Source organism: Ilumatobacter sp., assembly GCF_046290335.1.
In the GTDB taxonomy this organism is placed as follows: domain Bacteria; phylum Actinomycetota; class Acidimicrobiia; order Acidimicrobiales; family Ilumatobacteraceae; genus Ilumatobacter_A.
Window position 1 is genome coordinate 516,075 of record NZ_JBKAGH010000002.1, and the last position, 57,671, is coordinate 573,745.

The following is a 57,671-nucleotide window of genomic DNA, read 5'->3' on the forward strand; positions in this document are numbered from 1 at the left end:
TCGCACCGTCAGCTCGAACGCGAGGTCGACGACATGATCGATGGAATCCACTCCGATACCGACACCGACCGGGCGCTGTTCGAGCCGCTGCTCGTGGCACATCCCGACCTCGCCGCGCTGGCGCCATTCGGTCTTCCCGACATCCGAATCGTGTGCGACGACGGGCGTCCGTTGATGGCGATGATGCGCGTCCCGACGTTGTCCAGCGGCGGTCGCGGCAACCTGCACCAAGGCGGGCTCGGTGCCGCGATCGACATCTCGACCGGCCGCATCGAACGCGCCGTCGTCGGCGGCGCGGAGGTCGCCCGGCATCCCGACACGGGCGCGCCGATGGTCGATGCCATCATCCCGAGGTGGCCGGAGCTGGTCGATCTGGCGCGGCGTTGCGGTCCGGCGACCGGCCTCGGCTATGTCGGCGCCGATCTGGTCGTCGATGCCGAGTTCGGCGCGCTGGTCCTCGAAGTGAACGCTCACCCTGGGCTGGAAATCCAGAACGTGTGTCTGCAACCACTCGATCCCGGAGCCGGTGATTCGAGGTGGAAGTGAGACGCGGAGCTACTGGCAAGTAACCTCGGTGCCCGATGAGCACTGCGACCGAAACACCTCAGGAGTCGGGCCAGAAGGCCCGAGTCAAGCCGCACCAACTCGCCCTCGTCCTCGGCATCGGTGTCGCGCTGTTCACGATCGTGTCGGGCATCATCCCGCAGTTCACGAAGTGGAAGAGCGACAGCGAGGTGCATCGCACGGTCTTCACGAACATTCCCGGCCCGCTCCAGATCGCGTTCTATTCGATCATCCCGGTGATGGTCGTGTGGGGCTCGATCATGTTCTCCAATCGGATGAAGAACTGGGAACGCGGCGCTCCGGCGAAGCGTCGCACGACGACGAAGAACGCGGCCCAGCGCCTGAAGGACTTCCGGGCGGGCGCGTACATGCAGACGCTGTTGCGTGACGCCGGTGCTGGCCTCATGCACTCGATGATCTACTTCGGGTTCCTCGGCCTGCTCGCGGTCACCACGGTGCTCGAGATCGATCACCAGATGCCCGAGTCGCTGAAGTTCCTGCACGGCGACGTGTACCGCGGGTACGCGGCGTTCGGTGACCTGATGGGCCTCGTGTTCATGGGTGGCGTCGTGTGGGCGATCGTTCGTCGCTACGTCCAGCGCCCGTACCGGATCCGGATCAAGTCGAAGCCCGAGCACGCCGCGATCCTCGCGACGTTCTTCCTCATCGGACTCACCGGCTACGGCGCGGAGATGTTCCGCATCGCCCAGGAGGGCATGCCGAGCTACGAACGCTGGAGCTTCGTCGGCTACCCGCTCGCCACCTTGGTCGACGGCTGGTCGCAGTCGAGCCTCGACGTCTGGCACCAGTGGTGGTGGATCGCCCACGTCGTCACGTTCATCGCGTTCCTCGCGCTGTTGCCGATCACGATGCTGCGCCACATCTTCACCTCGCCGCTCAACATGTACCTGAAGGACAAAGACCGTCCGAAGGGCGCCATGCGGCCGATGCCGAACCTGATGGAGACCGAACTCGAGAGCTTCGGTGCCTCGGTCGTCGAGGACTTCACGTGGAAGCAACTCCTCGACCTCGACGCGTGCACGATGTGCGGTCGCTGCACCTCGGTGTGCCCGGCCCACGCCACCGGCAAGCCGCTCGACCCGCGCGAGATCGTGCTGAAGGCCGGAGAGGTCATGGCGGCCACGGGCACGCCTGCGGTGTCGCCACCGTTGGGCACCGTTCCCGAGGTCAAGGTGCAGGCCAACAACCTGTTCGAGCGCATCACGCCCGAGGAGTTGTGGGCATGCACGACCTGCAAGGCGTGCGACGAGATCTGCCCGGTCAACATCGAGATCACCGACAAGATCTTCGACATGCGTCGCTACCTGGCGCTGATGGAGTCGAACTTCCCGACCGAACTCGGCAACGCGTTCCGGGCGATGGAGAACCAGATGAACCCGTGGGGCCTCAACCAGGGCGAGCGCGGCGACTGGGCCGAAGGCATCGACGGCGTCACCATCGTCGACCCGGGCGAGGCGCTGCAGTCGGAATACCTGTATTGGGTCGGCTGCGCGGGATCGTTCGACGACAAGAACAAGAAGGTCACGCAAGCAATGGCGCAGCTGCTGCGCCGGGCCGGCATCGACGTCGCCGTCCTCGGCCCGTCCGAGATGTGCACCGGCGACTCTGCCCGCCGCGCCGGCAACGAGTACCTGTTCCAGATGTTGGCGCAGCCCAACGTCGAGATGCTCAACGGCATGGGCGTGAAGAAGATCATCACCCAGTGCCCGCATTGCTTCAACACGCTCCTCAACGAGTACCCGCAGATCGGCGGCAACTACGAGGTGGTCCACCACACCCAGTTGCTCGAGCAGTTGATCGACTCCGGGCAACTCGACGTGAGCCAGGCCACGCTCGACGAGCGCATCACGTATCACGACTCGTGCTACCTCGGCCGCCACAACGACGTGTACGTGGCTCCTCGCAAGGTCGTCGGTTCGATCAAGGGCGTCGAGGTCGTCGAGATGCAGCGCAACGGCACGAAGGGCATGTGCTGTGGCGCTGGTGGTGCTCGCATGTGGATGGAAGAGACCACGGGCACGAAGGTCAACGACGAGCGTGCGGCCGAGGCGCTGTCGACGGGCGCCTCTCGCATCGCGACCGCTTGCCCGTTCTGCTACATCATGATGGACGACGGCGTGAAGGGGGCGGGCGTCGAGGACGACGTCGTCAAGGTCGCCGACATCTCGATCCACCTCCTCGACGCGATCCAGAAGGGCGAGGCCGCGTTCCACGCCGGCGACGCGCCGCTGCTCCAGGACGAGAACCCCTCCCCCGTCGCTGGCAACTGACGACAGAGTGGGTCAGACCCACTCTGTCGCCGCCAATCAGCGCGACGCACGTAGCGCCACCTTCGCCCAGTCAGACGACAGAGTGGGTCTGACCCACTCTGTCGTTTCGCTGGCGAATCGCTGGCCGCGTGATGACCCGGTAGGTCACGGCTGCCACCAGCATCACGGTGGTGACGATCGACGTGGCCACGTACAGGCGGTTCGACACATCAGTGCCGGCGAACGTGCCGTGCAGACTCGACACGACGAAGGTCAGGTAGCTCGTCAGGTGGATGCTTCGCCACGCCCGGCGGGGCAGCCGCTTCATCATCAGCGACGTGCCTTCGACCAGAACGAGACCCCAGAATCCGATGACACCGGCCGCAGTCGGCCAGGTCTTCCAATCGCTGGCGAACGGAATGAAGAGGTCGGCCGCCGAGAAGTGCACGAAGTTGTCGGCGACGAGCGCTCCGAGGTGGATGGCGACCGACACGACGGTCAAGGCCCCGAGCGCACGGTGCAGGTCGAGTAGCCACGCCGGACGACGGCGCTGCGGAAAGAGCTTCGTCGACAACACGATGCCCCAGAGCACCGCCGCCGTGAGGAACAGCCACGCCACGATGCCCGAGGCGCGGGAAACGAACCACCAGAACTGTGGGTTCACAGCATCACCACCATCGTCGGATCGGGGACGAGCAGGTCACTCGTTCGCGTGGTGCCTCCGTCGGCATCGATCACGATGCCGCTGAGACCGTGATCGACCAGGTACGCCATGGCCCCGGCCGATCCGCAGAGCAACGCTGCGCTCGCATGAGCTTCGGCAAGCCAACCAGCGGACGCGACGACCGTCACCGAGGCCAGGTCCGTGAGCGACATGGTGCCGGTGATCGGGTCGATCAGATGATGTCGAGACTCACCCTCGGAGGTCCAGCGTCGCGACCGTGTACTCGACGTCGCGATGCCGCCGGCGCTGACCTGGATCGTGGTGACCGGTCCTCCCCCGAAGGGATCGGCGACGTCGATCAGCCAGCCTCCATCCGTCGGTGGACGGCCGGCCGCAGCGATGTCGCCACCGATGCTGACCAGTGCTCCAGCCGTACCCGACTCCAAGGCCTCCGTGACCACCAGGTCGGCGGCGAAGCCCTTGCCGATGCCGCCGGGATCGATCGACAGTCCGACCGGCAACATCATCGTCGATGCCCTTCGGTCGATCTGGGCATCGTTGATGGTCTGGTCGGGACGGCGCGAGTCCACCGCGACGGTGATGAGCTCGGAGTCGTCGATGCTGGTCGAGTAGCCGAGGGTGATGAGCTGGTGAAGCAACGTCGGGTCGTAGCGTCCGCCGGTCGCATGGTTGGCGAGGCACATCGCGTCGACAAGGCGGATCGTGTCGGCGCCGACTGCGAGCGGGACTCCGGGTGAGGAGTTGAGCCGCGAGAGATCGCTACTCGGAAGGAACCGACTCCAGCGATGCTCCAGTTCCTCGAGGCGTCGGCGTATCTCTCGGTGTGCCGTCGGGGTCGGGTCGACGAGCACGACCTGCGTGGTGCTCGCCATGACCCGGAACCGATCGTCAGTTACTTCCACTGGTGCTCGCTCGTGGCGCAGGCTGCGCGGACGCAGCGGGCGGTGCGGGAGCCGCTGGAGCCTCGACGGTCACCGTCCGTACGACCGGCGTGGCCGTGAGAACGACGGGACTCGACGGCGCCGATGGGGCGGCCGCCTCGGCCTCGACGACAGCCGGACCGACACCGGCCTCCGGAACCTCGTTCACGGTGGGGCTCGAAGCCGCCCGGGTGTAGTGGATCACCACTTCGATCGGACGGACGGCCGGTGCGGTCGGCGGCTCGGCGGGTTCGAGCGGCTGGTCATCTCCCGCCGAGGCAGCGAACGGGTTCAGCAAGCCGAGCAGACCGACGATGCCGAACATCGTCGTCGCGCCCAGACCGGCGGCGACGATGCGCCCGCCTTGAGCGGGGTGGCGGCGACGCCGACGGTGAGGTGCCGAATCAGCCGACCGGTTCGCCGCGGCCTGAGCCGTCATCCCCTGCGCCGATTCGCCGGGCGACCCGTTCACCGACCCTCCGGCCGGCGGCACGCCGGGAGGAACGCGAGGCGGGGCGAACCCGGTGGCGACCGGCATCGACTCCGTCACGACGGTCGTCGGCATCGACTCGGTCGTTCGTTGCGACGTCGTGGCGGAGGTCACCGCGCGGCGCTCACGGATTCGAGCGATACGTGCGAGTTGCTCGGCGCTCGGAGCGCTCGATGTCGCGTCAGTCATCGTCATCGCCACCTTCACGCTCGTCGTGATCGTCGTCATGATCGTCGTCATGATCGTCGTCGTGGGCCTCGTACTCGTCGTGATCGTCGTCGTGGTCCTCGTGATCATCATCGTCGTAGCGAGGGACGGTTCCGGGAGCCGAGTTCGGCACGGCCGCAGTCGACGAGGTGTTCGGCACCTGGACCACCTGAACGATCGGCTGGTCGACGCGGGCGACGAGATCGCCGGCGGGTCCGATCTCGGCAACGAATACGTAGGTCGTGTCGTTCGAAGCGAACGTGACGCTCACCGAGTGATCGTCCGGTTGGCTGACGTCCCACATCCAGCCATCGGCGGCGACGACCTCAGCGATGGACAGCACCCCATCGATGTCGGACACCGACACGGTGCCCGCGTTCTCGACGGCGAACGCACGGGGCGCCGAGGCCGACGGCACCGTGCCAGCTGGCAGCGTGGAGACCGTCGTGACCGGCGGGAGCGTCGGAGCGGTCGGTTCCTCCAGATATTCCTCCAGATAGACGTCGATGACCTGTGGCTCCAACGACGTCGGTGACGCCTCGTAGGCGGCGGAGAGCTGGCCGATGGCGTCGTCATCTGCGGCATTCAAGATGCCGATGTTCGCGGCGACGGCGACCCCTCCCGCGAGCAGTGCGCCACCCACGGCGCTGACGGTGAGCAACGTCGAGCGACGGGAGGACGTGGAGAGATCGGGTCGATTCATCGGATCACACTTTCGGGTCGGTGGGCGGGGGCTCGCCCGGGCTGGAGGGTGCGGACGTCGGTGGGCTTCATGGGTCGGACAGTACGGATCGGTCCTCCAGCGACCGAGTAGCCGATGGTTAGCGGATGGCAAAGATCCGGCCCGTTCGGTCGAAGTCGTCCCAGAGCGTGCAAGGCTGCCGGTGTGCATCTCCTCGTCGTGGAAGACGACCTCTCCATTGCTGAACCGCTCTGCGCCGGGCTGCTCCGCGAAGGCTTCTCGGTGCAGCACGTCGCGACCGGGGCGGAGGCGACCTCGGCTGGTGACGCAGATCTCGTACTGCTCGATCTGGGGCTGCCCGATCTCGACGGGCGAGCGGTGTGCCGTGCGCTCCGGGCCGAGTCGAACGTGCCGATCATCGTGGTCACGGCGCGCAGCGACGAGATCGACCGAGTCACACTGCTCGAGCTCGGCGCCGATGACTACGTCGTCAAGCCCTTCGGCTTCCGTGAACTCGTCGCCCGCATCGGAGCCGTGTTGCGACGGACCGGTGCCAGCGAGACGTCCGGGGCATCATCGACCGCGAGCGCCATCGATCTCGGCTGGCTTCGTCTCGACCGACGGACGCGACGCGTCACGGTGGATGACGACGAGGTCGCGCTGACACCGAAAGAGTTCGACCTCCTCGCGTTCCTCGCCGCCGATGTCGGCACGATTCACCTTCGCGACGAGATCATCCGCGACGTGTGGGACGAGAACTGGTGGGGCTCGACCAAGACCCTCGACGTGCACATCGCATCGCTGCGAAAGAAGATCGGGGCGACCAGCATCGTGACCGTGCGTGGCGTCGGTTTCGGCCTCGCGGAACACCGTGACGCGGCGAGCGGCGAGCGGTGACCAGGCGTCTCCTCCTCAGCTATCTCACCGTCACCCTCATCGCGCTGCTGCTGCTCGAAGTCCCCCTCGCGGTGTTCTACCGAGAGCGCGAGATCGACCGCCTGAGCGCCAATGTGGAGCGCGATGCGACCGTGATGGCGACCATCTACGAAGACGCTCTCGAGGACGACAGCCCCCTCGATCCCGCGCCCGCCGAGAGCTACACCGCACGGACCGGCGCCCGCGTGGTCATCGTCGACGAGAACGGCACGTCGCTCGTCGACACCGGCGCCGACACCAACCGCGACCTCTCCACCCGCCCGGAGGTCGACGCCGCACTGGCCGGCGATCGCTCGACCGGCATCCGTCGTTCCGACACGCTCGACACCGACCTGCTGTTCGTTGCCGTCCCCGTTGCGTCCGGGGGCGTGGTGCACGGTGCGCTTCGGCTGACACTGGATGCGCACGAGGTGAACGAGCGCGTGCAGCGGTTCTGGATCGCGCTCGTCGGAGCCGGGCTCCTGATCCTGGTCGTGATGGCTTGCGTCGGGTTCGTGATCGCTCGTTCGGTCTCGCGTCCGGTGCGCACGCTGCAGGCCGCGGCCGACCGATTCTCCAGCGGTGACTTGACGCCCGATCCGATCGACGAGCGCGCACCGCCCGAGTTGGCGTCACTGCAACGGGCGATGAACAACATGGCGACCGAACTCGATGGCTTGATCGAGCGTCAACGGTCGTTCGTCGCCGACGCGTCGCATCAACTCCGCACACCCCTCACCGCACTGCGCCTACGACTCGAGAACCTCGAGTCCGAGACGACCACCGACTCATCCGAACGACGCGAACTGTCCGCAGCGATCGACGAGACGACCCGGCTCAGCTCGCTCGTCGAGGACCTCCTGCAGTTGGCGAGGTCCGAGCAGTCGGGGAACTCGGTCGTGATCGACCTCGCCGACGTGGTGCGCGATCGAGTCGACACCTGGACCGCAACGGCCGAACACGAGGGAGTCGAACTCATGCATCGGGTGGCGTCGGCGTCGTTGCCGGTCACCGCACTCGCAGGCGGGATCGAACAGGTCCTCGACAACGTGATCGACAACGCGTTGCGCGTCTCGCCGCCGGGCGGCACGGTCACGGTCGAAGCATTCGCGGGCCCGTCGACGTGCACCGTGGTGATCTCGGATCAAGGGCCCGGAATCGACGACGCCCACAAGCACGACGCGCTGACCCGGTTCTGGCGAGCGGACACCAGCACCCCGGGAACAGGGCTCGGACTCGCGATCGCACAGCGGATCATGACCGCGTCCAACGGCACGATCGAGCTGAGCGACGTCACGCCGCAGGGCCTCGCCGTCACCCTCTCGCTGCCCGCCATCTCCGCCCGAACGACAGAGTGGGTCTGACCCACTCTGTCGTTTTCTGCAAGATTGCGTCTGGCCGTCGCTCTGGACAGCCATGAGCACACGAACCATCCGCCTGACCGCCACCACGACCCTCGCCGCGCTCGCGGCCACGCTTGCTGCGCTCGGACCACCGGCTCCGACGCACGCCGCCAACTTCGTCGTCGACACCTTGAGCGACAATCCCGCCGATGGTGACACGCTCCGCGAAGTGATCTCGCTCGCGAACGGCACGCCGGGGCCCGACCGCATCACGTTCGCTGAGGGCCTCACCGGCACCCTCACCCTGACGTCCGGTCAGTTGACGACATCGGGTGGACTCGAGATCGTCGGCCCTGGCGAGAGCCTGCTCACCATCGACGGGGGCGGATCGTCGAGGGTGCTGCAGGCGAACAGTGGTGACCTGACCCTGCAGGGGATGACGATCGCGAACGGGGCGGCGCTCGGCTCGGGCGCCGGCGTCGCAGCGACCGGCGTCGAAAGTGTGAGCGTGCGCGACGTCACCTTCGTCGGCAACGAAGCGTCGAACCAGGGCGGCGGACTCTGGATCGCGAATCCGACAGGGGACCTCATCGAGATCGTCGATGTGATGTTCGACAACAACCGCTCCGGCAATGCCGGTGGCGGGCTCTACCTCGACGACCTCGCCGGCACCGGCGAGACCCGGCTCGAGCGCGTCTCGTTCATCGAGAACACCAGCGTGAACGGCAACGGTGGCGGCGCCTTCGTGTCGACCCCCGGCCGTTCGTTGATCGTCGACGACATCGGTGCCGCTCGAAACGTCGCGACCAACGCGAACGCCGGCGGCCTCTGGCTCGACGGGGGCAGCGTGACCATCGAGGGTCTCGACGCACTCGACAACGAAGCCGGCGCCAGCTTCGGCGGCGCGACGATCAACTCGAACACGGGTGACGTCGAAGTCCGCAACGCCGTCTTCTCGGGGAACACCTCGACGAACATGGGTGCCGGCAACATCTCATCGGCCGCCGCACTCGAACTGCACGAGTCGACGGTCAGCGAGAACACGTCGGTCGGATTGGCCGGACTCCAGATCGGATCGGTGGGCGAGGCGCGGGTCGAACTCTCGACGTTCCGTGACAACACCGGGGGCACGACTGGTGGACTCCAGGTGTCGAGCGCCTCGTTCGTGCTCGATCGGTCGACCGTCGACGGGAACGAAGGAACCAACATCGGTGGCGTCGCGGCGATCGGAACCGGAACCTTCATCGATTCCTCGACCTTCTCGAACAACCTGTCGGGCGGCGCGACGGGCACCGGGGGCGGTCTGTACGTCTCCGGCGGCGTCACCGTCACCGTCACCGACTCGACGTTCGTCGGCAACGAGTCCCGCGAAGGCGGCGCCATCCACGGCACCGGCGTCGCCACGGTCCGCCTGCACCACACGACGATGGTCGACAACTTCGCGACCAGTGAGGGCGGCGGCGTCTACGTCGGCGCGGGTGGCGACATCGACGTGCGTGACTCGATCGTGGCCGACAACACGTCGCCGAGCTTTCCCGATGTCAACGATCCGACGCTCGACGTCGACCACTCGATCGTCGGCAACGCGATGGGCATCGTGGTGAACCCGACGGCGTCGCTGTTCGGCGTCGATCCGAAGCTGAACTCGCTCGCCGACAACGGCGGCCCGACGCTGACGATGCTGCCGATGCTCGACAGCCCGGCGATCGACGCGGCCAACGACATGGCGATCATCGTCCCGCCCTACGACGACCAGCGCGGGCGGCTTCGTCCGACCGACAGCCCCGACATGGGCGCCGTCGAGGTGGTCGCCAGCGACTTCGAGGTGTGGACACCGATCGAGCCCGCACGTTTCGTCGACACCCGCACGACCGGCATCACGATCGACGGTGTCGATGCGGCGACGGGCCGCTTCTCCGCCGCCGAACAGCGCCGCATCACCTTCGCTGGCCGCGGCGACGTCCCGGGCGACGCGGTCGGCGTGATCGCCAACATCACCGCCGTCGGGCCGACCGGCAAGGGCTTCATCACCGCCCACCCGTGCACCAACCCGATGCCGATCGCCGCGTCGCTCAACTACACCGCAGGGGTCAACCTCGGCAACGAGATCATCCTCGGACTGGACGGCGACGATGCGTGCATCTTCAGCTCGGCTGCCGCTCACGTCACGGTCGACGTCGTCGGCTACATCTCGGCGGACTCGCCCTACCGCGCGGTCACACCGGCTCGCTATGCCGACACGCGATCGACCGGCGTCACCTTCGACGGCATCGCACAGGCGGGCGGCGCTCCGGGTCCGGTCGGCGAGATGACCGTTCCGGTCGCCGGTCGAGGCGCGGTGCCAGCCGACGCCGGTGCCGTGGTGCTGTACGTCGCGGCGGTCGCGCCGACCGGCAACGGCTTCGTCACGGTCTGGGACTGTGACGGCAACGCCCCGCTGGCGTCGAGCCTCAACTTCGTCCCCGGCGTCAACCGTGGCAACGAGATCATCGCCGACATCGGGCCGGGCGGGGATGTCTGCCTGTTCACGTCGACGAGCGCTCACCTCACGGTCGACGTGGTCGGCTATCTGCCGACCGGGACGAACTACGAATCCCTCGACGTCTCCTCCCGTCTGCTCGACACTCGGCCGACGGGCGTCTCGGTGGACGGCGCCTTCGTCGGCGGCGGTGTGGTCGGTGCCGGCGAGATGGTCGAGCTGATCGTGGCCGGGCGCGCCGGGATCCCGAACAACGTGACGACGATTTCGGTCAACGTCACGGCGATCAACCCGACGGCACCCGGTTTCGTGACGGTGTACGACTGCACCGACATGCCGCTGGCGTCGAGCCTCAACTACGTCCCCGGCGTCAACGGTGGCAACGAGATCATCGCCTCCGTCAACCCGAGCGGGCGTCTCTGCCTGTTCACGTCGCAGGCGACCGATCTCGCCGCCGACGTCACCGGGTTCACCTCCCCCTGATCCCACCCGGCGACAGAGTGGGTCAGACCCACTCTGTCGTCCGTCGGTGCGGGCGCGCAAACGACAGAGTGGGTCTGACCCACTCTGTCGTTTCCGCGCTCGGGCGTAGGCTCACGGCATGAGCACCGAGCCGGATCTCACCGTCACCTACGACGCCTCGACGGCGCTGATCGTCGTCGACATGCAGAACGACTTCGCCCATCCCGCCGGGTCGCTGTTCGTCACCGACGGCGACACACTCCTCGACGGCATCAACACCCAGATCGACGCCGCACGTCAGGCAGGTGGGGTGATCGTGCTCACCCAGGATTGGCACCCGCCGACAACGCCCCACTTCGTGCCCGACGGTGGCGTGTGGCCCGTCCACTGCGTCGCCGGAACGTGGGGTGCTGCGCTGGTCGACGGGCTCGATCCCGACCACCGGGCCAGCGCCATCATCCGCAAGGGCACCAACGGCGAAGACGGCTACTCGGCCTTCGCAATGCGCGAGCCGGGCGGTGACATCGACCTCCCTACCGGGCTCACCGGGCTGTTGCGCGAGCGGTCCATCGATCGAGTCGTCGTGTGCGGACTCGCCACCGATGTCTGCGTGGCCGCCACCGCGTCGAGCGCTGCTGCAGCATCGTTCACCACCACGGTGCTGTGGCGATGGAGCCGTCCCGTCGTCGCCGATGACGAGACGACGGCGCGGGTGCTCTCGGAGTTCGCCACCGCCGGCGTCGACGTGATCGACGGACCGACGAGCGACAGCTGAAATGAACGAACTCGATCTGGCCACGACGATCACGGACAGGTGGATGCAGACGCGCGGGCCGCTGTTCACCGACATGTACGAGCTCGCGATGGCACAGGTGTACGTCCGCGAGGGGCTGTCGGAACGTCAGGCGCAGTTCGACTACTTCTTCCGTTCGACGCCTGACTACGGGACCCACCAGGCGGGCTTCTGCGTCAGCGCCGGACTCGAACCGTTCCTCGCATGGCTGCGCGGCGTGCGGATCGAACCCTCCCACATCGACGCGCTGCGGGCGATGAGCTCACCATCCGGCACCGCTGTCTTCGGTGACGACTTCCTCGAGTGGCTGGCCGCTCCCGGACGCTTCGACGGCATCGAGGTCCGCGCCGTCGGCGAGGGTCGGGTGGTGCACCCGCACGTTCCGATCGTGACGGTGACCGGACCGCTGGCGATCTGCCAGCTCATCGAGACGTCGTTGCTCAACCACTTCAACTACCCGACGCTCATCGCGACGAAGGCGGCGCGGGTCGTGCAGAGCGCACGCGGCGGCCGCGTGCTGGAGTTCGGTATGCGACGCGGGCCGTCGACGGGCGTCAACGAAGGTATCCGCGCGGCACTGATCGGCGGATGCGTCTCGACGTCGAACGTCGAGGCCGCGATCGCGCTCGGAAAGCAGCCGATCGGAACCCACGCGCACTCGTTGGTGCAGGCGTACATGGCGCTCGGCGACGGCGAAATCGGTGCCTTTCGTGCGATGGCGGCGAGCGCTCCCGACGAGTGCATCCTGCTCGTCGACACGGTCGACACGCTCGGCTCCGGCGTGCCGAACGCGATCCGCGTGTTCGACGAACTGCGGGCGGCGGGACACGAACCCGTCGGTGTGCGTCTCGACTCCGGCGACCTCGCCTACCTCGCGGTGCAGACGGCCAAACTGCTCGACGACGCCGGCTACCCGGACGTCTCGATCGTGTTGTCGAGCGATCTCGACGAGCTCAACATCTGGCAGATCCTCACCCAGATCGGTGATGACGCCGAACGGCTCGGCATCGATCCCCGCCCGATCCGCACTCGGCTCGTCTACGGCGTCGGCACCCGGCTCATCACGTCGCACGGTTCTGGTGCGTTGAACGGCGTGTACAAGCTGGTCGGCATCGAGAACGCCGACGGTGAATGGACGCCGGCGATCAAGATCTCCGAGGATCCGGGCAAGGTCCCGCTGCCCGGACTGAAGAAGGTGTGGCGGCTCTACGACCGGCGCGGTGCCGCCGTCGTCGACCTGATCGGCCTCGCCGACGAGGATCCCCTCCCGGACGAACTCAACGTCGTGCATCATCCCAGTCGCGACGGCGTGCATCAGGTGATCCGTCGCGACGACATCGATCACATCGAAGAGCTCCTGACCCCGGTCTTCGGCGACGACGTCGCGCCCGGGCCTCCCGCGAAGATCGACGAGCTCGCACACCGGTGCACGATCGACATCGACCGGCTCGACATCGGTGTGCGTCGACTCGTCAACCCGCACCGCTACCACGTGAGCCTGACCGACCGCCTCCACCGCCTCCGCCTCGACCTCATCGCCCAAGCCGAAGCCTGATCGCACCAAGCGGGTCACGAAAGGTCATGGTGCCAGGCACGATGACCTTTCTGATCTCTGTTGCGAAGAGCTAGCGGGTGAAGTTCTCGAAGTAGCGGCTCGGGGTGGGACCGCGTTGGCCTTGGTACTTGGAGCCGTGCGCTCCGGAGCCGTAGGGGTTGTCGGCCGGCGAGGTCATCTGCATGAAGCTGACCTGGCCGATCTTCATTCCTGGATACAGCGTGATCGGCAGGCTGGCGACGTTCGCCAACTCGAGCGTGATGTGGCCGTCGAAGCCGGCGTCGATGAACCCAGCCGTCGAGTGGATCAACAGACCGAGGCGTCCGAGCGACGACTTGCCTTCGACGCGACCGACCAGATCGTCGGGTACCGCGACTCGCTCGAGCGTCGACCCGAGCACGAACTCACCGGGGTGCAGCATGAACGGGTCGTCTCCGACACCGTGCTCGTCGACCGGGATCTCGATCAACTCGGTGAGGTCGTTCATGTCCTCCTTCACGTCGATCACCCCGCGAGTGTGATTGCGGAAGACGCGGAAGAGATGCGAGATCCGCACGTCGATCGACGACGGTTGGATCAGTGACTCGTCGAGCGGATCGATCACGATGCGTCCGGCATCGAGCTGTTCACGAAGGGATCGGTCGGACAGGATCACGATCCGCACGATAGCGAGACCTGCCGGTAGCGACCGCGAGCGACAGAGTGGGTCTGACCCACTCTGTCGTCCTGCCGGTGGTTGCGGCGACGTTCGGCGCGGCATCAGCGAGAAAAGTGCAAGGCTTTCGGGCGAAGCGAATCCGGACCGACATGAGCAAGCGAACCCTCTCCATCGTCACTGCGACCCTTGCGGCGAGTGCAATCGCCGCGTCCGGGATCGTGGCCGTCTCAGCTGATGCCGTCCTCGCTGCGCCGACGACCTATCTGGCCGACACGCTGAGCGACGACCCGACCGACGGGTACACGCTGCGCGAGGCGATCGCCGACGCAGACGCGAATCCCGGGGCCGACATCGTCGGATTCGTTGCGGGCCTCACAGGGACGGTCGTGCTCGACGGCACACAACTGTCGATCAACGACAGTGTCACGATCCGCGGTCCGATGGGCGGCGGCATCGCCATCAGCGGCGACGGCTCGAGCCGAATCATCCACTCGTTCACCCCCGGGGTCGATCTCACCATCGAACACCTCGAGTTGACCGACGGCAGCGCCGCGTTCCTCGGCGGTGCGCTCGCGTTCTACCAGGGCAACGACCTGCGACTCGACCACGTCACGGTCTCGAACAGCACCACCGCCAACGACGGTGGCGGTGGTGTGTCGGTCGGCGAGATCACCGGTCGCGTCGACATCGTCGACTCCATCTTCCGCGGAAACACGGCCATGGCCGGCAGCGGCGGCGGCCTCCTGGTTCGAGATCACGACGATGGCGCCGGGGTGCTGATCGTCGACTCCGTGTTCGAGGACAACCATGCCCTGACCGGCTTCGGAGGCGGCCTGTACGTCAACGCGTCGACGAGCAGCGCTGCTGCACAACGTGTGACCGTGTCGCAGAACTCTGCCCCGACGCGCGACGGCGGCGGGTTGGTGTTTCTGGGTAGCTACACGGAACTGTCCGACACCACGATCCGCGACAACCAGGCCGACGACGAGTTCGGTGGCCTGTTCATGCGATCGAGCGAAGCCAACGCCAACGTCAGCGGCACGACCATCTCCGGCAACACGTCGGCGGAGGCGGGCGCCGGATCGATCGAGTCGGTGGGATCGTTCGTGAACCTGGCAGGATCCGAGGTGACCGGAAACGCAGCGGGAATTCTCGGGGGGCTTCGCCTGTCGGGGCACGAGGGCGTCAACACACGCGGCACGACGATCGCCGACAACGCGGCGACGATCGCGGTCGCCGGCCTGTCGGTCGAGAACACACCGCTGTTCACCATGGAACGGTCGACGATCGATGGCAACACCGCACCCGAACGCGCCGGGTTGACGATCAGCGGTGTCGATTCGTCGACCGTGAGCCGCTCGACCATCTCGAACAACCGATCGACGATCGGTGACGGTGGGGGCATCACCGTGTCCGGCGTCGCCCCCGACACGCTCTTCGTGTCGCTGTCGACGATCTCGGGCAACGAGGCGGGCGGTGACGGAGGAGGCGTCCTCGCCGATTCGGTCGACGTCACCGCGTTCTCCTCGACCATCGTCGACAACGTCGCAGCCGGACAGGGTGGCGGCATGGCGTCCGATGGCACCGCCGAGTTCACGATCGACCACACGATCCTGCGCGGCAATGCTGCACCCCTCTTTCCCGAAACCACCGGACCACTGGCCGCCAGCTGGTCGATCGTCGGAGACACCACCGGGGTTCCGCTCCTCGGCGGTGGCGACAACCTGGGTGACGTCGACCCGCTGCTCGGACCGCTCGCCGACAACGGTGGAGGAACTCGTACGCACCGACCACTCGCTGGCAGCCCGGCGATCGACAGCGGCGACCCGGCTCTGGCTGTCGTTGTCGGCGAAGGCGATCAGCGAGATCTTCCGCGACCGGTCGATGTCGTCGACATCGGCTCGGTGGAGGTCGCGACGCCGGCCGCGTCGATCTGGGTGCCGGTCGCTCCGAGCCGCTTCGTCGACACGCGTGCCGCCGGCGTGACCGTCGACGGCGACGATCAGGCGACCGGGCGGATGTCGGCCGGGTCGCAGCGGAGGATCACGATCGCCGGCCGTGGTGAGGTACCCGCCGACGCTCGCGGGGTGCTTGCGAACGTCACCGCGGTACGACCCTCGACGAACGGGTACGTCACCGTCCACCCGTGTGTCGAGCCGGCGCCGACCACGGCATCGCTCAACTACACCACGGGGATCAATCTCGGCAACGAAGTGATGATCGGCCTCGACGCGGGCGATCTGTGCATCTTCACGTCGTCGGAGATCGATGTGACCGTCGACGTCGTCGGCTACATCCCCGGCGACTCGGCGTACCAGCCGGTCGAACCGCAACGCTTGCTCGACACACGCCCGGGTGGCGTCACGGTCGACGGCCAAGCTGCCGGAGTCGGATCGCCGGGCGACGCTGGCGTCGTCACGCTGCAGGTGAGCGGCCGAGGCCCCATCCCCGTGGGCACCGACACCGTCGTGTTGTACGTCGCCGCGGTCCGGCCAACGGCAACCGGCTTCGTCACCGTCTGGGATTGCGACGCCGACCGCCCACTGGCATCGAGTCTGAACTTCGTGGCGGGCGTCAACCGTGGCAACGAGATCGTTGCCACCGTCGGCCACGACGGCGAGGTGTGCCTGTTCGTCGAACGCGATGCTGACCTCACCGTGGACGTCGTCGGATACGTCACCGACGGCGTCTCGACCAACTTCCTCCCACTGGCCGTTCCCAGCCGGATTCTCGACACTCGAGCGATCGGCGAGACCATCGACGGGCTCTTCGCGGGCGGCGGCAAGCGGGCAGCTGGTCAGACGCTCTCGCTCGACGTCGGCGGCCGCGCCGGCATGCCGAACACTCCGGCCTCGGTGACCGTGAACCTGACGGCCGTGCAGCCCGAAGCCGTCGGCTACGTGACGGCATATCCCTGTGGCGGTGAGGAGCCCAACGCGGCCAGCCTCAACTTCGTCCCCGGTGCGAACGGCGGCAACGAGATCGTGGCGTCGCCGAACGAAGACGGCGAACTCTGCCTGTTCACCTCCGCTGCCGTCCACCTCACCGCCGACCTCACCGGCTACACGTTCACGTGATGAGCGGCGGGTGACCGCGCCGTGCGACAGAGTGGGTCTGACCCACTCTGTCGTCAGACGAGTGCGCCGACCGCGGAACCCATCAGGTCGATGAAGTTGTCGGCGTAGAACCGTTCGCGCACGTCGTCGCCGCGGTCGCCGAGGCTGCGTTCGAAGCGCTCGAACGGGCGACGACCGCCTTCGACGTGTGGGTAGTCGGTGTTGAACAACAAGATGTTCGGGCCGATCTGATCGGTGACCCACCCGATGTCTTCGGTCGGGTACGGCGTGACGCGCACCTGGCGTTCGACGTACTCGCCGGGCGTCAGGCTGAGCGCGCGGAGCCGTTCCTCGTGGCGCCCGAACGCGTCCATCGCGGACTCCATCTGCTTCAGCCAGCTCGGCAGCCAGATGCATCCCTGTTCGATGACGCCGACGCGCAGCTGCGGATGGCGTTCCAAGACGCCGTCGAAGATCATCGTGGCGAGGGTCTGCATCGGCGGGAACGGGATCGCCATGTAGTCGACGGAGCGGAAGTTCTCCTCGCCGCCGTGGAAGTCGGGCGGGATCGGCAGACCGTTGACGAAGTAGCCGGGATCGATGAGCGCGCCGGTGCCGCCGACGTGGAAGACGACCGGGATGCCGGCTTCTTCGGCCTGACGCCACACCGGGTCGAGCGAGCGGTGCGACGGCGAATGGCCGGCAGGGCAGCCGGAGGCGACGAGCAGCGCCGCCGCTCCCATCTCGATCGCCTCGGTCGCCATCGCGGAGGCTCGATCGAAGTCGGCGAGCGGCACGTAGCAGGTGGGGAGCAGCCGGTCGTCGACCGAGCAGAACTCGGTCATCCCGCGGTTGTGTGCCCGGGCTGCGCCGTAGGCGAGATCGAGGTCGACTCCACCGTCGGGCCCCGGATGCTCCCACTGGTACAGACGAGAGTTGTGGAAGGTGTTGAACATCAACTGGCTGTCGACGCCGATGAAGTCGAGCACCCGCGGACGGTCCTCGGGAAGGAACGATCCGGTCGCGGCGAAGTTCTTGCGGTTCATCACCTCGACGTCTTCGTCCGCGGTGAACTCCTCGGAGCGGTGACGGTCGGCGAGACGAGCGAAGATCTCCTCGAGCTGCGCGTCGTCGAGGACCGCGGCGACTCCCGCTTCACCGGTCTGCGCGAGTTCGTTCGCGTACGACGGGATCGCAAGGCGCTCGCGGATGTCGGGATCGGCGTGGTCACGCAGCCACGTGGGCGGCTCCATGATGTGAGCGTCGGCGTCGTGCACTCGTGGACGATCGATGTAGGCCATCCGCCGATTCTCGCGTGCCGGATGCCCGCCGGTCGATGCAGCCGCCCGGAGTACCACTGCGGATCGCCGGGCGCGAACCTCATCGCAAGCCAGCTGCTCCCGCGTCGGCGGCGTTGGCGCCGGTCGTCGGTGCCGACGACGAGCGCCGGTCGTCAGTGCGGATCGCGGGGCGAGGCCGACTCGTCGGCGGCGCGGCGCTGGGTGGTGAGCGACTCGTCGGCTTGTGCGAGCAGTTCGTCGACCAGCTGTTCCGACGACGGGAACCGACCCGTCGCGCCGACGCTGACCGAGTAGCGAACCGAACGACCGTCGACGTCCACACGGCGACCACTGACGGCGACCCGTACCCGCTCGGCGACCTCGGCGACGTGCGCAGCGTCGGCGCCCGGCAACACGACGGCGAACTCCGATCCGCCGAGCGCGACGATGACGTCGGTCGGCCGCACCTGGGCGGTGACGTCGTCGATCACACGCTGCACGACGACCTCGACGATCGAGGCATCGACCGCACCGGCATCGACCGCACCGGCGTCGACACCGCATTCCTCGATGCTCAGCAGGAGCAGCCCGCAGAGTTCGTCGTCGTCGCCCCATCCCGGTGCGTCGACGATCTTCGTTCGTCGATCGTTGACGACGGACCCGTCGGCCGCCTTGGTGCTCTTCATCGCCCACGTACCTCGCAGTCGTACCTCACGTCGGTCGAGGCCTCGACGACGTGATGATCTATCGGCACACACCCGCCGACGGTCAAGGATTTCTTCACTCCTCGACGCGTGGCCTAGCCGTCAAGCGTTGCTCGGGGAGCGCCACGTGCCCGACGTGCCGCTCGGTGCCGGAGCAAGTCACTGCGGACCCGGCGTGGGGGACGCCTCGTAGGCCACTGCACCCCGGGAGGCGGTGCCCCACCACTCAGCAGGACGCTGCCCGGTCGACCGGATCGATCTCGGGGTCGACCTCGTTCGAGCCCTCGTTTCCCACGGCCTCTGGCGCAACGGCGGGCTCAAGACCGGAACTGATCACGAGTCCGTGCCGCGACGTGCCCACCACAGGGGTTTGCAGGGGTCGAGAGGGACTATCCTGGTCATCTCACACCAACAACGGCAAGTCCCGGGTTCTGGCACGAAACACCAGGTCGCGTGGCTGGTCAGCGTTTCCTTCGGCTAACGTCGGGGGCCTTCGCGGATGTAGTTCAATGGTAGAACATCAGCTTCCCAACTGACCGAAGGTCGGCTGGACAGCGATTCTGATCGGACTATAATCGTGACGAATCCCCAGCTCAGGGGCCAGATTTCGATCTGATCCGAGTCGGAGATGCCTCGCCGACAGGCTTGTCGTGCCCACTGCGTGCCCACAGCACGGGACTCCAGGAGGCATCAATGAGCGCCAACGGACAGTTCGGCTCGATCCGCAAACTTCCCAGCGGCCGGTTCCAGGTCCGCTACTTCCACCTCGGCCGTCGTATCACGGGCGACACGACCTTTCCGACGAAGGGCGACGCCCGAGCGTTCCTCGCCGGCGTCGAGACCGACATCCGACGGGGGAACTTCTTCGACCCATCGGCGGGTCGGGTCACCTTCGCCGAATACTCCGGCTGGTGGCTCGACCAACGATCGATCAGACCACGCACCCGGCAGACCTACGAGTCGCAACTCACCCACCTGCTGCCGACGTTCGGCCGAGCGCAACTCGCCGAGATCACACCGGTCGACGTTCGGCGCTGGCACGGCCAACTCTTCAAATCGAGTCTGCACCCGAACTCGGTCTCGAAGATCTACCGACTCTTCCGCACCATCCTCACCACCGCGGTCGACGACGGGCTGCTCTCCAAGAACCCGGCACGCATCCGCGGCGCATCCAAGGAGCACATGATCGAACGGCCGCTGCTCAACTGGGACCAGGTCGTTGCACTCGCCAACGCCATCCTGCCTCGCTACGACGCCCTCATCTGGACCGCCGCCGCGTCGGGTCTTCGCTTCGGCGAACTCGCCGGACTGACACTCCGCCACTTCGACATCGAGCGGTCCGAACTACGCGTCGAACAAGCCCTTTCGTACACGCGGGGCCTTGGCGCGACAATCGGTCCGCCGAAGACCGACAGCGCGCACCGCACCGTCGTCGTGCCGAACCAGATCACCGCCCGGCTCTGCCTCCACATCGAAGACCATCTCAACGACCCCGGGCCCGGCGACCTCCTCTTCACCTCGATGCGCGGGAGTCCGCTCCTCAACCGCACCTTCGCACCATGGTGGCGACGAGCTGTTGCCGAAGTCGGGCTCCACGGCACCCGCTTCCACGACCTCCGACATCTCGCCGGCACCGAAGCAGCCACAGCGGGAGCATCACTGCGGGAGGTGATGTCGCGGATGGGTCACGCCACGAGCAGCGCATCACTGCGCTACCTGAAGGCATCGGAGATCCGGGACCGAGACATCTCCGACGCCATCGGCGCAAGGATGCCGCAGTCGTGATCGGGCCGAGTGATTCACCCGATGGCGACGATGGACAGCCGTATACGTTCGTATTACAATCGGATACTGATGACGAACTGTTCGACATCGATGCACTCGACGAGGTCGATCCTTTCGAGATCGATCGCCAGGCCGCCCATCTGTTCAAACATCATGCGCTCGGTATCGACGACATCTATGAGATCTGGAACTCCGACCCGCTCTTCTATCCAGCCAAGCCTCCGGCGCACTGGATCATGGTCGCCGACATCGCCGGTGAAGTACTGATGGTCCCACTCGCCCCACCCAACCACGGCGACTCGACGAAGTGCCGGCCGATCGGGTGCTACGTCGCCGCCAAACACGTTGCCGACCGCTATCGGGAGGACCGATGACCAAGAAGATGACCCCGCAAGAGGAATACGACTTCTACGCCAAGCCCGAGAACCAGACGCTTCAGGGCCCAGCGCGCCGCCGAAAGTCGAAGCTCACCGAACTGGTGCCGGTGCGCTTCGCTCCCGAAACGCTGGAGCGAGTGCGCGACGCAGCCGACGCCGACGAGCGTTCCGTGTCAGCCTGGATTCGACGCGCCGTCGAACGGGAGCTGGCGGGCGACTCCGCGCGGTCGGCGTGATGAGCGACGAACGGACATCGCAGGGCTCAATCGAGGAGTGGCTCAGTCGAGCAGGCGAGGCTCGCAATGCAAGTGAGGTCAACGAGCTTCTCGGGCTCAGTGAGCGCGACCTCGAAACGCTCGAGCGAGATGGAGTCGTTCTCGCGCTCTCGACTGCTGAGGCGAGATACTTCCCTACGTGGCAGTTCGACCTCGGTTCGACGGAACCATCGATTCGACTGGTCACATCGCAGATCGTGACGGCGTTCCGGCAAGAAATCGATGACATTTCGCCCTACGTGATCGCCGCCTGGGCGACAAGTCCCCAACCCGAACTGGCAGATCAGACGCCGGCAGAGTGGATCAAGGCTGGTGGCGAAGACGCACCAGTCGTGCTGGCAGCTCAACGAGCAGCGCACCTCGAAGCAGCCTGAACGTCTACATTCCGCGAACACGAAACGGAATTCTGGGATTGGTTACGCCCGGTCGACGTGGGCGAACAGGGCGTAGACACAGTCTGGGCAGAGGTACCGGCGGTGGTAGATAGTTTCGTCCGGGGCGGAAGATCGAGCGGCTTGTTCGTGGAGCCAGTACATGACACCCTGGTCCGTGTCGAGAGCTCGCGGAATGTGGGTTCCCCGTTCCGACTGACGAACGATGTTCTTGCCCCATGACTTCTTGTCGCCCCGCGCGAACAACGTCGAGCAGAGGGTGCACTGGCTGAAGCCGAGTTTGTCGAGGAGTTCAAGGCGGAGGCCCTCGAGTGGCTCACGAACCGGTGCGGTCACGACCTCTGTCACCCGAATCCGTTGAGTGCCGGTGACGTGGACAAGACCGACGCCGAGGCGACTGGCAATCGCGATCTCGTCGTCATCGAAGGGCTTCGGTCGGGCTTCGGCGAGGTAGCAGCGGTCGGCATAGATGGAGTACCCACTGGCCTGGCCGACTGCTGTTGCGAACGGTTGCTTTCCGTGCTTGACCTCGATCGAGACGACCTCAGATCGGCCGGACAGGTTGCCTCCGACGTCGCGAAGCCCAACGACGTCGATGCGACCGCGCTTGAGGCCCGAGTCGATCGCCGTGTGGAAGCAGCCAAGTTGGTCCTTCGCCCAACGGGCGACTCTGGGGTAGTAGTCAGATTCGCGCATCAGTCGCCGCCTCTCCCGGCACGGGCAAGTATGTCGATCGCTTCGCTCCGATGTCGGTGAAAGCCGCCGAGCGGCGACAGAGACGGACAGAGGAGCACCTCGATGTCGCTCGTGGTTCGTACCCCGACTCGATTCCACACCTTCTGCGTGTTCTTGCCGGCAACGACAATCGTGGAGAGCTTTGGAAGAAGTGCCAGCAGTTCGGCGGTCAGAGTGGCAGCGAGTGGCTCTGCGGTCGTCCACGTCTCAGCGATGCGGTCGGGGTCGGGCAAACCTCTACTCCCGCTCGACCCGATGACGTTGACCCACCACGGAAACACATTCCAGTGAAGCCGAATCTCCCTCTGCAGGCCCGCCGCTGCGCAGGCCTCCGTTGTGTACCGAGCGGTCTGGTCGTTGTTGTCCGGCGAGATGAATCGCGTCGTGGTTGCGACGCGGGAAGGATCTTGGAGCAGCAGCAGAACTCGCGAATTCACGCCACCCGAATCCGGGTCGAACCACGGGACGGTTGTCCCGGCACCGGCCGGAAGTCGGTGATCACTCCGGAGCGAGCGAATCCAGTCGTTCAGCGGCCGGACGTGCGATTCGTTCAGGCGCTTCAGCCGTCGTTCGATCGCCGTCGGATTCAGATCTGGGCACAACATTTCGTCGCCAGGATGCGGGTTCCACCGTTTCGCCACACGCGGAGCGTAGGTGGTCTCGTCTCGTCGTCCCGGTCCGACCAGCCGTCACCAGTCGAGCGGGTGGGTGCTGGGTGCGTCGTGGCCCGGTCATGGTGGAACAGAGAGAGAGTTCGCTCCCGTCTGCGCCTGGCACCGATGCGGGTTGAGCTGAACCGTCCTACAGCCACGATTGAGCGTTCTGTCGGAGACTTCTCGTCGCCCGCGACAGTGGGCCGACGAAAGCCGACGAGGAGGCTTGTCCACAGGCGGAGGGCGGCTATCCCCAGGCAAATCACATGGTTGTGGTTCTTACTATCCACAAGTGTTCCGCGCGCACAATGACAACAATGGAATTTCAGGGCTGTGCTTCTCCGAAAGAATCCCTCCCGAATACGAGACTTTCTTGGGGCACCGACACATAAGAGGTCATGTCTGCCGACCTGAGGCAGACATCACCGACGAGACAGACAAAACCGGGAGGCCCCAGTGGCCGCCAGCGAGGCACAATCGAGCCGGGACATACAACGGCGAGATTGGCGCGAAATCCGCCGGCTTCGTCACGTCGGATTCGGCGACGCCGAAGCGCATCTTGATCGGCTGAACGCCGACAGCGACCTCAAGAACCGGCTCGCCCTCCAGAGCTACGCCGGGCCCGAATGGGACCGATTCGCAGAACTGCTCGCGCGATACGGCCTCGGCGTGCTGACCGCGTGGTGTGTGACCGGCAAGATCTTCGACGAATGCGACCGCGTCGGTCGCGTGCTTCGTCGATCAAGGATTGACGAAGACGACGCCGCCGGTCTCGCCGTCGAAACTGTGGCCAAGGCCGTCGACGCGTTTCGCGAACAAGTACTGATCGGCAACAAGTGGGATCCTCGCCGCGGCGCGTCACTGAAGACGTTTTTCGTTGGCCAGTGCAAGTTCCAGTTTCCGAACGTCTACCGCCCATGGCTCAATCTTCAGCGCAACCACCACCGAGCAATCGCGCGGATTCGCAGCGGCGCGTCGTCGACGAACTCGCCAACCGAGCGGATTGCCCTCGATCCGATCCACGATTTCATCGACTCGATCGACGACCCGCTCACCCGAGGGATCGTCTACCTCAAACACCAGGGCTTTCCTGAAGCCGCCATTGCTGAGCTGTGCGAAACAACCCTTCCCACCGTCAAGAACCGTCTCTACCAGATCAGAAAGCAGCACCGTGACATCGCCTGACCCCGCCTTCGAGGAACTCATCCAACGATCCTCGTTCGGAACGCCGACCGTGCGCACCATCGCCGCGCACACGCCCGCTGACCTCGTCGCCGCATCTCTTTCACGGGTTCGCGACTTTTCCAGATCCCACCGACCTACACCCACCACAACCTCCCCGAAATCGCCCCGAAAGGACGACAACGGCGGCGGGACACCAAGTCGTTGAATCTCAACAGGAAAGGAGAGCCCTGATGTACCAGGGAGCAGTCATCCAGGAACAAGGCGTCACGTTCGGAGTGCTGGTGGTTAAACCCAGCGTTCTGAACAGCAGCACCCGTGACCAAATGGTCAACGACGCCTCGCGCGCCTTCGGCAACATTCCCGCCGTCCTCATGGCACAGGACCACCGGGGCACACCGAGCTACTACGGGCGCCAAGACATCAGCAAATTTATGGCGAACGTCCCGCTCGCCGCCGTGCCGTGGCGCCGATACCGCCTCGAGTGAACCGCAGCTACGACCGTCCATCCATACCACAAGGAAAGAAGCATCATGAGTAACCCCAACAACCGACACGTCGTCCCCGGGAAGAACGGTGGATGGGACATCAAGGCCCCCGGCTCCGAACGTTCGAGCGGACATCGTGCCACGCAAGCTGAAGCCGAACAACGAGCCAAGGAGATCGTCGGCAACCTTGGCGGCGGCGAAGTGCGAATCCATCGACCGAACGGTCAGATCCGTGATAGCGACACCGTCGCACCGGGCAACGACCCTCGGTCCTCACGCGACGCCAAGCACTAGGACCGCGTTGGTCATCGCCGCTCTCACCGCCCTCGTGATTCTTGGGCTGTGGACCCTCGAGCAACTCGAGCTACTTCCGGACGGCAACATCCGAACGTGGCTCGCACGAGCCGCCATTCTCCCCGTCGTCCTAGCGGCATTCACCGTTCCGTCCGCGCTGCAGCGCGGAATCGACTGGTACGTCCAGCGGAAGACCAACGAGGTCATGCAGCAGTTCGAACCAACGTTCAAAGAGCTCATCCCAGTGACTACGCCCCGCGACAATTGATCGTGCTCGGCGTCGAAGGGCAATAGGAGGTGTACGCATGACAGTCCATCGCGAAACAGAACGCACCGTCTTCCTCCTCGGCGCCGGGTTCTCGAAGGCTGTCGGCCGAGAAATGCCCACCATGGTGGAACTCGGCGCTGAACTCGCTCGGCAGTTGTCCGGGCGAACGGGCGCCGAGCGGCTATTGAGCGACGCCGAGCGGGTCGCCGTTCGGGCGGGACGGGTGCCGATGAACAACCTCGAGGTCTGGCTCTCGTCGCTCGCGACGAAGCAGCCGTTCCTCAGGGAGGCCGACAACCTCAGGCGCAGGTCAGTCTTTCTCGAGGTCTCCGAGATGATTTCCGAGATTATTCGCAGCCGCGAGACCGAGGTTCGCAGTAGACCGATCCCGGAGTGGCTTCAACGCATCGTCACGGCCTGGCATGCGATGCAAACGACGGTTCTCACCCTGAACTACGACTTGCTCGTGGAGAGCGTCGTCCGGGCTTTGGTTCTTCGCGGTGGAGACCACAAGGCCCAGCCGGTACACATCGCTGGCGGTGTGCCCCCGGAGTTGCCCGAAAAGGGGCAGCGCTTCGCAGACGAGATATCCCCGACGTTTACACTGCGAAAACTTCACGGTTCCATCAACTGGTTCGGTAGACACGACAGCCACGACCTCTTCTCGGTGGTACGCATCGATTCCCTGGTTCCTGGCTGGGCATCATCGGCTCCCGCTTCGGTGTCGCGGAACAGTGCGGCGACAATCGAGGGCTTGAGCCCGATTCTGCTCCCACCGGTTGCGGACAAGGGATCGTTGTACGGAAACCCGACGATCGGGTCTCTGTGGCGGTCCGCTCACCGCGAGCTCAACCAGGCGCGCCGACTCGTTTTGTTCGGCTACTCACTCCCTCCGACCGACGCCTCCATGCTTGCGCTACTGACGGAAACGCTCGGCGCCGACACACAGATCGACGTCATCGACCGAGATCCGCGTCCCGTAGCCGAGTTGCTTAGATCACTTGGTGTAGCCCGAACACGCCTCCGACAGATCGCCGAGCCGGGCACGGACAGCTTCGCTGACTACCTTGACGAGACCGAGCAGGGCGTGGCCCACGCAGTTGACTGGGCGGCCGTCAGTCAGATTCATCCCGAGTGCTACAGCGCGGTGTGCTTCCCCGATCGGACAGCGTGGCCAGTCATCGGTGTGCAAGAAGATGACACCGAAGTCGCCTTAATCATCGGCACCGAGCCAAATCCCTCTGGACTCGTGCGGCCGTCTTCGTCCAGTCATCTGCCCGAGACTCTCAGGAAAGCGACGCTGATCAAGCGAAGCGACGGATACCAGGCGAGGCCAACAGCGGTTCGGGTGAGAGGTAATACGACGAGCGACTCGACGCTTGAGATCGACGCCACACCTCTTCATCTGGCCAGAATCGCTCCATAGGTGCTGCCCTGCCCGAAGCCTTCGTAGCTCGTCTACGCGGTCCGGAACCGTTGAAGGCGTGCCTACTTGCTGGAACCTCCCGCCTATCCGACAGATATCGATCCTCCGTGCGCCGGATCGAGGTCACCGCAATGCATCAATGCGGCGGTGTGCCACCCAGTCATCAACGTCATCCTGATCGAACCGGACATACTTTCCGACCTTGTGGAATGGGATGCGTCGCTCGCAGACGAGTCGTCGGACGAAGCGCTCGGTCGTGCCGAGGCGTTCGGCGAGCTGCGGGATGCCGAGCATGGGACGTTCGACGCCGCCTTGCCTGAGGGTGGTTTCTCGGATCATCGGGTGCTCCTTCGTGCGGTCGTGCCGGCCGACGTCGAGTCGATGCCGTTGCGGATCTGAAGTGCCTGAGCCGAGTCGACGTAGGGGACGAACTCGACGACGTCGCCGGCAATGCCACAGTCGTGGCTCGGCAAGCGCTCGGGCGTCGTCGACCGGACGATGAAGTGCCCGCACCTCGGGCAGATCCATGCGGTGTCCATGTCGCTCATGACGCCGCCATCGGTTCAGCGATGGCCGGCTTCGTCGAGAAGACCAGCGGACGGAGCGAGCCGAGTGGCGACCGGTCCCAGAGTGCCGGGTCGATTCCGATGATCGGCGGTGAGCCATCCGACGGAACGAACGTGACGTGGCCGCGGTCAGCGGTGCACCGGTCGTGGAAGTGGTGCGGGAGGAACTGGGACCAGCCGAACTTCTGTCGCCACACGGTGGTGTGGCCGTGAATCTGTGGCCACGGGCATACGGTCCAGTCACGGTAGACCTCGGCGGCTGCGGCCCAGATCGGGCCCGGCGCCGGCGCCCGATCGCAACCCATCATGGTCCCGGGCCGGGCAATCTGTTCGATGGGCATCGAGTTCAGCCGGCCGACGACTCGGAACGGGTCGGGCTCGCCGGCGAGGTCCTGCATCCAGAATGCGTGACCGATGCCGGCGTGCGTGACCACGCCGGTGACGCCCGATGACGACGTGATGGTCGCGGCCCGCTGGACAAGTCCGTCTCGGTACCAGGCGGCGAACTCGGCGAGCGCGGTCGGATGAGCCTGCCGCCCCGCTCGACCGACGATCGGGCCGCCGACGGCGAACAGTTCCCAGTTGCCGGCGAGCTGCGTCCATCGACCCGCCGCGATGTGTGGCGCAACGAGTCGGGCAACGTCGATGTCGGCTCGGCCGCCGAAGAGGTCACCGACCTGCACGACGTGGAGGTCCGTCGGCCACGCGTCGTCAGTGACACCGAGTGAGCCGAGAGCGTGGCGGAGGTGTTCGACGTAGCCGCCGACGTCGCCGATCACAGCAACCCGTCGAGTCTGCTCACTCATGGCCGACTCCGTTCGCTGACGCCGAGGAATGATCGGGCCGGTTCGCCACTGCCTCTCGAACCCGGTTGACCGGCCAGCCGACGGTTGAAGCTGCACGAGTCGGGCCGACCTCTACGGCGAGCCGCACCACGACGTCACCCTGCTGCGCCTCAAGGACCTCGACCTTCGCCTGCAACTTGTCGATCTGATCTGCGTACCCGAAGAACTCGGCGACGGCCTTCACCTCGAGGTCGTACCGATCGCGCACCCGATCCTTCGCTTCTCGCTCTGCTGTCGAACCCGGCCGGCGTGCCATCACATCTCCTCGCTACGAACTGTCGATCTACCCACCTGACCCACCGGCGAGACCACCAACCGTTACATCGAAATCCGACGACGTCGACCAACCCTGAACGACGACGAACCCTGCCAACGAACCGAACCCGAACTCACACACCCGAACGACGACCACCGACCAACACCGACGAACGAAACCACCCCCACCGACCGAACCCACGAACCGAAACAACCGACCCACCCCGACCACCGAACCCGACCCGGCACCCCAAACGACCGACAACAACAACAAAACCATCCGTACACACGTGCACCACAGGTGCCGGACCGCCCATTCGGGCGTAACGCGCGGCCACTTCGCCGGCGTGTCGGGAGGGTGTCATGTTGTCGTTGTGGAAGCTCCGAGTCGGCGCCGAGGCGTACTACCTGTCCCAGGTCGCACGCGGTATCGACGACTACTACTCCGGCGCAGGGGAAACCGCCGGCCGCTGGTTCGGCACCGCTGCCGACATCCTCAACCTGCCGGACGCCGTCGACGGGGCCGACCTTCGAGCGATCCTCGCCGGGCTCGTCCCCGGCACCGGCCTCTCACCGAACGGCACGCAGATTCGGGCCTTCAAGAACCGCGTTCCCGGCTTCGACCTGACGTTCTCGGCACCCAAGTCTGTGAGCGTGATGTACGCATTCGCCGACCCGATCGTGCGAGCCGAGGTCGTCGCCGCAGTCGACACCGCCGTCGAAGACGCGATGTCGTGGCTCGAACGCGAAGCATGCTTCGTGCGGCGCGGATCGAACAACCGGCGGTCCAAGGTCGCCCCGTTCGAGACGTGGGGCACCCGCCGCCTCCCCGGCGCTGGATTCATCGCCGCCGGCTTCCGGCATCGCACCAGCCGCGCTGGCGACCCACAACTCCACACCCACGTTCTCATCGCCAACCTCACCCGAGGCCCAGATGGTCGCTGGAGCGCGCTCGATGGCCAGGCCCTCTACCGCTCGAAGCTCGCTGCCGGCGTCGTGTTCCAGACCGCGTTGCGCGACGAGATGACCCGGCGACTCGGCGTCCGATGGCGTCCGGTCCACGACCACGTCGCCGACATCGCCGGCATCCCGCAGAAGGTGTTGACGCACTTCTCGAAGCGACGAAACGAGATCGAAGGAGAACTCGAACGCACGGGCCAGACCGGACCCGCCGCAGCCGATCGAGCGACTCTCGCCACCCGACCCGAGAAGGTGGAGATCGACCAGGAAACACTCGACGAACGCTGGCGCACTGATGGCGAAGCGATCGGGTTCGGGGCCGAGGACGTCAACCGGCTCCTCTCGAACTCGACGGGGCGGTCACCGAACACCAGCCTCGATCCTGACGCACGGATCGCGACCCGACTCATCGATCGCATCACCGGCGAAGTTCGCGAGCTACTGCTGACGATTGAACAGTTCGCACTCGCCGTCGCGTTCGATCTGCCTGAGCGCAGCGCGACCGTGACCCGACTCGAGGTTCAGAGCGCAGTCGCCGATCACCTCCTCGGCAACGGCGGCGCGGTGGTCCTCGAACGACTCACCGACGCTGTCCTCGCCCACCCCGAACTCGTTCTCATCCCGCAACCGAAAGGTGCGGTCGCTGCCGGTTGGGAGCAGCGATGGACGACCCGCCGGATGATCGAGATCGAACGCCAAGTGCTCACCCTCGTCACCCCGACCAACGATCGGAACACGGCACTCGACCCGGCGAGTGTCGAAGTAGCGCTTGCCGAGTTCTCCCGATCACTCGGACATGACCAGATCGACACTGTCCGCCGAATCTGCACCCAGGGCCTCGATGTCGAGGTCGTCGTCGGTCGCGCAGGGACCGGCAAGACGTACACGATGAACGCCGTCCGACACGTCCTCCACGCACATGGACATCGACTCGTTGGGGTCTGCCCAACCGGCAGGGCGGCACGCGAACTTGCCGACGGTGCGGGCATCGACGCCTACACCGTCCCTCGACTGTTCACCCACGCCGAACTCGCCGCCGGCGACGTCCTCGTCGTCGACGAGACCGGCATGTGCGGCACCCTCGATCTCCATCGCATACTCACCCACGCACGCGCCATCGGCGCCAAGGTCGTTCTCGTCGGGGACCATCGGCAACTCCCCGAGATCACCGCAGGCGGCGGATTCAGAGCTGCCCTCGGCGCCGTTGGCGACCGCCGATGCGAACTCACGATCAACCGACGCCAGATCGAACCGTGGGAACACGATGCTCTCGATCATCTCCGCGACGGCGACATTCACAGCTTCTGGACCGCCTACCGAGATCACGACCGCATCCACCTCGCCGGCACCGCAGACCAACTCCACGCCGAAGCGATCGACGGATGGTGGAGCCATCACATCGCTGGCTACGACGCCCACCTCATTGCCGGCACCCGGGCCGCAGCGCGGCTCATCAACCGGCTCGCTCGCGAACGAGCAGACCAAGCAGGACTCCTCACCGGTCAGCCACTCATTGTCCGAGAGCGCAGATTCCAGGTCGGCGATCGCGTTGTCCTGCTGACGAATGCGCCGGGACAAGTCGATCTCGAGACCGGCCAACGATGCCGCGTCGACAACGGCATGATCGCCACCATCGACGCCATTAATCAAATGAGTTGTGACGTCGACATCACCATTTCCGGCGGACAGCGACGCATCCGACTCGCAAGCGACTACGTCCACTCAGGCGCAGTCGACCATGGCTACGCCACCACGATTCACAAAGCCCAAGGCGTCACCTGCGACCACATCCACGTGGTCGGCCCTGCCGGCCTCTATCGCGAAGCTGCGTACGTCTCGCTCTCGCGAGCTCGCCGCTCGGCGCACCTCTACGCAACGACGAGAGACGCCGCCATCATCGGCGAGCCCGCTCACACCACCGGCATTCCGCTCGCCACCGAGAACCTCGACGACCCCGAAGCCGACATCACCACCACTATCTCGGAGAGTCGCGCCAAGCAGTTCGTCACTGCGGAACACCCGGGTCTCGATCGCATCGCTGGCCTCGCAGCCAACAATGACCTCGCCGCTCTCAACGACCGAATGCGACACGTGCGGAAGGTCATCGCCGAACTCGCCGAAGCCGGCACCGCAGACCCGATGCAAAATGTCGAGGAGCTTCGACTCGCCGAGGACCACCGTCACCGAATGAGGGTCGGCGGACGGGTCAACGCACGCGACTGGGACAACGTCGGCACCATTGAACGGCTCCACGACACGATCGGCCATGCCAGCGTCCGCTTCGTCAGCGAGTCCGGCCAGATCACCACGCGGCGACTCTCGTGGCATCTTCTCCGGCCGATCGACCACCCGGACGAGGTCCAACTCACCGATCTCGCGGTCACCTACCTCTCAGAGGAATCGGCGCGCATCGAGGAGGAGCGATCACAGTGGATCGCCCATCTCGACGAACGGGGTGTCGTTCCCGACGAAGCGACAATCATCTCCGCTGCGATCGAGCAACGCGGAGAACAAGTCGCCCGAGCGCTCCGCGCCACACCACCCACCTGGCTCACCTGGTGGGCAGGAGAACGGCCCAGCGACCCCACTGCGGCCATCGTCTACGACGACCTCGTTGCCGACTTGGCCCACTGGCGCGACGAACAACGCATCCCACCGGATGAGCCCGGCTTCGGACCACACCCGGCTAACCCTGAGCTGGCCGAGCGGTGGCGAGAGCACCTCGATCGAGCGCTCGCCGTCAGAGAGTCGCTCCTGCGAACCGAACCGACTCTGGCACCGAGGTTTCCCCGGCTCGACGCCGCGGCGATCCGGTGTCGACTCGAAGAACTCGACGCGCTCCTCGCCACCGCACCGGCAGACCAATGGCACGTCGTCGCACAGTTGTTGTCGAGGGTTGGCGACGGCCTGACCGACATCGTCGAGGCGTTGCGAGCCGCGGATGTAGGTCAGCAGCTTCGCCGCGACTGGATCCTCGAACACTGGCCCCACATCGTCGAGCACCATGAACTCACCAAGCTCAGTTCCCAACTGCCGCCGCTTGCGCACTGGCCCACGTCCGTATCGCCCGCAGTCGAGTCAGCGCTCGACGATCTCGCCAAATGGATCGACTCGAACCTCGACGATCACACGAGAACGGCCGTCGAGGGTAGGGATGCGCGGGCGACGCTCGACCTCTGGCGTGCGGGGCATCGCGTCGATCATCAGCCTGCAACGGCGTCTCAACAGCTCGATCGCAAAGTCTCTCAGGCCATTGCGTCTCGGGCCCCATGGGTCATCGCTCTCGTCACCGACCACGTCGAGGCGGACGGTCTGCCGCGTGCCGATGATCTTTTGTCGCTCTCCTGCTGGATCTGTGGGTCAGGTTCGGCCTGGGAGGGCGGGTGGGTGGCTCCCGAGTGCGAGGAGGGCGAGGGCGATGAGGGGTTCGGGTCCGTGGAAGCCGAACGCGATGCGGGTGAGGAGTCGGATCTTGGTGTTGGTCGACTCGATGAGGGCGTTGGAGAGCCCGGAGTCGAGTGCGTGATCGATCGCCCCTCGGTGCTTCACGATCTTGCGGGCGAGTTCGATGAAGGCCGGCATGCGTGATCGGCGCGCCCACGACAGCCATCTGTCGAGGGCGTGCTTGCCGGCGTCGCCCTTGACGGCGAACACGAATCGCAGTCCTTCCTTGAGGAGGTAGGCGCGATGGAGGCGAGGGTCGATCTTGGCGATCCAGTCGAGCTGGGCGCGTTGGTTGTCGGTGAGATCACCAGGGTTCTTCCAGAGCGCGTAGCGGGCGCGTGCGATGCCGAGCGAGGTGCCTCGGGCTCGTCCTCGCTGGGACATGACGGTCGTGATCGCGTTTCGTCCCGATGCCTGGTTCCAGGCTCGGCGACGCTCGACGTCGAGTGCTTCGATCGCCCACGCGACGACGTGAAACGCATCGGCGCAGCGCACGGCGTTCGGGGCTCTCTTGGCAACGACGCGGGCGATCCAGCCCGCCATGTCCGCAGAGATGTGGGTCAACTCCGCAGCGCGTTCGTCGCCGAGTTCGTCGAAGAACACCTCCAAGTCGGCGTCGGTGCGGCCCGGGCCGACCCACACCAGATGCCCAGTGTCGTGATCGACCACGACGATCAGGTAGCGGTGCCCGCGCTTGTAGGAGATCTCATCGATCCCGATCCGTCGCAGCCCGTCGAGACGATCAACACGCGCCTCGACATCAGCATTGACCCGCGTGACAATCGCCCCGATGGTGCGCCACGCCACCCGCAACAACTCACACGTCGCGGACTTCGAGGTGCGCACCGCCAACCAGGCCGCCAGGTCGTCGAAGTCGCGGGTGTGGCCGACACCGTGACGAGCCCACGGCACCGCCGCCACCGTCGGGCCATGAGTTCGGCACCGGACCCGTGGTGCGTCGGCTTCGATGAACACCTTCGTCGTGCCGGCGTCCAACGCCCGCCACCGCCGACGACCATCACCACGGTCGTAGCGAGGCGAACGTCGATGGCAGTGACCGCAGCGGCCACGAGCCTTCGCATCAGGTCTCACCGACACCACGATCGAACCATCGCTGTCGTCAACGCAGACCCCTTCCACGACCGTGCGCGTCAACCCGCACGCCTTCTCCCATACCTTGGTGTTCAGCACCCCGTCTGCCGTCCTTTCAGTTTCGAGCCTTCGACAGCGCGAAACCTAGGAATCAGGCGGGGTGCACCCGCGGATAGGCCCTCAACTCACCCACGGACAGAGCAGAAGAGCGTCTTTTGTGCATCCTGCGTCACGAGGCATCGCTCGACGCCCCAAGCCAACGACCTGAGATAGCGCAGACAGCCCCAGACGGCCCGTCGCTCACGCTCTGAGTTGCGGTCAAGAGCCTAGGCAGCGAGGGCGTGCGGGCAGACTCGTCCCCGGTGCGCTCTGAGCAGCGGGGCGCTGAGAACCGTCCAACACTTCGTCGAGGGGTGAGCCCACGCGGAGATCTGGCGTGGTCCGCGAGCGCTGGCGTTGCTTATTTGGGGAGTGACTTGACCGCACCCTCGATCGCAGCCCGAGCGCCACCCTCAGCGGCCGCCTTGGCCACGCTCTGAAGAGCTGCCCTACCGCCGACGAAGACCAGGCCAGCTAACAGGGTGCTGAAAAACCCGGATTGGTGCTCGCGTTCTGTGTCTGGATGGAAAAGAATGGGGTCATGCGTGGAACGCCTGATCGTCAGCTTGCTCTGTTGTCGTCGTTGAGCACCGAGGACCTGATCCCGGCCGAGCACCCGATCCGGAGGATCCGTGTGGTGGTCGACACCGTGCTTGCCTCGATGGACACTTCGTTCGAGGCGATGTATGCGACGTCGGGACGTCCGTCGGTGCCGCCGGAGCAGTTGTTGAAGGCGTCGGTGTTGATGGCGATGTACTCGATGCGTTCCGAGCGGGCGTTCTGCGAACGCCTCAACTACGACATGTTGTTCAAGTGGTTCCTCGACCTCCCGATCGATGCAGCTTCGTTCGACGCTTCGACGTTCTCCAAGAACCGCCAACGCCTCCTCGACGCTGACATCGCCGACGAGTTCTTCGCCGCCGTGGTCCGCCAGGCGAAGCTGCGCCGGTACATGTCGTCGGATCATTTCTCCGTCGACGGCACCTTGTTGCAGGCGTGGGCGTCGCACAAGTCGTTCAAGCCCAAAGACGACTCGGGCAGCGACAACAACGAGGGCCCAAAGGGCCGCAACTCCGAGGTGCAGTGGCACGGCCAGAAACGCTCGAACGACACGCACGCGTCGACGACCGATCCGGACGCACGCTTGTATCGCAAGTCGAACAACACCGCCGCCCAGCTCTGCTACGCCGGTCACCTCTTGATCGAGCACCGCTCGGCGTTGATCGCCGATGCCGAGGTGACAGCGGCGACCGGGTTCGCAGAACGTGACTGCGCGATCGACATGTTGAAACGACTGCCGAAGAGTGGTCGGCGAAGAACGGTGGCGGGCGACAAGAACTACGACACGAAGAACTTCGTGAAAGACGTTCGCGCCGCCGGGTTCACGCCGCACGTCGCGCAGAACAACACCAACCGAAGATCGGCGATCGACGCCAGAACGACCCGCCACGCCGGCTACACCGTGTCGCAGCGGATCCGAAAGCGGGTGGAGGAACCGTTCGGCTGGATCAAGACAGTCGGCCAGGGCCGCAAGGTCCGCTACATCGGCAACGACCGGAACCGGGCCTGGTTCAAGATGGAAGCCGCCGTCTACAACCTGATCCGGATCACGGCCCTCGACGCCGCAACCGGATGAAGATCACCTCGGCAAGGTCGCCACCGGCCGCCTCCGGAGTCGGGGATCAGTGAGCGATCACCCGAAACCGACAACGGAGATCCCCGAAAACTGACATCGAAGACCAAGCCAGCGCAATGACAACGAGGCGGGCCGCCCTCGATCCGGGCGTCCCGCCCTCAGACCCCGAATTTCAGCACCCTGCTAAGACCACACCGCCCACCGACAGGCCAACCTTCGTGTTGAGACTCTCAATGAACTGCTTGTTCTCGCTGTCCTTCGCAGACTCCAGGTTGAGAATCTGCATGAGTAGATCCAGAACATGCCGCCGCTCTTCGGGACTGAGATCGTCTCTGTCGAGTTCCCCCCTGAGGACCCCCCTGACCTCTCGACAAGCCTCGTGAAAGTGTTCCTGACTTTGCTTATTGTGATCGAGCGAGGACTGGTGAGCGTTCTCGATGGTGTCGAGGGCGTCAGACGCAAAGCGCGTGAACTCAGGGAACTGTTCGATGATCTTCAGCGCATGCTCAGGCGGCAAGTCGGGCATCATCGCCGCGAATTGGATTATGTCGTCCTTCTTGACGTGGTTGAAGGACTCACGTCCAAGCCTCTTCAGTACTTCCCGCTCGACTTCGCTGTAATCCACAGAGTGATCTCCTTCGCCCATCGCCAACTGGCACTTGTCACGCAACGTATCCACCAGCACGACATCGTCTGGGGGGGGTACCGTCGCGGCGTCAACCTACTCGGCCAGCTGGAGGCCGCCTTGAATGACGGTGCCAAACTGGCGCGTCCGACGTCGTGAACTCCTCCCGCGCAAGGCCCGGCGGACCGCCTTCAGGACGCCCGCCCGACTGAGTCCTCCTACCAACCACCCAACTCCGAAACGCGTGGCGCCGACAGTCCTCGGGCCAGAGCCCCTCTCGGGTCCATGCACTGTTTGCCAAGTCGCCAACACGGCGACGGCGCTTGTGCCGACGGCGCCACGTCTCAAGCCGGAAAGTCGGGCGACGGGTCGGACGCAAGTAACGGCCGGCTGCGGCCCGTCCAGCGGTCGAGGGCCTCTCTGGCCGGGTCGTGGTCGGGAACCGATGCGAGGTGACGCTTCGGGCGGAGCGATGGGTGAATGTGGTGCTCCCAGCCTCCTTCAACGTCGGGCCAGGCTGCGGCGACGTCGTGGTAGGCGGTCCGAGCGTCGCCGTTGCGAACTGCGATCGCGACGGCCATCGCTCGACTCGGTTCCGTGCCGGTCGCCCGGCAGATGCCGATGACGGTGGCGGGTTCGAGATCCAGCCCGTACGCGAGCGCAGCGACCTTGGCCGGCTCATCATGACGACGAAGTGCTCGCTGGACGAGTTGCAGATCCGCCACCTGCTCCCCTGCTGAGCCGAGCGCAAGGTCGTCGGCGGTCGGCCGCTCGACGAGCGGGACGAGATCGTCGAGGTCGAGCGACTCGTCGATCGAGCGAAGGGCGGCGCGGGCCTCGGCGACGGTGAACAGGGTCGGTCGTTCGCCGTCGGCAACTCGATAGAGCAGGGCATCCCGGATGGCTTCGGGTTCAACGTGAAGGCAGTCGAGGACTCGGGCGACTTGCGTGGCTGACTTTCCTGACTCGGCGAGGATCACCGCCGCCTCGCCGGCACGGTGCCGATCGAAGGCGAGTTGCATGAAGTGTTCGCGCTGTTCGAGTTCGAGGTCGTCGAGGATTGCCTTCAGGAACCGGCGGTTCTCACCGTTTAGCAGGGTGCTGAAATTCGGGGTCTGAGGGCGGGACGCCCGGATCGAGGGCGGCCCGCCTCGTTGTCATTGCGCTGGCTTGGTCTTCGATGTCAGTTTTCGGGGATCTCCGTTGTCGGTTTCGGGTGATCGCTCACTGATCCCCGACTCCGGAGGCGGCCGGTGGCGACCTTGCCGAGGTGATCTTCATCCGGTTGCGGCGTCGAGGGCCGTGATCCGGATCAGGTTGTAGACGGCGGCTTCCATCTTGAACCAGGCCCGGTTCCGGTCGTTGCCGATGTAGCGGACCTTGCGGCCCTGGCCGACTGTCTTGATCCAGCCGAACGGTTCCTCCACCCGCTTTCGGATCCGCTGCGACACGGTGTAGCCGGCGTGGCGGGTCGTTCTGGCGTCGATCGCCGATCTTCGGTTGGTGTTGTTCTGCGCGACGTGCGGCGTGAACCCGGCGGCGCGAACGTCTTTCACGAAGTTCTTCGTGTCGTAGTTCTTGTCGCCCGCCACCGTTCTTCGCCGACCACTCTTCGGCAGTCGTTTCAACATGTCGATCGCGCAGTCACGTTCTGCGAACCCGGTCGCCGCTGTCACCTCGGCATCGGCGATCAACGCCGAGCGGTGCTCGATCAAGAGGTGACCGGCGTAGCAGAGCTGGGCGGCGGTGTTGTTCGACTTGCGATACAAGCGTGCGTCCGGATCGGTCGTCGACGCGTGCGTGTCGTTCGAGCGTTTCTGGCCGTGCCACTGCACCTCGGAGTTGCGGCCCTTTGGGCCCTCGTTGTTGTCGCTGCCCGAGTCGTCTTTGGGCTTGAACGACTTGTGCGACGCCCACGCCTGCAACAAGGTGCCGTCGACGGAGAAATGATCCGACGACATGTACCGGCGCAGCTTCGCCTGGCGGACCACGGCGGCGAAGAACTCGTCGGCGATGTCAGCGTCGAGGAGGCGTTGGCGGTTCTTGGAGAACGTCGAAGCGTCGAACGAAGCTGCATCGATCGGGAGGTCGAGGAACCACTTGAACAACATGTCGTAGTTGAGGCGTTCGCAGAACGCCCGCTCGGAACGCATCGAGTACATCGCCATCAACACCGACGCCTTCAACAACTGCTCCGGCGGCACCGACGGACGTCCCGACGTCGCATACATCGCCTCGAACGAAGTGTCCATCGAGGCAAGCACGGTGTCGACCACCACACGGATCCTCCGGATCGGGTGCTCGGCCGGGATCAGGTCCTCGGTGCTCAACGACGACAACAGAGCAAGCTGACGATCAGGCGTTCCACGCATGACCCCATTCTTTTCCATCCAGACACAGAACGCGAGCACCAATCCGGGTTTTTCAGCACCCTGTTAGGACGCTGACGGTCGTCTCCTGCTTCTTCCCGCCGAGTCCTGGAAGCGGAACCGCCTCGGGAGCGACCTCTTGAGCGGGTTCGGGAGTCGCTTCGGGTACGGCAGCCGTGATTCGGGACCCGATCTCGGTGACGTCATTGGTGTCGGCGATGCTTCGGGAGATGACGTCGGGAGCGAGGTCGATGCCGAGGTCGATCTCGATTGATTCGACAAGACGCTTCGTCGTTGCGAGGACTTGTTCGGCCGATCGGCGGACGTTGCTGATGTCGCCGCCCGCCCACGCGGCGATGTATGGGAGGGAGTAGTCGCCGGAGTCGAGGCCGATCGACTGGGCCAATAGGTAGGCGACGGACTCGGCTTCGACCTCCTTCACGGATCGATTGAGATCAGTCCGTCGTTCATGGTCGAGTTCGATGTGACCCCATTCGTGCAGCAGAGTCTTGAGCGCTTGCGGTGGTTCGAGGTCGTCGGCGACGAGCACCTGTCGGTCGGTCCATGACGTCCGGCCGTTCCACTTCTCGGCAGGCGTGCGGGTGTGGTGTGCGACGTCGAAACCGTCGGCTTCGATCCTTCCGGCGACCGCCCACCACACGTGCTGCCACCGGTCCTCGCCGATGAGTAGCTCGGGCATGATCTGTTCGGCGAGCGAGGGTGGGTCGGTGAGTTGTCCTTGGTGGAACACCTTGACGGTGCGGAAACCTCGGAGGCGTTTGCGGGTGGTCTCCTCGCCGGTGTCGTCGTCGACCTCGACCGACTTGGAGGTGAGCGGAGCGAGGATCGTCAGACCCTTCTCGCCCTTGGCAACTTGGCAGGTGCCGCCGCCGGTGGCGGGGATCTTCTGCCAGGTCGAGTAGCTGGCAACGCTTCCCTCGGCGCCCTGGAGGGCGAGCAAGAGTTGGTTGTTCGGCGAGTACCGGTGGAAGTGTCGGGCGGCGGCGAGGTAGTCGAGCCAGTCGTCGCTCGTGGCCAACGCGGTGAGTCGTTCGTCGAGGCGAGCGTGAAGGTCCTCGACGAGTCGGGCGTGATCGACTCGGGATCGGCGCGCAACCATCACGCCACCTCCCGATCGACGTGCACGGACTCAGCCAGCGCCAGGTCTTCCTCGACCGCCAAGGCGGGAACCGGTCGGGATGGCCGGCGACGTTCGGGAGTCGGCGTCCACGGTCCCGAGCCAGTCGGCCGAGACGAATCCGGAGGGGTCGGGACCATCGCCGCAAGGCGTCGGCTCTTCCACCACGGCCGCCCGTGCACATGGGCGGGCGGGATATTGGAGTGGATCATCAGCGCGGAGCCGTATGCAGGAAGCCTCGACAGGAAGTACGGCACGAGCGCCTCCGTGTGTGGCTGACCCGACAGCGACCTGCGGGAGCTGCCAACGACGTCGTTCGACCACGACCTCCGCTCGACCTCCTCCTCGCCGACGATCTTCGACACGTACCCCAAGGTCGAGTCGTCGGAGGAACCCGGGAAGAACAGCTTGGTCGCGTGATTGGTCAGCAACGTGTCGGCGCGCTTGCCATACGTCTCATGAATCTGGGCGTAGGACTGCCAGATCGTCACCAACTGAATGCCGATCCCAGCGCACGTCGACGACACCTCGGGCAGCCAGTCGAGGGGCATGTTCCCGGCCTCGTCGATCAGCATGAGCAGCGGGGCCGGAAGCCGGCGGCCGGTCATCTCCCACTCGTACGCCTGCGCTTTCAAGTCCGACAGCAGCCCGGCCAACACCGGTGAGAGGCGCTGGTAGTCGTCGAGCGACACGAGGAGGTAGAGCGTGTTGGCCCGGTCGCCATCAGGGCCCGTGTCCATCAGCCAGTCGAGGTCGACCCATTCACCATCGGCGTCGAGGTCAGTCGCCGCGGCGACGTTCGGGTCGAGCCACGGGTCGCACACCGTCTGCGCAGTCGCGTACACAGAGGCCACGATCTTCGGGTCGGCTTTGTTCCAGATCGCCTGCAGATGCTGTATCGCACCGAGCGCTGCGGCACTCTTCGTGGGGTCGTCGATCGCGATGTCGAGGATGTCGACCGGGCCGCATTTCGCACCTGGGTTCATGGGGTCCGGCATCGACATGTTGAACACCCACTTGGCGACCTCGTGCATCGAAGGCCGTCCCGCGAGCGCGGCGGCACCGAGGAGCCCGGCGAAGAGCAACTTGCCCTGTGTCGCCCAGAAGTCCATCCCACCCTCGACGCCCGACTTCGGCGTCCACGACGACAACGTTTCGCCCGCCTTCTTTGCTCCCGACTCGGTGTGCGCCGTTCGTAGCGGCGACCACTTCGCGACCTCAGACGGAGCGATCGTGATGTGGCTGCGTGACACGGCGAGGAAGCCGCCGGGGTCGAACACCCGGACCTCACCGAGCTGACGACGCCGCTCGACGGTCGTGTCCATCAGGTCGCGCTTGACTGACAACACGATTGCGGGTCCCGCCCAGTCGAGCAGCCCCGGGACAGCGCAGTGCGACGTCTTGCCACAACGAGTCGGCCCGCAGATCGCCAGCGACGTGATGTCGCCTTCTTCACCGCCGCGAAGCCGGCCCGAGAGCCGACCGAACCACCCGGCGCTTGCCGGCGCCCACCGCCGATTCTCCGTCGCCAACAGCCAGCGACCCCACGCACCGAACACGAACCGCCCCGGCACCGGCTTTCGGATGAGCAACGGGCGGAGCTCGCGACGGGTCGCGAATCGTGCGTGTGCGTCCACCCCGAGCCGGCGGCGAGACGGAGTGAGTCGCTTCCAGAGGACTCGTGCGGAGGCGAGCACCGCGATGACAGCGACGAGCACGAACCCGGTCGCCACCCAGTAGAGCGGAGCGTCGGCAACGCGATCGCGGACCGCGGTCGGCCAGGCATCGGCCGGTTGTCCGGGTGACGTTGCGAGACCGGGTATCGCTCGAAGCGCGTCACCCAACCCGGCAGCCAAGGGGCCTCGACCAGTGACTGCCGTGGACAACGCTGCGCCGCCCCAGACGACGACGCCGAGTGCGGCGCCGGCGAAGAGCACCGCGATCAAGAGTTGCTCGATGGGAGTGAGCGACGAGGAGGAACCAGTGGTGTCTGACATGGAGGCCAGATGCGTGTTCCCGACTCCCGGAAACCCTCCCGAATGGACACCCGCGCAGAAATTTCTCTCCCGACTTTTCACCGATCGGTTCCCGAATCAGGCAAACCCCCTGCTCAACGGCATCGAAACAGGCACAAGGGGCAATCGCGGTCGACAACGGAATCGGGAGGGTTTCCGGGAACCGGGAAGAGGACCGTGGCACGGGACCACACCCACCAACCCCTCCCCACGGAAGGTCCCGCCGCCATGCACGACTCCGTCACCACGCAACTCGAACGCCACTTCGAGCTACTCACCCGACACCAAGCACAGAAGCGTCTCCTCGCTCGATGGGGCAACGACCCCACTCTCGCCGGACGCACTCCGACCGCAATCCTCGACCTCTGCGAACAGTGCACCATCGACCAGAACCCCGTCGTCGCAGCGCTCCTCACCCGGCACCAGGCAGGCGACCCGGACGCCGGCACCGTGCTCTTGACGGCGATGCGGCCGATGATCAAACGCGTCATCACGCTCCGCCATCACACCGCGCTGAACCGAGACATGCTCGACAACTACTGGTCCGCCGCCAGCCACCTCATCGGGTCCGTCGATCCGGCCGTTCGACCGGTTCGGAGAGACGGCGAACCGACACCGTTCCTCTCGTACCTCGGTGATCGCGTCTACACGCATCTCCGCAAGCTCGACCCCGCCGGTCGGCGATTCGAGGATCGCAAGCGTGAAGACAAACTGATCGTTCCCGTCGACACCAGCCAGCACGACCACGACTACGTCCATCCCAGCAACCGCACCTCAGCGAGCAGCGTCGAGGACGCAGCGATCGCACGCGTGGAACTCGATCGAGTACGCGATGCAGTCGACAACGGTGCGATTGCAGCCGACCGGTGGCAACGCCTCATCGAACACCGCCTCGGCGTCGCCCCCGCCGCGCGGACTGCGAAAGATCGCGTCGCCATCCACCGCACCGCCTGCCAACTCGCCGGCATCGTCGGACACGCAGCATGAGGTCCGTCCGCGACAACCGAACCATCTTGCTCTACTCGATGAAGGGCGGAAGTGGCACGACCGTCACCGCAGCACTGACCGCGCTGTGGCTGCCGGGTGACTCGCTGATCGTTGATCTCGACGGCGACATGACCGACGTCCTCGGGATACGACCGCCGGCATGGACACTCGACGACTATCTCATCGACCCGAGCATCGGCAATCTCGATGACCTCGTGATCGAGGTCGCCCCAAGCGCTCGCCTCCTACCCAGCGCTCGGAGTGCCTGGCCCTCCACAGCGGATGAGCGACAGCGGCGGGCGCTTCACGACTGGCTCGATCGACAGCGCGGAACGATCATCATTGACGCGGGAACCGGAGTCCCTGACCCCGACCTCGTCGAACGAGCCGAGCGCACCCTCGTCGTCACCCGATCCTGCTACCTCTCGCTTATTCGCGGAGCCAGAAGTGGGTTCACTCCGGACGGTGTCATCGTCATCAAGGACCACCAGCGAGCACTCGGCCCGAGCGACATCGAACGCTCGCTCAATGCACCGATCGTCGCAACCGTCGACGTCGATCCGGAAATCGCTCGCATGGTCGACGCCGGACTCCTTGTCGCCCGTTCGGACCTCCACGGCCGGCAACTCGACGTGCTGCACACGCCCGGCGACGAATCAGCGACCGCACTCGATCGATGGCGAGAAGCGAAGCCCGGGCGATTCAGCCCTGACGTCGACTACGGCATGCAGTGGCAGAAGGCAGGCGCCTCCGACCAGCGTTGGCGAGTCAGCTGGAACATCGGATCCGGCGACCTCTACGCCATCGACCAACGCGACCAGCAGGTCATCGACATCGCTCACTTCGACACGCAAGACAACGCAGATCGTGCCATCGAGGACTGGGCCGAACTCCACCGACGACCCGACGGGCTCGACAAACTTCAAGTTCGACTTGACGGCGGTTCTCCGAGCCACGACCTCGCGTTGCCGTAGTCGTCCCTCTCTGCGGAGTTGCACCGTATGCCCACGATTCACCTGCGAAGCGGAGGGGAACGCAACCGTTCGGCGATGGCAGCAGAACGGACCTACTCCGATCCCCGAAACGCGTGCCCCGCAGAAGCACTTCGGGGACGCGCATCGCAAACGAACGGTGATTGTCATCGGACGGTGTTACCCGACGGTCCGCGAGGTCATCAGTGCTACTCGGGAAGGCGTGGCCTGCGATCGTAGAGCAGGGGTTGCGATTCTGAATCAAAGTCGCCTTCTCGGACAAAGTCCGCTACTTGACTTCGGAAGTCCCAGACCCCGACCTTTGACAGGTCTGTAAGCAGAGCAACGTCGGATGACCGGTAGGCGTCCGCGGGGCTCTCTAGCACGGTGATCCGGCGCGGGTACTCGTCCTTGACTTCGTACCAGGTCCGAAAGGTCCGATTGATTGACGCCGCATCGCCGGCCCCCCTCGCTGAAATTGCTTGCAGAAGGGTCCACCTCCCACCTTCCTGGATCGCGACGTCCACGACGTATCGGCCACCAGTGCGACCCGACACCTCGAACTTCTTCTCGACATTGTCGAACTGTGATTCCACAAACGTTGCGAAGGTGTCGGAGAACATTGGTGGTCGCGGAGGAGTGCGGAGCGCTACCAACGCATCTATCGCAATCATTGCTGACGCGAAATCGAACAAGGCTCGGCCAACGTCGTCGGCCGGTACCTCCATGGACAGGTCGTAGTCCGGGGACCACTGGACGCCGTACCCTCGTGCTGTTCTCTCAATCGCGGAACGGGGTGCTTCGGGGTTGAATGAGAACCCGGACGTTCTCAATCGCGCCTGCACTTGACCGAAGTCAGAGAGGTTCGCCAGACCGCCCTCCATCGGCGCAACCAATATCTCGGGATGGTCGCCGTCAGGGAAGCTAAGTGGCGATACGACAAGAAGTTCCGTGGCTCGCACCGTCGTGCACGACCAACCGTCAGAAATGGCTGAGACCATCTGGTGTCGAAGATGGTCGCAGTCCATAGAAGTCATTGTGCAACCTCGAGGGGTGGGTCCACCCAGCAACTCTGGGGGTCGATGCCGCATTCGTTGCAGAATGCTCGAAAAACCGCCTCATGCTCACCTGGCTCCGGACTATCGACTGGTGAACTCGTGTCTGGAATGTCGTCGGGCGTGTAAGCGAAGGCATCGCCGAAACCGTCCCGGTATCGGTGCTTGTGCGTTCGCATCGCCCAACGTTCTGGGACACCCATCTCGCGTGGGTTCGTGTGACTGCCTCTTACATCAAGCCGGCGAATCACTGCGTGACCGACTTGGCGGAGGTTGAAGCTGTACTTCCCCGGCATCGTCGGAGGGACATGGATGTCCATCACCAGGTCTGCTTCGATCCCTGGCCCAACGACCGCGACGGTCGATGTCAGTTGTAAGCCGTGCCGTTGCCACCTCACCGGCGTGTCGATCTTCATTGAGACGTTCTCGATGATGTAATCAGCTTCGAGTGCCGACAGCGCGCCTGACATGGTTGACAGTAGAGCAGTTCGGCCCGGTGAAGCATGGCATCGTGGCAAACGCTGACGTCTCATATGCAGTTGACCCGGTTCTGCCGACATCCTGCGACCGGTCCAAGCGTCCCTATAACGCCGGGCCAGGGTGGCCTCCAACAATGTCACCGACCGCCGGCTGAAGGACCGCCGCCAACAACCACCCGAGAGCGGTTCGATCCACTCAGATCATGCGGCGTTGCCCAACGTTCAGGCGGCTGCGCCACGATCGCCTTTTACTCGCACTCGCAGTAGGGCAAGGCGTTGAAGCACTCCTGGCACGGCAACGCAACTGCCTTCGCCTGCGACGACGATGCCGCCTCGGAGTACCCAGGAAATGCGATTCGAGAAATCCCGGGGTACACGCCTGAGGGGAACGCACTGTCCGGGGCGAGTTCGTCGACCACATCGATATGGCCGACATGAAGCCACGCCACCCGAACACCAGCAGCACCCATGAACCCGAGATACGCACCCGATCTGATCGGCTTGGCGCCGACGATCTGAGCGACAGCGCCGCCCGACTCGAGCGCGCGAACAGCGATCTCCACGTTGTGCGCGCTTGTCTTTTCGAAGCCGAGCATCGCTTCACGGATCTCATCGGACGTCATTGGTGCAGTCTGACCGTCTCAGTCGACGTTCACGAACTCGGCCCGACGAACCACCCGAACCGACGACCAGACATACGGAAACAGCGTCTCCAACCCTGGTGCGGCGCGCCGATCACACGCATGTCGGGAAGCCGTCCTGGCGCTCGAGACTGCGCGAGATTGAAACAGGATGGCGGGCAGGCTCGACCGACGACGCGAGCCTCAAGTGTCACCCAATGCCGGATCAAGGGCACGACTCGTCGTCCGCCGACGCATCTCCTGCATTGGCGCAAGCAGCGGAACCGAAGCCGCATGGAGCGCGCCGCTCAGGCGATGCCGAACCCGAGCCCGCATCGGGGAGAGCCTGCCTGAACCCGCATCCCGAGGTCGGCACTCGCCTGTCGTCTCAGTACCGTGCCGTCGTTCTCCAGCCATTCCGTGGCATCGTGCCCGTCGGGTGGAACGAGGTTGCGCGCCTGTTGCTCGCCGCAATAGCGGAGTTCGTTGAGCAATCGGTGAGCGCCGCGTTGGCCGGCCTCGTCGGCATCGAAGCACACGACGACTCCATCGTGGGCACCTTCAACCAAGTCCGCCACAACCCGCCGATGGACGAGTTCGGTTCCGAGCACTCCGACCGATGCGTGTCCGTGTTCGGCCACGGCGAGTGCGTCGGCGATGCCTTCGCAGACGACGAGTGGACCGCCGGTCCCGCTGCCGATCGGTCGCACCCATCCAAGGCGCGGGTTGGCGGCCCATTGCCGGCTGGGGTTGTCATACTTGCCTCGGCCATCGGGCGGCTCGAGGAATCGAGCTTGGAAGTACGTGATCGCTCCAGTGCGGTCGAGGGCTGGGTACACCGCAGCAGGCCAGCCACCGGGGAAACCCTTCGGCCGGGGAAGGTACCGCCGGCCGGGGTCGGCGCCGACCTTGTTGAGGGCGAGGATCTCGTCGCTGTACCCACGAGCGTTGAGCCACTCACGCACCTGTCGACCTGAGCCGGTCCAGAGCAGCTTGGCGCACCGCTCGACGTACTCGATCACCTCGGGTGCCGGCTCGCCGACGGGTCGGCTGGGCGCAGGCGGATTGCGGTCGACGGGTTCGAGCCGTGCGTAATTGTCGTTGAGCCAGCGGATGGCGTCGGCCACCGGGAGACGGCGGGCCGCGACCACAGCGTCGATCGCTGTGCCACCGTGACCGCCAGACCAACACTTCCAACGTTCGACTCCGCTAGCCGTCGTGTGAACGGCAACGGAGGGGTGAACGTCGGGATGGTCGGGGTCGGGGCAGTTCCAGGTTCGGCGGGGTCCGTGGCCGTGACCTGTGGTGAGTGCGTCGAGGAGTTGGGCGAGGTCGACGCGGGCAAGAAGGTCATCCCGGTCGATGCGATAGTCGCCCGTCGACATCACCCACCGCCTATGCAGCCATCGCTTCGTCGGTTGTAGGAACTTCCCGGAATCGCGAACGGTCCGGAGTTCCAACGTGGGCATGCGGGTCAGTCGCCGTGCCGGTTGACCGACTTGGCCTGAACCTTGACAACTGGTCGGGATTCCTGAAGGCTTGCCGGGTATCGAGGTGATTCGCTCGACCGGCTGAACAGGAGGAGACGCTATGGCGTTGGCTGTGGTCCGCTCCTTGGACGCCCCGAAGGCGCTTGTCGCGCCTGGTGAGGTTGAGGATTTCGAGCAGGAACTGGTCGATCAGTATCTGCTTGCGACGGTGGGTGCAGGTTCGGGTGACTCGACGGTGGTGGAGGACCGAGGTGCGATCTTCGAGTTCATCCGGTTCCTGGGGCGACCGGTGTGGACGGCGCAGCCGGCCGACGCTGATCGGTTCTTGGTCCATCAACGCAAGGAGTTGCATCGGGCCCGGTTGACGGTGCAGCACAAGGCGTGGTCGCTGGCGCGGTTCTACTCGTTCCTCGTTGCCCGCTACTCCGGTGACATCGAACGTTTGACCGGCCACGTGGTGATCCAGATCATCGACGAGTTCAACCGGCCGACCAAAGCCGACTACAGCAACGTGCGGGTACCGCCGTCGATTGAGGAGATCGATGTGTTGTTCGCAGCGTGGCGTGAGTGGTTGCCCGAGGCGCGCAAGTTCTTGCCGGCGACACGGGATTACATGGCGGCGTCGTTGTGGCGCCGGTGCGGTCTGCGGATCCAGGAGACCTACATGCTCGACATCCGTGACTGGCGACGTGATTTGGGCGAGTTCGGCAAGATCCATGTCCGGTTCGGCAAAGGCAGCCGAGGCCGCGGACCCAAGAGTCGACTGGTGCCGGCGATCAACGGCGCGGCGGATCTGATGGATTGGTGGTTGGGCGACATTCGCCACCAGTTCGACGACGCCTATGAGGACCCGAACGCTCCGCTGTTCCCGAGTGAACGGCGAGACAAGCTGACCGGTGCGTGCAGCCGGATCGGTGACCAGGCGCTGCGTGACGGACTCGCCGCAGCGGTTGGTCGTTGGTTGCCGGCGTGGTCCGACGGTCGGTTGACGCCGCACACGCTGCGCCACTTCTGCGCGTCGTCGCTCTACCAGCGCGGCGTCGACCTCAAAGCAATCCAGGAACTGCTCGGCCACGAGTGGTTGTCGACCACGACCCGCTACATCCATGTGCACGGCGATCACATCGAACGCGCCTGGACCGAAGCGAACCAGCGGATTGCCGACCGCCTCGACCCGAACCGGGACAACGAACAGGAGTGAACTGATGCGTTGGAATCTGAGACTGACCGCTGCCGAACAGGGCATCTGGAAATCGACCGAGATGCGACGCCGGCTCGCGGACGCCGGCTTGGAGATCTCGGCCGGGAAGATGTCGTCGTTGTGGGCGGGAACGCCAACCACGATCCGGCTCGAGGACCTCGACGTGATCTGCTCGGTCCTCGATTGCGACCCGGACCAGTTGTTGATCCGCGAGCCGGACAAGGTCGAGGCCCGCAAACCGCGCAAGAAGCGCGCCGCTGGTGCGACGGTCACGCCGAGGTTGGGGAAGAACCGAACGCTGCCGCCGGGGTGAGCTGGCAGAGCTTCTGCGCCACATGCGGCGAGTGGCCCGTCGCGTTCACCACGGTGAAGTTCTGCTTCGGGTGTTGGCCCGGCGGATCCGCCGTTCCGCCACCTTGTCTCGAGTGCGGATCGACGACGGACTACTTCACCAACGGGCTGTGCGGTCGCTGCCACCGGATGGGCCATGTCACGATCGACACCTGTCCGGACTGCTTCGCGTGGGGTGCGTCCAAGCATCGAGCCTGGCGATGCACCGCGTGCAACGGCTGGCGAGAAAAGCGCAAGCTCGGAGTCTGCTCGTGCTGCAGCCGCGAAGTCCCCATCAACATCTACGGCGCCTGCCGGCTCTGCACCAAGCAACGCACCCGGGTCCTGGCGACGAAGCCGCCGTTGCCGCTCCCCGATCTGATCGCCGCGAACCGGAACGGACAACAGCTGTGGTTCGCCGATATGGGCAAAGCTGCCTCGGCGCGACGCCCGAAGTCGCCGCCACCACCGGTTGCGGTCGGGACTCTCGCCCGGTTCCCGGTCACTCACCTGCAATTGCCGCTGTTCCGTTTCGAACGTGACCTCAGCGTCGCCCGCCGGATCGGTCACCTCGATCCCCGCGACGCGAACCTGGCGTTGCTGTTGGATCAACACGTCGACGAGTTCGGCCGAGCTCACGGCTGGGACCGCCGCAAGATCGTCACCGTTCAACACGGCGTGCACATCCTGCTCGGCCAGCAAGAAACGATCGGCGCACCAATTCGCTGCAGCGACATCGACGCGATCGCCAAACTCAAGGTGTCGACCGTCGCGCTGAGCGACGCCCTCGACGCCGCTGGCATGCTCGACGACGACCGACCACCATCGATCGTTGGCTGGTTCGCCACCAAGACCAACGGCCTGCCCGAAACCATCGCCGCCGAACTCGGCGTGTGGTTCGACGTCATGCGCCACGGCAGCACCACCCCGCCTCGCAGCAAGCCGCGCAGCGATCTCACCATTGGTCAACAGCTCCGATCGGCGATGCCCGCCGTCGAAACCTGGGCCACCAGGCACACCTCGCTGCGCGAGGTCACCCGCGACGACATCTACACAGCGCTGCCGGCGAGCGGATGGCAGCGCACCCACATGCTCCAAGGACTCCGCTCGATCTTCCGGACCCTCAAGGGCCGCAAGGTCGTGTTCACCAACCCCACCACCCACATCCGCCAACCCCACACCAACCACCCGATCCCCGCCCCCGTTGGTCTCGCCACCATCCGCAACCTGCTCGACTCGCCGAACACCGCCCGGGCACTCACCGCAGCGCTGCTCTGCTACCACGCCATCCGCGTCAAGGACCTGCGCCACATCGGACTCACCGACATCTACGACCGGCGCCTCCACCTCGGCGACCAGACCATCGTGCTGGCCGACGCCGTCCTCGAACGCCTCGACACCTACCTCTTCCACCGGCACTACACCTGGCCGAACACCGCCAACGAGCACCTGTTCATCAACATCCGCAGCGCCCACCACACACGCCCGGTCGACAGCTCCTGGCACACCCGGTTGCTCGGCACACCCGCCCAACAGATCCGCCAAGACCGCATCCTCGACGAAGCGTTCGCGACCGGCGGCGACCTCCGACAGATCAGCGACCTGTTCGGCCTCTCCGTCGCCCAAGCCAACATCTACGCCAACCACGCACACCACGCCGCTCTCAGCGACCAAGCCGGGCACGACTGACCCACGACGCATCGGCCCGGACCAATACATCGGCGCAGGCCGATACAATCCGCCGGCATGAGCGCCACGATTCAACACGCTGCACCCATCGCGACCGCAGCGAAACTGTTCTGCGGGTTCGGCGACCCGACACGCCTCGCGATCATCACCACACTCGCCGACGGTGAACAACGCGTGAGCGACATCGTGACTGCGCTGAACGGCTCCCAGGGCAACATCTCCGGTCACCTCAAGTGCCTCAGAGAATGCGGACTCGTAACCGATCGGCGCGTCGGCCGCGAGGTCCACTACCGCATTGCCCACGACGAAGTCATCGACGTGGTCCGCTCGGCCGAACGACTCCTCGCAGTCACCGGCGAACACATCGATCTCTGTCCGAACTACACCACCAACCCCAACGCGTGAGCAGCCGATGACCGTCAGCCGTTTCCACGTCGCCGGCATGGACTGCGCCGCCGAAGAACAACTCGTGCGCATGGCACTGTCCGACATCGACCAGATCAACCGCATCGAAGTCGACCTCGACCAACGTGACGTGCTGATCGACCACACGACCGACACCGACACCATCGACACCGCACTCCAAACCCTCAACCTTGGCGCCGAGTTCGTCGACGACACCAGCGAGATCGGGCCCGCCCCCGACACCCGACGCGAACGCAACGCGCTGATCGTTGCGTTCGTGATCAACGCCGGCTTCTTCGTCGGCGAACTCACCGTCGGCTTGATCAGCCGCTCCATGGGACTCATCGCCGACGCACTCGACATGGGCGCCGACGCCAGCGTGTACGCGCTCAGCCTCGCCGCCGTCGGGACCGCTGCCGCACGCAAGAAACAACTCGCACGCACGAGCGGATACCTCCAGATCGGCCTCGCCGCGCTCGGTCTCGCCGAGGTCCTACGACGATTCTTCGCCGACAACGAACTCCCGGACCCGACCTCGATGATCGTGATGTCCGTGCTCGCGCTCGCCGGCAACATCATCACACTGCTCGTGCTGCATCGCGTCCGGTCCGGCGAAGCACACCTACAAGCCAGCTGGATCTTCACTGCCAACGACATCAAGGTCAACGGACTCGTCATCGCTGCAGCGATCGGCGTCACACTCACCGACTCCGGCATCCCCGACCTCATCGCCGGCGCCGTGATCTTCGCCGTCGTCGCCAACGGCGCCCGACGCATCCTCAAGATCAGCCGATGAACCCGACCCGACGTCGCACCATGCTCGCCTGGATCGCCGCGCTCATCACGATCGATCTCGCCACCAAGATCTGGGCCACCGCCACACTCGACGACGCACCCACCACGCTTCCCGGACCCATCGACCTGCAACTCAGCTACAACAGCGGCACCGCATTCGGGCTGTTCACCAACATCCCACCCCTGCTGATCACCGCCGCAACCCTCACGATCGCGCTCGCAATCCTCCGAGCCGCATGGAACAACCGGACACCCACCGGGCCCGCCACGCTCATCATCGCCGGAGCGCTCGCGAACACCATCGATCGGCTCGAAGCCGGCTCCGTGGTCGACATGCTGCACACCGGCTGGTGGCCCACCTTCAACATCGCCGACATCTACATCACCACCGGCATCGCTTGGTGGGCAATCACCGCCACGACCGCCGACCATTCGATCTCGCCGACCATCGAAGCAACCAGCGCCACACAGCAACCCCAGACCTGACACGGCACACTCATCCGCTACGGTGACCCCCAGTTCACCAACCCCGGACCAGTCAGCCAGACCAGACCGACAAGCACCCCGGAGTTCGGCCCCTACGACCCCGGTCATGGCTTCATCCCCTGGTCTGTATCACAGATCGCACGCTCAGGTCCGTTGGCTGCGATGACGTGTTGAACGACTGCGGCTCGCCCAGCGACCGTCCACACGGAGCGACCACGGGTCAACCGAGGGAGAAGCTCGACGAGCCGGTCGTTCATCCTCAACAACTCGCCGGTCGCCGTGAGCTGGTCGGTGGCTTGACGGAAGACGACTCGGGTCTGGACGTCGGCGAGGAGTCCCTCGGCGACCTTCGATGCTGAAGTGCCGGAGTCGGCTTGGGCATTGAGATCGGAGAGGCGGTGGGTGATGAGGATGTTCCAGATCCCCCAGAGCCGGCACAGCTTGAGCCTCGACTGCAGCGTCTTGGCGGCGCGTTCGGACGCCATCGTCGCCCAGACTTCGTCGTCGACGAGGATGCCCCGACGGCCTTTCGCCGGGAGGTTCGCCATCTGACCGGCGAGCGTCGACGCTGCGGCCATCTGGACCAGGGGAAGAGCCTCGGGGTTCGAGAACACCGACGACAGATCGATCACGACGCCCTGGCCGGACATCGCCTCGACCGACACCGTCGACGCGCCGTCGAACATGCCGCGCAGCGTGGTGCGAAGCAGTTTCGAGAGAGCCAGGCGAACGTTCGTGACTGCGCTTGCGATCTCCTTGTCGTCGAGGAGAGCAAGTTCCTCGATGCCTCGGACCGAGTCAGGAAGTTCTCCGAGCAGCGTGGCGAGGTCCACGAGCGTTGGATCGTCGAGTCGTTCCCGGTGGCTGACGTCGAGCACTTCGATCGCCGTATTGAGCAGTGACTCTTCGACCGGGTCGAGGTCGCGTCGCAAGACCGTGGCGAGCATCCCGGTCATCAGTTCTTGGCGGTTCTGGATGGAGCGGATGGGATCGCCGGGGCCGGCTTCGAGGAGATTGAGTCGGTCGGTGCCGCCGGGGTGGAGCTTGATGACCGGCATGTCGAGCGCGCAGGCGAGCGGGCCGTACTCGCCCTTCGGATCAGAGATCGAGATGAATCGCCGATGCCCGTAGAACGCCGCTTGGCGATACAGCATCGTCTTGACCGCCGAGGACTTGCCGTTGCCTGGTTCGCCGAGGACGAGCATGTTCGAGTTCGTGAGGACGGTCCCGCCGCCGAAGTCGCGCCCGTACAACTCGAACGGGTCGTAGCACCAAGCCGACTGTCCGTCGGTGACGTTGACACCAACGAACGGTGCCGCCACGTCATGGAGCGCTCGTCCACCGTGGAACGGGTAGATCGACGCGACGTGCGCCGTCGTCCCACGATGTCGGGGAAGCCGAAGCCCACTCCCGCATCCGGCAACGGGGTCGACGCCGGCAACCGCTGGCGCGATCTCATCAACGCTATTCGCGTCGATGGACGTTCGCCGGAATCGCATCAGCGGTCTCCGATTCGTCGGGCGAGTGTGCGGCCGAGTGGGAGCGATGCGACCCAGCCGTCGCCTTGTCGACCCCACAACGGTTGGAGTTCGATGCCGGCGTTCGCGGCGACCTGTTCGAGATCGGCTGCCTGCTGGTCGAGCCGGTCTGATGTGGACGCAGTGAGGGTGAGGAGTCCGGTGTAGAGGCACTCGACGTATCCGGTGGCGAGTTCGATCTCACGGGACTCGACCTCGGCGACGGCCTTCTCGTCGGCCCGTCGCACGATGAACCCCTTCCGGCGGCGGGTCTCGATGTTGGCCTCGCGCTGAGTTCGCTCCCGGTCGACGTCGTTGTCGGATCGTGACGGGGCGAGGGGTTCGAACACGGTCGTGAAGGTGCGGGTACAGTCCGAGTCGAACACGAGCGAGTCGAGCCACGACCCGGCAACCTCCCGACGCGGCCAACGAGCAAACCACCACGACCGATGCCACGCCCCGTCGACCACGACCGAGCCGAGGCGGTCATCGACATACATCGGCCCGAACGTCGGCGCCGCTGTGCCGGTTGCGGCAGCGAGTGAGTGGGTCAGCGTGGCCAGGTGCTCGACCGCCGATGGGTCTGACCGGACCCGCATCGCGGTCACGAGGTCCGATGCCGACAGCACCGACTCGACCCGCAGTCCTGATGTGTTGAGCCGGCCGGCGAACAGGCGCGTTTGCTCGGACACCGTGCGCAGCCCGATCGACAACGACGTTTCACCACGAGTCTTCGACACGCGATTGAGGTCGACGGTGACCTCGACGAGCACCTCGTGGTCGATGACCGTCGCCGACGTGTCCCGCAGCAGCTGGAGGTAGCTGTTGCGAGCGGGGTGCTCGGCCTCGTCGGCCCACGCGCTCTCGAGGCGAGCGACCGAGTCACGGATCGGCATCGGCGACGTCCAGTCGTGGAACGTCACCCGAGTGACCGGCGAGTGCTCACGCGCGAACCCTGCGATGGCGCCGCCCCATTCGTCGATCCGCATGTCCTGTCCGACCGGATCGACGAGCCCGAACTGACCATCGCCGCACACCCGCACCACAGCGGTGACGGTTCCGGCTTGGCGGTCACGGACGATGCCCACCGGGCCGGTTTGGCCAATGGTCGGCCAGTCGACGTCGATCTCGTACAGGTCGAGACCGGCCAGGACCGGCGGAAGTGCTGCGGTCGCTTCCCCGTCGGCGACGAGTGCAACTGGTCGATACCAACGGTTGCGTGAGCGCAGCCGACGCCACCACCACATGACGAGCGCAGGCAGAATCTCGTGAGCGGGCCGCTCTCGGATCTTGCCGAACCACAGCCAGGCGCAGCCGGCGACCACAGCGACGCAGATCGGGATCGGGACGTACCCTGCGATCGCCATCCACCCGGCGATCAGAGCCACCGCCCCGACGGCAGCGAGCGACGGCGGGACCGTCCCGAACATTCCCGACCGCCGCCGCTCGCCGAACCGGTACGCCCGCAGACGAGTTGATTCACTCACGACCGATCACCTCCGAGCGATCGTCCGCCAGCAGACGGCGGTGAAGAGTTCGATGTAGCGGACTCTGCGGCCGATGTCACCGCCGACTTCGTTGCCGATGTCGCGGCCCTGGCAGCACTCGCTGCGACCACCAGCGGCGCGGCCGGGCCCGCGGCCGCTCCTGCAGCCGCCGTCGACGAACCGCCACCCGACGCCGCGACTCCCGACGTGAAACCAGCGCCGCCGGCCGATGCAGACCCAGTCGATCCGGTAGCCATCCGTCCCACCGGTGCGCCACCACCTCCAGATCCTCCCGCTAGGCGACGCATCGAGGTCTGGCCGTAGTACTGCAATTGCATCGCCTGGGTCCCACCGCGCATCGGGGCGGATGCGATGCCCTGCGCCACGACAGCGGCAGCGACGATCGGCATCAGCTTCCACACCAGGAACGGCATGAAAGCGGCGAGGCCGAACATGATCACTCCCGACACCAACGTGCCGAGTTCTCGAGCGAGGTTGTCGCCGACCGGATCGCCCGGCTCTCCGGTCGCTCCGATTCCACCGAGCGCTGAGACGCCGACCGAGAGCGCCAGCACCATCACCGGCTTGGCGATGATCAGCGCCACGAGCAGTTCGAGCACCTTCTTGGCGGTGTCGCGCAGCGGCGGGAAGATCATCGATGGCAGTCCGAACGACACGGCGTAGATCACCACGATGTAGATCAGTGCTTCACGCACGAACAGCGTGACCCACATGAACAGCATCGCCGCGAGCAGGACGAGGGCGATCACAATGCCCATGAAGTGCATGTTCGGTAGCCCCGCCATCAAGGTGACGCCGAGATTGTCGAACGCGTCGATTGCGTCGTCGCGAGTCTGCGACCAGATAAAGTCCGACAGCCCGTCGGACAGGTCGACTGCAGCGGCTGCCACGACGACAAGCGACACCATCGCGAAGATCGCCACCGGGAGGTCGTGCCCGACGGTGCGAATCACGGCGCCCGGCGACCCGGCAGCCACGCCACGGATCAACGCGAACAAGACGAGGAGGGCGACCATCGTGACTCCGATCCCGAACGCAATTCGGAATGGCGACGAATCGGCCGTGTAGAACCACTCCGAGGTGAGGCGGGGCGACGACGCCGTGTCCATGAAGTTCCACATCGACATGAGCAGTGCGAGGACGCCCTTGAGGATCCAGTCGGTGATGCCGCCGACTACCGTGTCCCACGCCCAGCCCGCCGCGGCCTGAAACGGAGTGGCGACGAACCCGATGATGTCGCCGATGATCGGGATGGCGAGCATCAGTCGTCGATCCGAGAGATTGTTCCGGCGAACACGGCCGGTTGCCATTCATCGACGGTGACGAACTCGGACGATGGTGACGGCAGTGAGAGTGCGTTTGGCGCCGGCGTCGGGCCCTCGTTGATCGTGATGTCGTCGATGCGCCAGTCGTTGCGTTCCCACACGAGCGAGATCCGATGCGTCCGCCAGATCGCCTCGACGTCACCGTCCTCGGCATCGCCCGTGACGAGCATCGACCACACCGCAACGCTCGCGGTCGCCCCGGCCGTCTCGGTCACGTCGAACTGGAGGGGCGACTCGATCCAGATGCGAGAAGCGAAGTCAGGGCCGAGTTCGTCGATCAACGTGAAGTAGTCGGCGATCACCTCGTCCGACCCGCTCGCCGCTCGACTCTCGGAGAGCAGCGTGTTCAGTGTGTCGTCGAGCCGGATTGGCCCCATCCGCACGATCGTCGGGAACGACGCCACCCAGTTGACTGCCGCAGTAGCGGCACCGTCATCGGTCGACGGGTAGCCGACCGGGATGCCGGCGAGATCGCCTGCGGCGACGACCGGCTGCGGTGCGGGCGAGTCGCCAGCGGACGATGCCTGGTCGCTCTGGTCCGAGGTTGCGCCCGTCGTTGTCACCGTCGCCTCGGTCGCTGCGTCCTCGCCGCCGATGACGAAGGAGCGGACCGCCCACACGCCGAGCATCACCGCCACAAGAGCGATGCCGACGACCTTCGACCCGGACACGTCAGCCCGCCTGGCCGGCATCGAACAGCACTCGGACGATCGTCGGTGCGAGGCCGATCACCATTGCGCCGATGGCGCCGGCGGCGACGTACATCTTGCCCTCGACGCCGCGGCCGGAGTTGCCGTTCATCCCACGCCAGGTCGCCGCTCCGTAGAGAAT

The 57,671-nt window shown here is 65.4% G+C and carries 52 protein-coding genes and 1 pseudogene (2 of these 53 cut by a window edge); 26 read left to right on the forward strand and 27 right to left on the reverse strand.

What is annotated here, in order from left to right; translation table 11 throughout:
- Together ACE37B_RS10845 and ACE37B_RS10850 are read left to right on the forward strand one after the other, a co-directional pair.
- Window positions 1-546, forward strand: the 3' portion of a protein-coding gene (locus ACE37B_RS10845) for a sugar-transfer associated ATP-grasp domain-containing protein (RefSeq protein WP_409923342.1). 309 nt of this gene lie to the left of the window's left edge; the window shows 546 of its 855 coding nt (coding positions 310-855); its start codon lies off the left edge, out of view; it ends in the stop codon at window positions 544-546.
- A gap of 35 nt (window positions 547-581) precedes the next feature.
- Window positions 582-2,855 (forward strand): heterodisulfide reductase-related iron-sulfur binding cluster, encoded by a 2,274-nt coding sequence (locus ACE37B_RS10850; RefSeq protein ID WP_409923343.1) that lies wholly within the window; start codon window positions 582-584, stop codon window positions 2,853-2,855.
- 70 nt (window positions 2,856-2,925) lie between these two features.
- On the opposite strand, the gene ACE37B_RS10855 is transcribed toward ACE37B_RS10850, so the two are convergent.
- The 4 genes from ACE37B_RS10855 to ACE37B_RS10870 are packed head-to-tail and all read right to left on the reverse strand — an operon-like array spanning window position 2,926 to window position 5,839.
- A complete protein-coding gene (locus ACE37B_RS10855) occupies window positions 2,926-3,498 on the reverse strand; it encodes a hypothetical protein (RefSeq protein WP_409923344.1) in 573 nt (190 codons plus the stop codon).
- The gene (locus tag ACE37B_RS10860) at window positions 3,495-4,421 is read right to left on the reverse strand and encodes an FAD:protein FMN transferase (RefSeq protein WP_409923345.1); all 927 of its coding nucleotides are present in this window, start codon (window positions 4,419-4,421) and stop codon (window positions 3,495-3,497) included. Before ACE37B_RS10860 ends, ACE37B_RS10855 begins: the two co-directional genes overlap by 4 nt.
- Complete coding sequence (locus ACE37B_RS10865) at window positions 4,408-5,118, reverse strand: hypothetical protein (protein ID WP_409923346.1); 711 nt, start codon at window positions 5,116-5,118, stop codon at window positions 4,408-4,410. The genes ACE37B_RS10860 and ACE37B_RS10865 overlap by 14 nt, the downstream gene beginning before the upstream one ends.
- On the reverse strand, window positions 5,111-5,839 hold the full coding sequence (locus ACE37B_RS10870) for a hypothetical protein (protein WP_409923347.1): 729 nt from the start codon (window positions 5,837-5,839) through the stop codon (window positions 5,111-5,113). Before ACE37B_RS10870 ends, ACE37B_RS10865 begins: the two co-directional genes overlap by 8 nt.
- Before the next feature lie 183 nt (window positions 5,840-6,022).
- Between ACE37B_RS10870 and ACE37B_RS10875 the strand changes: the two genes are divergently transcribed.
- From ACE37B_RS10875 to ACE37B_RS10895, 5 genes are all read left to right on the forward strand, one after another.
- Window positions 6,023-6,715, forward strand: coding sequence for a response regulator transcription factor (locus tag ACE37B_RS10875; protein WP_409923348.1), 693 nt, complete (start codon window positions 6,023-6,025; stop codon window positions 6,713-6,715).
- Complete coding sequence (locus tag ACE37B_RS10880; protein ID WP_409923349.1) at window positions 6,712-8,097, forward strand: ATP-binding protein; 1,386 nt, start codon at window positions 6,712-6,714, stop codon at window positions 8,095-8,097. The genes ACE37B_RS10875 and ACE37B_RS10880 overlap by 4 nt, the downstream gene beginning before the upstream one ends.
- Window positions 8,098-8,149: 52 nt before the next feature.
- Window positions 8,150-11,038: a choice-of-anchor Q domain-containing protein gene (locus tag ACE37B_RS10885; protein WP_409923350.1), complete on the forward strand. Its 2,889-nt coding sequence runs from the start codon at window positions 8,150-8,152 to the stop codon at window positions 11,036-11,038.
- A 118-nt stretch (window positions 11,039-11,156) separates the two neighbouring features.
- The gene (locus ACE37B_RS10890; protein ID WP_409923351.1) at window positions 11,157-11,792 is read left to right on the forward strand and encodes an isochorismatase family protein; all 636 of its coding nucleotides are present in this window, start codon (window positions 11,157-11,159) and stop codon (window positions 11,790-11,792) included.
- A 1-nt stretch (window position 11,793) separates the two neighbouring features.
- On the forward strand, window positions 11,794-13,365 hold the full coding sequence (locus ACE37B_RS10895) for a nicotinate phosphoribosyltransferase (RefSeq protein ID WP_409923352.1): 1,572 nt from the start codon (window positions 11,794-11,796) through the stop codon (window positions 13,363-13,365).
- Between the two features lie 70 nt (window positions 13,366-13,435).
- Here ACE37B_RS10895 and dcd read toward each other — a convergent pair whose 3' ends face one another.
- On the reverse strand, window positions 13,436-14,020 hold the full coding sequence (gene dcd / locus ACE37B_RS10900; RefSeq protein ID WP_409923353.1) for a dCTP deaminase: 585 nt from the start codon (window positions 14,018-14,020) through the stop codon (window positions 13,436-13,438).
- A gap of 152 nt (window positions 14,021-14,172) precedes the next feature.
- On the opposite strand from dcd, the gene ACE37B_RS10905 reads away from it, so the two are divergent.
- A complete protein-coding gene (locus ACE37B_RS10905; protein ID WP_409923354.1) occupies window positions 14,173-17,100 on the forward strand; it encodes a choice-of-anchor Q domain-containing protein in 2,928 nt (975 codons plus the stop codon).
- 53 nt (window positions 17,101-17,153) lie between these two features.
- On the opposite strand, the gene ACE37B_RS10910 is transcribed toward ACE37B_RS10905, so the two are convergent.
- Window positions 17,154-18,380 (reverse strand): amidohydrolase family protein, encoded by a 1,227-nt coding sequence (locus ACE37B_RS10910; RefSeq protein WP_409923355.1) that lies wholly within the window; start codon window positions 18,378-18,380, stop codon window positions 17,154-17,156.
- Between the two features lie 152 nt (window positions 18,381-18,532).
- A complete protein-coding gene (locus ACE37B_RS10915; protein ID WP_409923356.1) occupies window positions 18,533-19,045 on the reverse strand; it encodes a GGDEF domain-containing protein in 513 nt (170 codons plus the stop codon).
- 711 nt (window positions 19,046-19,756) lie between these two features.
- On the opposite strand from ACE37B_RS10915, the gene ACE37B_RS10920 reads away from it, so the two are divergent.
- The 4 genes from ACE37B_RS10920 to ACE37B_RS10935 are packed head-to-tail and all read left to right on the forward strand — an operon-like array spanning window position 19,757 to window position 21,874.
- Window positions 19,757-20,848, forward strand: coding sequence for a tyrosine-type recombinase/integrase (locus ACE37B_RS10920; protein WP_409923357.1), 1,092 nt, complete (start codon window positions 19,757-19,759; stop codon window positions 20,846-20,848).
- Entirely contained in the window at window positions 20,845-21,222 is a 378-nt protein-coding gene (locus tag ACE37B_RS10925; protein ID WP_409923358.1) for a hypothetical protein, read from the forward strand. The genes ACE37B_RS10920 and ACE37B_RS10925 overlap by 4 nt, the downstream gene beginning before the upstream one ends.
- Window positions 21,219-21,461, forward strand: coding sequence for a CopG family transcriptional regulator (locus ACE37B_RS10930; RefSeq protein ID WP_409923359.1), 243 nt, complete (start codon window positions 21,219-21,221; stop codon window positions 21,459-21,461). The genes ACE37B_RS10925 and ACE37B_RS10930 overlap by 4 nt, the downstream gene beginning before the upstream one ends.
- Window positions 21,461-21,874 carry a hypothetical protein gene (locus ACE37B_RS10935; RefSeq protein WP_409923360.1) on the forward strand — a complete coding sequence of 138 codons (414 nt, stop codon included), beginning with the start codon at window positions 21,461-21,463 and terminating at the stop codon, window positions 21,872-21,874. The genes ACE37B_RS10930 and ACE37B_RS10935 overlap by 1 nt, the downstream gene beginning before the upstream one ends.
- A gap of 42 nt (window positions 21,875-21,916) precedes the next feature.
- Here the strand turns inward: ACE37B_RS10935 and ACE37B_RS10940 are convergent, their stop codons facing one another.
- Window positions 21,917-22,588, reverse strand: coding sequence for a hypothetical protein (locus ACE37B_RS10940; RefSeq protein WP_409923361.1), 672 nt, complete (start codon window positions 22,586-22,588; stop codon window positions 21,917-21,919).
- A gap of 1,361 nt (window positions 22,589-23,949) precedes the next feature.
- Between ACE37B_RS10940 and ACE37B_RS10945 the strand changes: the two genes are divergently transcribed.
- From ACE37B_RS10945 to ACE37B_RS10960, 4 genes are all read left to right on the forward strand, one after another.
- Window positions 23,950-24,465 (forward strand): hypothetical protein, encoded by a 516-nt coding sequence (locus ACE37B_RS10945; RefSeq protein ID WP_409923362.1) that lies wholly within the window; start codon window positions 23,950-23,952, stop codon window positions 24,463-24,465.
- Between the two features lie 230 nt (window positions 24,466-24,695).
- Window positions 24,696-24,950, forward strand: coding sequence for a hypothetical protein (locus tag ACE37B_RS10950; RefSeq protein WP_409923363.1), 255 nt, complete (start codon window positions 24,696-24,698; stop codon window positions 24,948-24,950).
- A 45-nt stretch (window positions 24,951-24,995) separates the two neighbouring features.
- Complete coding sequence (locus tag ACE37B_RS10955) at window positions 24,996-25,244, forward strand: DUF2188 domain-containing protein (protein WP_409923364.1); 249 nt, start codon at window positions 24,996-24,998, stop codon at window positions 25,242-25,244.
- A 305-nt stretch (window positions 25,245-25,549) separates the two neighbouring features.
- Window positions 25,550-26,938, forward strand: coding sequence for a hypothetical protein (locus ACE37B_RS10960; protein WP_409923365.1), 1,389 nt, complete (start codon window positions 25,550-25,552; stop codon window positions 26,936-26,938).
- Window positions 26,939-27,061: 123 nt separating this feature from the next.
- Here ACE37B_RS10960 and ACE37B_RS10965 read toward each other — a convergent pair whose 3' ends face one another.
- Genes ACE37B_RS10965 through ACE37B_RS10980 form a run of 4 tightly spaced genes read right to left on the reverse strand, consistent with a single transcriptional unit; the run spans window position 27,062 to window position 28,605 of the window.
- Window positions 27,062-27,277 (reverse strand): helix-turn-helix domain-containing protein, encoded by a 216-nt coding sequence (locus ACE37B_RS10965; protein WP_409923366.1) that lies wholly within the window; start codon window positions 27,275-27,277, stop codon window positions 27,062-27,064.
- A complete protein-coding gene (locus ACE37B_RS10970; RefSeq protein ID WP_409923367.1) occupies window positions 27,274-27,486 on the reverse strand; it encodes a hypothetical protein in 213 nt (70 codons plus the stop codon). Before ACE37B_RS10970 ends, ACE37B_RS10965 begins: the two co-directional genes overlap by 4 nt.
- A complete protein-coding gene (locus ACE37B_RS10975; protein WP_409923368.1) occupies window positions 27,483-28,310 on the reverse strand; it encodes a hypothetical protein in 828 nt (275 codons plus the stop codon). The genes ACE37B_RS10970 and ACE37B_RS10975 overlap by 4 nt, the downstream gene beginning before the upstream one ends.
- On the reverse strand, window positions 28,303-28,605 hold the full coding sequence (locus ACE37B_RS10980; RefSeq protein WP_409923369.1) for a hypothetical protein: 303 nt from the start codon (window positions 28,603-28,605) through the stop codon (window positions 28,303-28,305). The genes ACE37B_RS10975 and ACE37B_RS10980 overlap by 8 nt, the downstream gene beginning before the upstream one ends.
- 362 nt (window positions 28,606-28,967) lie before the next feature.
- Here ACE37B_RS10980 and mobF point away from each other — a divergent pair.
- Window positions 28,968-30,896, forward strand: a pseudogene (gene mobF, locus ACE37B_RS10985) (MobF family relaxase); the annotation flags it as partial.
- Between the two features lie 2,028 nt (window positions 30,897-32,924).
- On the opposite strand, the gene ACE37B_RS10990 reads toward mobF, so the two are convergent.
- Window positions 32,925-34,199 carry an ISL3 family transposase gene (locus tag ACE37B_RS10990; protein ID WP_409922550.1) on the reverse strand — a complete coding sequence of 425 codons (1,275 nt, stop codon included), beginning with the start codon at window positions 34,197-34,199 and terminating at the stop codon, window positions 32,925-32,927.
- A gap of 541 nt (window positions 34,200-34,740) precedes the next feature.
- Here ACE37B_RS10990 and ACE37B_RS10995 point away from each other — a divergent pair.
- Entirely contained in the window at window positions 34,741-35,835 is a 1,095-nt protein-coding gene (locus ACE37B_RS10995; RefSeq protein ID WP_409922866.1) for an IS5 family transposase, read from the forward strand.
- A 172-nt stretch (window positions 35,836-36,007) separates the two neighbouring features.
- Here the strand turns inward: ACE37B_RS10995 and ACE37B_RS11000 are convergent, their stop codons facing one another.
- From ACE37B_RS11000 to ACE37B_RS11020, 5 genes are all read right to left on the reverse strand, one after another.
- Window positions 36,008-36,514, reverse strand: a complete 507-nt coding sequence (locus tag ACE37B_RS11000) for a hypothetical protein (protein ID WP_409923370.1) — start codon at window positions 36,512-36,514, stop codon at window positions 36,008-36,010.
- A gap of 290 nt (window positions 36,515-36,804) precedes the next feature.
- A complete protein-coding gene (locus ACE37B_RS11005; RefSeq protein WP_409923371.1) occupies window positions 36,805-37,482 on the reverse strand; it encodes a hypothetical protein in 678 nt (225 codons plus the stop codon).
- A 255-nt stretch (window positions 37,483-37,737) separates the two neighbouring features.
- The gene (locus tag ACE37B_RS11010; protein WP_409922866.1) at window positions 37,738-38,832 is read right to left on the reverse strand and encodes an IS5 family transposase; all 1,095 of its coding nucleotides are present in this window, start codon (window positions 38,830-38,832) and stop codon (window positions 37,738-37,740) included.
- Window positions 38,833-38,884: 52 nt separating this feature from the next.
- Entirely contained in the window at window positions 38,885-39,949 is a 1,065-nt protein-coding gene (locus ACE37B_RS11015) for an ArdC family protein (protein WP_409923372.1), read from the reverse strand.
- On the reverse strand, window positions 39,949-41,964 hold the full coding sequence (locus tag ACE37B_RS11020; RefSeq protein ID WP_409923373.1) for a type IV secretory system conjugative DNA transfer family protein: 2,016 nt from the start codon (window positions 41,962-41,964) through the stop codon (window positions 39,949-39,951). The genes ACE37B_RS11015 and ACE37B_RS11020 overlap by 1 nt, the downstream gene beginning before the upstream one ends.
- Window positions 41,965-42,210: 246 nt before the next feature.
- On the opposite strand from ACE37B_RS11020, the gene ACE37B_RS11025 reads away from it, so the two are divergent.
- Together ACE37B_RS11025 and ACE37B_RS11030 are read left to right on the forward strand one after the other, a co-directional pair.
- On the forward strand, window positions 42,211-42,969 hold the full coding sequence (locus tag ACE37B_RS11025; RefSeq protein WP_409923374.1) for a hypothetical protein: 759 nt from the start codon (window positions 42,211-42,213) through the stop codon (window positions 42,967-42,969).
- A complete protein-coding gene (locus tag ACE37B_RS11030) occupies window positions 42,966-43,943 on the forward strand; it encodes a hypothetical protein (RefSeq protein ID WP_409923375.1) in 978 nt (325 codons plus the stop codon). Before ACE37B_RS11025 ends, ACE37B_RS11030 begins: the two co-directional genes overlap by 4 nt.
- Before the next feature lie 206 nt (window positions 43,944-44,149).
- Here ACE37B_RS11030 and ACE37B_RS11035 read toward each other — a convergent pair whose 3' ends face one another.
- From ACE37B_RS11035 to ACE37B_RS11050, 4 genes are all read right to left on the reverse strand, one after another.
- On the reverse strand, window positions 44,150-45,031 hold the full coding sequence (locus ACE37B_RS11035; protein ID WP_409923376.1) for a DUF1828 domain-containing protein: 882 nt from the start codon (window positions 45,029-45,031) through the stop codon (window positions 44,150-44,152).
- A complete protein-coding gene (locus ACE37B_RS11040; protein ID WP_409923377.1) occupies window positions 44,974-45,465 on the reverse strand; it encodes a DUF6978 family protein in 492 nt (163 codons plus the stop codon). The genes ACE37B_RS11035 and ACE37B_RS11040 overlap by 58 nt, the downstream gene beginning before the upstream one ends.
- Window positions 45,466-45,722: 257 nt before the next feature.
- Window positions 45,723-46,097: a hypothetical protein gene (locus ACE37B_RS11045; RefSeq protein WP_409923378.1), complete on the reverse strand. Its 375-nt coding sequence runs from the start codon at window positions 46,095-46,097 to the stop codon at window positions 45,723-45,725.
- 305 nt (window positions 46,098-46,402) lie between these two features.
- Window positions 46,403-47,479 (reverse strand): toprim domain-containing protein, encoded by a 1,077-nt coding sequence (locus tag ACE37B_RS11050; RefSeq protein WP_409923379.1) that lies wholly within the window; start codon window positions 47,477-47,479, stop codon window positions 46,403-46,405.
- A gap of 205 nt (window positions 47,480-47,684) precedes the next feature.
- On the opposite strand from ACE37B_RS11050, the gene ACE37B_RS11055 reads away from it, so the two are divergent.
- From ACE37B_RS11055 to ACE37B_RS11080, 6 genes are read left to right on the forward strand one after another with little or no spacing between them, the layout of a single operon-like run.
- Window positions 47,685-48,785 (forward strand): tyrosine-type recombinase/integrase, encoded by a 1,101-nt coding sequence (locus tag ACE37B_RS11055; protein WP_409923380.1) that lies wholly within the window; start codon window positions 47,685-47,687, stop codon window positions 48,783-48,785.
- A 4-nt stretch (window positions 48,786-48,789) separates the two neighbouring features.
- Entirely contained in the window at window positions 48,790-49,098 is a 309-nt protein-coding gene (locus ACE37B_RS11060) for a helix-turn-helix domain-containing protein (RefSeq protein ID WP_409923381.1), read from the forward strand.
- Window positions 49,095-50,804 carry a hypothetical protein gene (locus tag ACE37B_RS11065; RefSeq protein ID WP_409923382.1) on the forward strand — a complete coding sequence of 570 codons (1,710 nt, stop codon included), beginning with the start codon at window positions 49,095-49,097 and terminating at the stop codon, window positions 50,802-50,804. The genes ACE37B_RS11060 and ACE37B_RS11065 overlap by 4 nt, the downstream gene beginning before the upstream one ends.
- A 57-nt stretch (window positions 50,805-50,861) precedes the next feature.
- Window positions 50,862-51,209, forward strand: a complete 348-nt coding sequence (locus ACE37B_RS11070; RefSeq protein WP_409923383.1) for an ArsR/SmtB family transcription factor — start codon at window positions 50,862-50,864, stop codon at window positions 51,207-51,209.
- 7 nt (window positions 51,210-51,216) lie between these two features.
- Entirely contained in the window at window positions 51,217-52,005 is a 789-nt protein-coding gene (locus ACE37B_RS11075; RefSeq protein WP_409923384.1) for a cation transporter, read from the forward strand.
- Window positions 52,002-52,490, forward strand: a complete 489-nt coding sequence (locus tag ACE37B_RS11080; RefSeq protein ID WP_409923385.1) for a signal peptidase II — start codon at window positions 52,002-52,004, stop codon at window positions 52,488-52,490. The genes ACE37B_RS11075 and ACE37B_RS11080 overlap by 4 nt, the downstream gene beginning before the upstream one ends.
- A 104-nt stretch (window positions 52,491-52,594) precedes the next feature.
- Here the strand turns inward: ACE37B_RS11080 and ACE37B_RS11085 are convergent, their stop codons facing one another.
- The 5 genes in view from ACE37B_RS11085 to ACE37B_RS11105 are tightly spaced (at most 1 nt apart) and all read right to left on the reverse strand, a layout consistent with a single transcriptional unit that may run on beyond the window.
- Window positions 52,595-53,989 carry a hypothetical protein gene (locus ACE37B_RS11085; RefSeq protein WP_409923386.1) on the reverse strand — a complete coding sequence of 465 codons (1,395 nt, stop codon included), beginning with the start codon at window positions 53,987-53,989 and terminating at the stop codon, window positions 52,595-52,597.
- Window positions 53,989-55,494, reverse strand: a complete 1,506-nt coding sequence (locus tag ACE37B_RS11090; RefSeq protein ID WP_409923387.1) for an SCO6880 family protein — start codon at window positions 55,492-55,494, stop codon at window positions 53,989-53,991. Before ACE37B_RS11090 ends, ACE37B_RS11085 begins: the two co-directional genes overlap by 1 nt.
- Window positions 55,491-56,777 carry a type IV secretion system protein gene (locus tag ACE37B_RS11095; RefSeq protein WP_409923388.1) on the reverse strand — a complete coding sequence of 429 codons (1,287 nt, stop codon included), beginning with the start codon at window positions 56,775-56,777 and terminating at the stop codon, window positions 55,491-55,493. Before ACE37B_RS11095 ends, ACE37B_RS11090 begins: the two co-directional genes overlap by 4 nt.
- Window positions 56,777-57,511, reverse strand: a complete 735-nt coding sequence (locus ACE37B_RS11100) for a hypothetical protein (protein ID WP_409923389.1) — start codon at window positions 57,509-57,511, stop codon at window positions 56,777-56,779. The genes ACE37B_RS11095 and ACE37B_RS11100 overlap by 1 nt, the downstream gene beginning before the upstream one ends.
- 1 nt (window position 57,512) lies before the next feature.
- Window positions 57,513-57,671 carry the final stretch of a hypothetical protein gene (locus ACE37B_RS11105; protein WP_409923390.1) on the reverse strand. 225 nt of this gene lie beyond the right edge of the window, so only the last 159 of its 384 coding nucleotides appear in the window; its start codon lies beyond the right edge, outside the window; it ends in the stop codon at window positions 57,513-57,515.

Coding starts and splice junctions, on each gene's coding strand:
- ACE37B_RS10850 (WP_409923343.1), top strand. CDS start 582: ATGAGCACTGCGACCGAAACACCTCAGGAGTCGGGCCAGAAGGCCCGA.
- ACE37B_RS10865 (WP_409923346.1), bottom strand. CDS start 5,118: ATGACTGACGCGACATCGAGCGCTCCGAGCGCCGAGCAACTCGCACGT.
- ACE37B_RS10870 (WP_409923347.1), bottom strand. CDS start 5,839: ATGAATCGACCCGATCTCTCCACGTCCTCCCGTCGCTCGACGTTGCTC.
- ACE37B_RS10885 (WP_409923350.1), top strand. CDS start 8,150: ATGAGCACACGAACCATCCGCCTGACCGCCACCACGACCCTCGCCGCG.
- ACE37B_RS10890 (WP_409923351.1), top strand. CDS start 11,157: ATGAGCACCGAGCCGGATCTCACCGTCACCTACGACGCCTCGACGGCG.
- ACE37B_RS10895 (WP_409923352.1), top strand. CDS start 11,794: ATGAACGAACTCGATCTGGCCACGACGATCACGGACAGGTGGATGCAG.
- ACE37B_RS10905 (WP_409923354.1), top strand. CDS start 14,173: ATGAGCAAGCGAACCCTCTCCATCGTCACTGCGACCCTTGCGGCGAGT.
- ACE37B_RS10910 (WP_409923355.1), bottom strand. CDS start 18,380: ATGGCCTACATCGATCGTCCACGAGTGCACGACGCCGACGCTCACATC.
- ACE37B_RS10915 (WP_409923356.1), bottom strand. CDS start 19,045: ATGAAGAGCACCAAGGCGGCCGACGGGTCCGTCGTCAACGATCGACGA.
- ACE37B_RS10920 (WP_409923357.1), top strand. CDS start 19,757: ATGAGCGCCAACGGACAGTTCGGCTCGATCCGCAAACTTCCCAGCGGC.
- ACE37B_RS10930 (WP_409923359.1), top strand. CDS start 21,219: ATGACCAAGAAGATGACCCCGCAAGAGGAATACGACTTCTACGCCAAG.
- ACE37B_RS10935 (WP_409923360.1), top strand. CDS start 21,461: ATGAGCGACGAACGGACATCGCAGGGCTCAATCGAGGAGTGGCTCAGT.
- ACE37B_RS10940 (WP_409923361.1), bottom strand. CDS start 22,588: ATGCGCGAATCTGACTACTACCCCAGAGTCGCCCGTTGGGCGAAGGAC.
- ACE37B_RS10950 (WP_409923363.1), top strand. CDS start 24,696: ATGTACCAGGGAGCAGTCATCCAGGAACAAGGCGTCACGTTCGGAGTG.
- ACE37B_RS10955 (WP_409923364.1), top strand. CDS start 24,996: ATGAGTAACCCCAACAACCGACACGTCGTCCCCGGGAAGAACGGTGGA.
- ACE37B_RS10960 (WP_409923365.1), top strand. CDS start 25,550: ATGACAGTCCATCGCGAAACAGAACGCACCGTCTTCCTCCTCGGCGCC.
- ACE37B_RS10965 (WP_409923366.1), bottom strand. CDS start 27,277: ATGATCCGAGAAACCACCCTCAGGCAAGGCGGCGTCGAACGTCCCATG.
- ACE37B_RS10970 (WP_409923367.1), bottom strand. CDS start 27,486: ATGAGCGACATGGACACCGCATGGATCTGCCCGAGGTGCGGGCACTTC.
- ACE37B_RS10975 (WP_409923368.1), bottom strand. CDS start 28,310: ATGAGTGAGCAGACTCGACGGGTTGCTGTGATCGGCGACGTCGGCGGC.
- ACE37B_RS10980 (WP_409923369.1), bottom strand. CDS start 28,605: ATGGCACGCCGGCCGGGTTCGACAGCAGAGCGAGAAGCGAAGGATCGG.
- ACE37B_RS10995 (WP_409922866.1), top strand. CDS start 34,741: ATGCGTGGAACGCCTGATCGTCAGCTTGCTCTGTTGTCGTCGTTGAGC.
- ACE37B_RS11005 (WP_409923371.1), bottom strand. CDS start 37,482: ATGCAACTCGCCTTCGATCGGCACCGTGCCGGCGAGGCGGCGGTGATC.
- ACE37B_RS11010 (WP_409922866.1), bottom strand. CDS start 38,832: ATGCGTGGAACGCCTGATCGTCAGCTTGCTCTGTTGTCGTCGTTGAGC.
- ACE37B_RS11015 (WP_409923372.1), bottom strand. CDS start 39,949: ATGGTTGCGCGCCGATCCCGAGTCGATCACGCCCGACTCGTCGAGGAC.
- ACE37B_RS11020 (WP_409923373.1), bottom strand. CDS start 41,964: ATGTCAGACACCACTGGTTCCTCCTCGTCGCTCACTCCCATCGAGCAA.
- ACE37B_RS11025 (WP_409923374.1), top strand. CDS start 42,211: ATGCACGACTCCGTCACCACGCAACTCGAACGCCACTTCGAGCTACTC.
- ACE37B_RS11030 (WP_409923375.1), top strand. CDS start 42,966: ATGAGGTCCGTCCGCGACAACCGAACCATCTTGCTCTACTCGATGAAG.
- ACE37B_RS11035 (WP_409923376.1), bottom strand. CDS start 45,031: ATGCGGCATCGACCCCCAGAGTTGCTGGGTGGACCCACCCCTCGAGGT.
- ACE37B_RS11040 (WP_409923377.1), bottom strand. CDS start 45,465: ATGTCAGGCGCGCTGTCGGCACTCGAAGCTGATTACATCATCGAGAAC.
- ACE37B_RS11045 (WP_409923378.1), bottom strand. CDS start 46,097: ATGACGTCCGATGAGATCCGTGAAGCGATGCTCGGCTTCGAAAAGACA.
- ACE37B_RS11050 (WP_409923379.1), bottom strand. CDS start 47,479: ATGTCGACGGGCGACTATCGCATCGACCGGGATGACCTTCTTGCCCGC.
- ACE37B_RS11055 (WP_409923380.1), top strand. CDS start 47,685: ATGGCGTTGGCTGTGGTCCGCTCCTTGGACGCCCCGAAGGCGCTTGTC.
- ACE37B_RS11060 (WP_409923381.1), top strand. CDS start 48,790: ATGCGTTGGAATCTGAGACTGACCGCTGCCGAACAGGGCATCTGGAAA.
- ACE37B_RS11070 (WP_409923383.1), top strand. CDS start 50,862: ATGAGCGCCACGATTCAACACGCTGCACCCATCGCGACCGCAGCGAAA.
- ACE37B_RS11075 (WP_409923384.1), top strand. CDS start 51,217: ATGACCGTCAGCCGTTTCCACGTCGCCGGCATGGACTGCGCCGCCGAA.
- ACE37B_RS11080 (WP_409923385.1), top strand. CDS start 52,002: ATGAACCCGACCCGACGTCGCACCATGCTCGCCTGGATCGCCGCGCTC.
- ACE37B_RS11085 (WP_409923386.1), bottom strand. CDS start 53,989: ATGCGATTCCGGCGAACGTCCATCGACGCGAATAGCGTTGATGAGATC.
- ACE37B_RS11095 (WP_409923388.1), bottom strand. CDS start 56,777: ATGCTCGCCATCCCGATCATCGGCGACATCATCGGGTTCGTCGCCACT.